This is a genomic window from Mastigocoleus testarum BC008 (assembly GCF_001456025.1).
Taxonomy (GTDB): Bacteria; Cyanobacteriota; Cyanobacteriia; order Cyanobacteriales; family Nostocaceae; genus Mastigocoleus; species Mastigocoleus testarum.
The window spans coordinates 115,344-160,973 of the sequence record NZ_LMTZ01000084.1 but is presented as its reverse complement, the minus strand read 5'-3'; the positions used below and the strand labels follow the sequence as shown (position 1 = coordinate 160,973).

At 37.2% G+C, this 45,630-nt stretch carries 37 protein-coding genes (1 of these 37 cut by a window edge); 25 read left to right on the top strand and 12 right to left on the bottom strand.

What is annotated here, in order from left to right; translation table 11 throughout:
* Positions 1-228: DUF4277 domain-containing protein (locus BC008_RS13940; protein ID WP_153009509.1), on the bottom strand; the 228-nt coding region annotated here is incomplete at its 3' end.
* A gap of 370 nt (positions 229-598) precedes the next feature.
* Here BC008_RS13940 and BC008_RS13935 point away from each other — a divergent pair.
* On the top strand, positions 599-1,426 hold the full coding sequence (locus tag BC008_RS13935; RefSeq protein ID WP_027845685.1) for a class I SAM-dependent methyltransferase: 828 nt from the start codon (positions 599-601) through the stop codon (positions 1,424-1,426).
* A gap of 92 nt (positions 1,427-1,518) precedes the next feature.
* Here the strand turns inward: BC008_RS13935 and BC008_RS13930 are convergent, their stop codons facing one another.
* Together BC008_RS13930 and BC008_RS13925 are read right to left on the bottom strand one after the other, a co-directional pair.
* A complete protein-coding gene (locus BC008_RS13930) occupies positions 1,519-1,806 on the bottom strand; it encodes a Ycf66 family protein (RefSeq protein WP_235595863.1) in 288 nt (95 codons plus the stop codon).
* A 446-nt stretch (positions 1,807-2,252) separates the two neighbouring features.
* A complete protein-coding gene (locus BC008_RS13925; RefSeq protein ID WP_027845684.1) occupies positions 2,253-3,542 on the bottom strand; it encodes a protein kinase domain-containing protein in 1,290 nt (429 codons plus the stop codon).
* Positions 3,543-3,702: 160 nt separating this feature from the next.
* On the opposite strand from BC008_RS13925, the gene BC008_RS13920 reads away from it, so the two are divergent.
* Positions 3,703-4,587: an alpha/beta fold hydrolase gene (locus tag BC008_RS13920; RefSeq protein WP_027845683.1), complete on the top strand. Its 885-nt coding sequence runs from the start codon at positions 3,703-3,705 to the stop codon at positions 4,585-4,587.
* 33 nt (positions 4,588-4,620) lie between these two features.
* Here the strand turns inward: BC008_RS13920 and tsaE are convergent, their stop codons facing one another.
* Complete coding sequence (tsaE, locus tag BC008_RS13915) at positions 4,621-5,112, bottom strand: tRNA (adenosine(37)-N6)-threonylcarbamoyltransferase complex ATPase subunit type 1 TsaE (RefSeq protein ID WP_036267456.1); 492 nt, start codon at positions 5,110-5,112, stop codon at positions 4,621-4,623.
* A 621-nt stretch (positions 5,113-5,733) separates the two neighbouring features.
* On the opposite strand from tsaE, the gene BC008_RS13910 reads away from it, so the two are divergent.
* Positions 5,734-6,198, top strand: a complete 465-nt coding sequence (locus tag BC008_RS13910) for a hypothetical protein (RefSeq protein WP_027845682.1) — start codon at positions 5,734-5,736, stop codon at positions 6,196-6,198.
* Between the two features lie 140 nt (positions 6,199-6,338).
* On the opposite strand, the gene BC008_RS13905 is transcribed toward BC008_RS13910, so the two are convergent.
* Entirely contained in the window at positions 6,339-6,674 is a 336-nt protein-coding gene (locus BC008_RS13905; RefSeq protein ID WP_027845681.1) for a hypothetical protein, read from the bottom strand.
* Between the two features lie 656 nt (positions 6,675-7,330).
* On the opposite strand from BC008_RS13905, the gene BC008_RS13900 reads away from it, so the two are divergent.
* The gene (locus BC008_RS13900; protein ID WP_036267455.1) at positions 7,331-7,702 is read left to right on the top strand and encodes a LapA family protein; all 372 of its coding nucleotides are present in this window, start codon (positions 7,331-7,333) and stop codon (positions 7,700-7,702) included.
* A 229-nt stretch (positions 7,703-7,931) separates the two neighbouring features.
* Here BC008_RS13900 and BC008_RS13895 read toward each other — a convergent pair whose 3' ends face one another.
* Positions 7,932-9,425, bottom strand: a complete 1,494-nt coding sequence (locus BC008_RS13895) for a CIA30 family protein (protein WP_027845680.1) — start codon at positions 9,423-9,425, stop codon at positions 7,932-7,934.
* A gap of 1,913 nt (positions 9,426-11,338) precedes the next feature.
* On the opposite strand from BC008_RS13895, the gene BC008_RS13890 reads away from it, so the two are divergent.
* From BC008_RS13890 to BC008_RS52080, 11 genes are all read left to right on the top strand, one after another.
* Complete coding sequence (locus tag BC008_RS13890; protein WP_027845240.1) at positions 11,339-12,595, top strand: glycosyltransferase family protein; 1,257 nt, start codon at positions 11,339-11,341, stop codon at positions 12,593-12,595.
* 205 nt (positions 12,596-12,800) lie between these two features.
* Positions 12,801-13,985: a glycosyltransferase family protein gene (locus BC008_RS13885; RefSeq protein ID WP_321170076.1), complete on the top strand. Its 1,185-nt coding sequence runs from the start codon at positions 12,801-12,803 to the stop codon at positions 13,983-13,985.
* A 135-nt stretch (positions 13,986-14,120) separates the two neighbouring features.
* Positions 14,121-15,362 (top strand): glycosyltransferase family protein, encoded by a 1,242-nt coding sequence (locus BC008_RS13880; protein WP_058183603.1) that lies wholly within the window; start codon positions 14,121-14,123, stop codon positions 15,360-15,362.
* 124 nt (positions 15,363-15,486) lie between these two features.
* Positions 15,487-16,680: a glycosyltransferase family protein gene (locus BC008_RS13875; protein WP_027845242.1), complete on the top strand. Its 1,194-nt coding sequence runs from the start codon at positions 15,487-15,489 to the stop codon at positions 16,678-16,680.
* Positions 16,681-16,782: 102 nt separating this feature from the next.
* Positions 16,783-17,877 (top strand): glycosyltransferase family 2 protein, encoded by a 1,095-nt coding sequence (locus tag BC008_RS13870; protein ID WP_036267110.1) that lies wholly within the window; start codon positions 16,783-16,785, stop codon positions 17,875-17,877.
* A gap of 220 nt (positions 17,878-18,097) precedes the next feature.
* The gene (locus tag BC008_RS13865; protein WP_058183602.1) at positions 18,098-19,462 is read left to right on the top strand and encodes a histidine phosphatase family protein; all 1,365 of its coding nucleotides are present in this window, start codon (positions 18,098-18,100) and stop codon (positions 19,460-19,462) included.
* A 221-nt stretch (positions 19,463-19,683) separates the two neighbouring features.
* Positions 19,684-20,790: a glycosyltransferase family 2 protein gene (locus BC008_RS13860; protein ID WP_027845243.1), complete on the top strand. Its 1,107-nt coding sequence runs from the start codon at positions 19,684-19,686 to the stop codon at positions 20,788-20,790.
* A gap of 173 nt (positions 20,791-20,963) precedes the next feature.
* Complete coding sequence (locus BC008_RS13855) at positions 20,964-21,941, top strand: aldo/keto reductase (RefSeq protein ID WP_058183601.1); 978 nt, start codon at positions 20,964-20,966, stop codon at positions 21,939-21,941.
* Positions 21,942-22,234: 293 nt separating this feature from the next.
* The gene (locus BC008_RS13850) at positions 22,235-23,398 is read left to right on the top strand and encodes a mandelate racemase/muconate lactonizing enzyme family protein (protein WP_027846843.1); all 1,164 of its coding nucleotides are present in this window, start codon (positions 22,235-22,237) and stop codon (positions 23,396-23,398) included.
* 975 nt (positions 23,399-24,373) lie between these two features.
* Positions 24,374-26,116, top strand: coding sequence for an iron uptake porin (locus BC008_RS13845; protein ID WP_153009583.1), 1,743 nt, complete (start codon positions 24,374-24,376; stop codon positions 26,114-26,116).
* Between the two features lie 283 nt (positions 26,117-26,399).
* Positions 26,400-26,525 carry a hypothetical protein gene (locus BC008_RS52080; protein WP_268768217.1) on the top strand — a complete coding sequence of 42 codons (126 nt, stop codon included), beginning with the start codon at positions 26,400-26,402 and terminating at the stop codon, positions 26,523-26,525.
* Here BC008_RS52080 and ltrA read toward each other — a convergent pair.
* A complete protein-coding gene (ltrA, locus tag BC008_RS13840) occupies positions 26,512-28,245 on the bottom strand; it encodes a group II intron reverse transcriptase/maturase (RefSeq protein ID WP_058183600.1) in 1,734 nt (577 codons plus the stop codon). The genes BC008_RS52080 and ltrA overlap by 14 nt on opposite strands.
* Here ltrA and BC008_RS50480 point away from each other — a divergent pair.
* Complete coding sequence (locus BC008_RS50480) at positions 28,150-28,398, top strand: hypothetical protein (protein WP_201026123.1); 249 nt, start codon at positions 28,150-28,152, stop codon at positions 28,396-28,398. The two genes, ltrA and BC008_RS50480, sit on opposite strands and share 96 nt — an antisense overlap.
* Before the next feature lie 1,000 nt (positions 28,399-29,398).
* Here BC008_RS50480 and BC008_RS13835 read toward each other — a convergent pair.
* Positions 29,399-30,658, bottom strand: coding sequence for a GTP cyclohydrolase II (locus BC008_RS13835; RefSeq protein WP_027846437.1), 1,260 nt, complete (start codon positions 30,656-30,658; stop codon positions 29,399-29,401).
* A gap of 279 nt (positions 30,659-30,937) precedes the next feature.
* Between BC008_RS13835 and BC008_RS13830 the strand changes: the two genes are divergently transcribed.
* Complete coding sequence (locus BC008_RS13830) at positions 30,938-31,411, top strand: tetratricopeptide repeat protein (protein WP_027846438.1); 474 nt, start codon at positions 30,938-30,940, stop codon at positions 31,409-31,411.
* Positions 31,412-31,672: 261 nt separating this feature from the next.
* Positions 31,673-33,025, top strand: a complete 1,353-nt coding sequence (locus tag BC008_RS13825; protein ID WP_027846439.1) for an FAD-binding oxidoreductase — start codon at positions 31,673-31,675, stop codon at positions 33,023-33,025.
* Positions 33,026-33,049: 24 nt separating this feature from the next.
* Here the strand turns inward: BC008_RS13825 and BC008_RS13820 are convergent, their stop codons facing one another.
* From BC008_RS13820 to BC008_RS13810, 3 genes are all read right to left on the bottom strand, one after another.
* Positions 33,050-33,823: a hypothetical protein gene (locus tag BC008_RS13820; protein ID WP_027846440.1), complete on the bottom strand. Its 774-nt coding sequence runs from the start codon at positions 33,821-33,823 to the stop codon at positions 33,050-33,052.
* Positions 33,824-33,991: 168 nt separating this feature from the next.
* Positions 33,992-34,900, bottom strand: coding sequence for an ABC transporter ATP-binding protein (locus BC008_RS13815; RefSeq protein ID WP_027844179.1), 909 nt, complete (start codon positions 34,898-34,900; stop codon positions 33,992-33,994).
* 209 nt (positions 34,901-35,109) lie between these two features.
* Positions 35,110-35,733, bottom strand: coding sequence for a TetR/AcrR family transcriptional regulator (locus tag BC008_RS13810; RefSeq protein ID WP_058183599.1), 624 nt, complete (start codon positions 35,731-35,733; stop codon positions 35,110-35,112).
* A 306-nt stretch (positions 35,734-36,039) separates the two neighbouring features.
* Here BC008_RS13810 and BC008_RS13805 point away from each other — a divergent pair, with 306 nt between their 5' ends.
* Entirely contained in the window at positions 36,040-37,431 is a 1,392-nt protein-coding gene (locus BC008_RS13805; protein ID WP_027844178.1) for an efflux RND transporter periplasmic adaptor subunit, read from the top strand.
* Positions 37,432-37,501: 70 nt separating this feature from the next.
* On the top strand, positions 37,502-40,681 hold the full coding sequence (locus tag BC008_RS13800; protein WP_027844177.1) for an efflux RND transporter permease subunit: 3,180 nt from the start codon (positions 37,502-37,504) through the stop codon (positions 40,679-40,681).
* A 454-nt stretch (positions 40,682-41,135) separates the two neighbouring features.
* On the opposite strand, the gene BC008_RS13795 is transcribed toward BC008_RS13800, so the two are convergent.
* Positions 41,136-41,423 carry a hypothetical protein gene (locus tag BC008_RS13795; RefSeq protein ID WP_027844176.1) on the bottom strand — a complete coding sequence of 96 codons (288 nt, stop codon included), beginning with the start codon at positions 41,421-41,423 and terminating at the stop codon, positions 41,136-41,138.
* An 84-nt stretch (positions 41,424-41,507) separates the two neighbouring features.
* Between BC008_RS13795 and BC008_RS48320 the strand changes: the two genes are divergently transcribed.
* From BC008_RS48320 to BC008_RS13780, 5 genes are all read left to right on the top strand, one after another.
* Positions 41,508-41,711 (top strand): hypothetical protein, encoded by a 204-nt coding sequence (locus tag BC008_RS48320; RefSeq protein ID WP_153009582.1) that lies wholly within the window; start codon positions 41,508-41,510, stop codon positions 41,709-41,711.
* Between the two features lie 872 nt (positions 41,712-42,583).
* Positions 42,584-44,101 carry a C-3',4' desaturase CrtD gene (crtD, locus tag BC008_RS13790; protein WP_027844175.1) on the top strand — a complete coding sequence of 506 codons (1,518 nt, stop codon included), beginning with the start codon at positions 42,584-42,586 and terminating at the stop codon, positions 44,099-44,101.
* 206 nt (positions 44,102-44,307) lie between these two features.
* The gene (locus tag BC008_RS13785) at positions 44,308-44,601 is read left to right on the top strand and encodes a hypothetical protein (RefSeq protein ID WP_027844174.1); all 294 of its coding nucleotides are present in this window, start codon (positions 44,308-44,310) and stop codon (positions 44,599-44,601) included.
* On the top strand, positions 44,582-44,722 hold the full coding sequence (locus BC008_RS49465) for a hypothetical protein (RefSeq protein WP_161938114.1): 141 nt from the start codon (positions 44,582-44,584) through the stop codon (positions 44,720-44,722). The genes BC008_RS13785 and BC008_RS49465 overlap by 20 nt, the downstream gene beginning before the upstream one ends.
* Positions 44,723-45,178: 456 nt before the next feature.
* A protein-coding gene (locus BC008_RS13780) for a S8 family serine peptidase (RefSeq protein ID WP_027844173.1) crosses the window boundary here: on the top strand, positions 45,179-45,630 show its 5' portion. It continues 61 nt past the right edge of the window; the window shows 452 of its 513 coding nt (coding positions 1-452); the start codon lies at positions 45,179-45,181; its stop codon lies off the right edge, out of view.

The following is a 45,630-nucleotide window of genomic DNA, read 5'->3' as shown; positions in this document are numbered from 1 at the left end:
ACAAGCTATTTGCTCAAAAAACTTCGGGAACATATATAACGGTTTAGACACAAATCCTAATCCGTTTAAAATCATTGCTTTGACAACATGTCCTGCACTGACTTTTTCTCCTGGTTTTGACCCTAATAAATCATTAATTATTTCTACTAATCCAATGGAATCTACGATTCCTGCTACTATCCCTAAATGGTCTATATTTTGTATTTCAACATCTTTTATATCAAACATAAAAACAGAATTTTACAACACAATTCTGTTTAAATTCTCACATTATTATTTCGAGCAAAAATATTTTCTTACTTTTTTAAGAATCTTTTTAGCCTCATCAAAGACTTCAACTCAAAATACTTTTTGATAGATCCCAAATTTAATGAGATAACTTCCCATTAGTCTCATGAATATCTAAGTCTTGTTTAATAAATATGTACTAAAAAATCTCATCCCCTTGGTGTGTGACAGTTAGGGTGCGGAAGATGGGATTTAACAGAATTTAGCAAATAAATATAAAAAATATTTCCCGTACTATCTTAATACATTGATTTTTGATAAATGTATTCTTAATACATTAATACTAATATATTGTACGGGGATATAAATTATGTCTCGAGAGGCAAGAATTAATTTACCTTACTTTGATGAACTATTCAAAAACTTTCAAGAAGGAAAAACAGAAGTAATTAAATGCTTTGGAAATCACGTTCATTGGGGTTATTGGGAAGACCCAGCAACAGCAGATGGTTCTGTAGAAGATTTTGAGCAAGCAGCAGAAAAATTAGCTCAAAAAGTATACTTAGCCGGTCAAATCTCTTCAAATATGCGTGTCTTAGATTGCGGTTGTGGCTTTGGTGGAACAATTGCTAGTTTGAACAACCACTTCACTGACATGCGTTTAACCGGGTTAAATATAGACTCTCGTCAATTAGCAAGAGCCAGGGAAATAGTTCAACCCCGCGACCAAAATCATATAGAGTTTACAGAAGGGGATGCTTGTGAACTACCCTTTGCAGATAACTCCTTTGATGCAGTACTTGCTGTTGAGTGCATATTTCATTTTCCCAGTCGGCAGCGCTTCTTTCAAGAAGCATGGCGAGTATTGAAACCCGGTGGGATCCTTGCGATCAGTGATTTTGTACCTCGAAAAATAGTTATTCCTATTACCAAAACAGCACCCAAGCTAGTCAAAAAACTTGGTGGAAGTTATTACGGACGCGTAGATCTTAACTTTAGCCTTGCTGACTATCATAAGTTATCAAGGTATATAGGTTTCAAATCTTTAGTAGAAGAAGATATTACCGCTAATACTTTACCAACTTATCCTGTGGTCGGGCGAGTGCAAAATAAAGGAGAAAAGGAGCTTACTTTAGCTGAATGGACGAGTCGCTGGGGAATATTGCGTTATTTTATTTTTTCTTATCAAAAACCATAGTCAGAATTAAAATTTTCTCGAGATAAAATATGAAAATCTAAGATAATATGTAGATTTTAATTTCTAATTTCCCGGTTCTAATTTATCTAATTTCAACGAGTGATATTGTTTCGGCTTCGTAGTCTAATATTTTGGATGGTATAGAAAACTCCAGGGATTGATAAAAGAATTAAATTCAATTGTGTTAACTCTTTTCGATACCAGCGGTGTTGAGAGAATAAAACCAAACCACAGAAAAAAAATGCTACTATCAGTACAATGTCTTGACGACGAAAAAGTTTTGGACGGGTAAAAGGTAAGGCACATAAGGTCATCCCAGCGATTATCAGAATAGTTCCAATTAGATTGATCGGGTTTTCAAACATATTTTTAGTTGACATTTTTTATGATTACGAACATATAAGTTCGGAAATGATATTTTATCTATCATATGTAACAGGGAACAGGGAACAGGGAACAGGGAATGAGAAATAAGTTTATTCATCAAGAAGAGTATTAATATTAACCCTCAAAATTAATAGATTTAATTGATTATTAGGTTGATTTAGTTGGAATTTTTAAATCAATTATTAAAAACAAATTGCTTTATATCTGAAATATTAAAAGCATAATCAATTTTGACATTTTTTCTAATCAAATTAATGTAATGTCCAATCATCAATTATCGATGACCAATTACCATATGGCTAACGCCACGCTAGAGCCTACGGCGTCGGTAAAGCCTCTGACTAACGTCACGCTTCGCTTTCGCTAATGCTAACGCCGTTAGGCGCGGGCTTATACCCATTACCAATTACCCATTACCAATTACCAAGCCCCACAAAATCTATCTAATTCTCATTGCTCGCAATCTAACAGATTCGGTAAAAGCAAAAATTCCTGCCCCTGCTAACATAAATTCAGCAAGGGGAATTTCTTGAGAACCATAACGGCGATATTCTTGGAAAATAAGCAAAACCCCACTAAGAGCAAATATTACAGCAAATACAGAATCATAATCTCGTGCAATTCTCGGATACCAAGAACGCAAGAAAAATAAACCTCCACCAAAAGCCGCGAGAAAAACTCCTAATAAAATAATCCAAGTAGCAGATTTGAAAAAAAATAACCCTGCTGCGCCAAAAAAAGGTATGAACCTAATTACATATAAGGCTTTCTTCAACCAAACCGGTGATATTATTTTCACGGTTGCTCCTGTATCGTCAGCATGAGCATTAACTCCATGAACCGCAAATTTTTGCTGGACAGTAGGAACAAAAGCTGGCGAACTAGATGGTTCCATAGTCGGAATAAAATTTTGTAAATCCTGAAGATCGAATAAAATTTCTGATACGGACTCGTAGCGATCGCGCCAATGGTAAGACACCATTTTTTTTAAAATTGCGGTAAATTCAGGGGAAATTCGCGATTTATTTTCCCAAACAACTTCACCAGTATCGGGATCCTCAGATAATTGATGGGGTGGAATACCTGTTAATGCTTGAATTGCAACCATTCCAACTGCATAAATATCACTGTTAAAACGGGGTTTACCCTGTGCTTGCTCTGCAGCTATAAATCCAGGAGTTCCAATTGCAACTGTCGCACTTACCTCTGCTGAAGATTCAATTGCTTGAGTACGTATTTTTTTGACTGCACCAAAGTCAATCAAGACTAGTTTCCCATCAATATCTCTTTTAATTAAATTATCTGGTTTGATGTCTCGATGGATAACATTGCAGCGATGTACAAATTCCAAAACCCTCAAAATGTCTTCTAGCATGAAAACAACTTGATTTTCTACCCAAGGTTGACCAGTTTGGAAATCTTGACTGAGGGGATGTCCAGTAATTAACTCTTGTACTAAGAAAAATTGTTCTTTTTCTTCAAAATAGGCTAACAAACGGGGAATTTGGTCGTGGTGTCCTAGTTTTTCTAGGATTTCCGCCTCAGTTCGAAATAGACGTCTGGCGATTTTTAATTCTTCAGGTTTAGAAACTGGGGTTTTGAGCAACTTGAGAACGCAAGTTGGATTTCCCGGACGACGGATATCTTCAGCAATATAAGTTTCACCAAATCCTCCAGAACTCAGGACTTGGGTCACTTTATAGCGTCCATCTAATAGCTTTCCTAACATTGTTTATTTTTTGCTTATTTATAATCCAAGAGCGGTACAAAATAAGTTGTACAAAATATAAATATAGTTATTAATTAAATCTGTTGGAGATTTCATAGTTATTATTTAAAGTCTTTGGTATAGGATTGCTATTAAGACGAAACTTTAAATTACATCGATCGTGCTTGAGTTTCAACCTTCTGGCTTTGGGAAAAAATTAGTTGAGACATCTCTAGGAAGTATGGTTTATTACAGCCAAACATCTGCTCCTTGGGATATATCTCAAGTGGAAAGTTTACCAAAAATTGTATTTTTGCATAATTTTGGTGGTGGAGCATCTGCTTATGAATGGTCAAAAGTTTATCCTGCTTTTGCCTCGAATTATCATATACTTGCACCAGATTTAATTGGTTGGGGTAATTCGGCTCATCCAATGAAGAGTTATCAGATTAATGACTACATAACAACCATCAGAGAATTTATCCAAAAAACTTGTATATCCCCAGTAATTTTAGTTGCTTCTTCTCTGACTGCAGCTTTAGCAATTAGAATTGCAATTCAGCATCCAGAACTATTTCAGCGATTATTTTTAGTATGTCCTTCTGGATTTAATGACTTTGGAGAAAATGCAGGACGTAGACTTCCCCTAGAGATAATTAACACTCCTGTTTTAGAGGATTTAATTTATTTTATTGGAGCTGAAAATGAAATTTCAGTGCGTAATTTTTTAGAAAGTTTTTTATTTGTTAACCGGCAAAAAGTTTCCCAAGAAATAGTACAGGCTTATTTAAATTCGGCGCAAAAACCAAATGCAAAATATGCCGCTTTAGCTTTTCTGCGAGGCGACCTTTATTTTGATTTGAGTTTGTATATATCTCAACTCAGTATTCCAACTATTTTTTTCTGGGGTGAGAAAGCTCAATTTACAAAGTCTCAATTAGGAGAACGCTTAGCAAAGTTAAATCAAAGTGCAATTGAAAAATTTTACTCCATCGAAGATGCGGGAATTTTTCCCCATCTGGAGACACCAGAAGTGGTAATTGGTTTGATACAAAAACATATTTAGTGGTTCATAACATCACATTTTAGTATTGGGATTTTATCTCACCTCTGTCCCATTTTCTGCTGACAAAGTTGAAATAGTCGCGATCGCATCACTTAGCTCGCAGTTATGTGGTGTAATTTCTGCATAACGTCCACCTTCGGGTTCATAAATCAAATGGATTTTAAGGTAGCGTTCAGGTTTATAGGGCATTTTTTCTGCCCACTCAATTGCTACAATTCCCAAAGGTAATTCCATACCCTCCCAATAGGTTTCCAGATTTAAAGCTTCTATTTCGTTCCCAGTGAGACGATATAAATCTAAGTGATAGAGTTCGAGACGTCCTTGAGTATATTCGTTAATGAGAGTAAATGTAGGACTAACAATCGACTCTGTAATACCTAAGCCTTTTCCTAATCCTTGGACAAAAGTAGTTTTACCTGCTCCTAAATCGCCTTGCAATAAAATTACGCTACCAGCAGGTAGCATTTTACCAAGAATCACACCTAAATTATTTGTCGCTGCAGCATCTGCAAGTAAAATCTTCATAATTTACAATCGCCACTCATCTTGACCATTTACTTGTTATTATTTGTTGACCTCGTAATATTATGAGGTAATTTTTCAACTATTTTTTTGGTTAGTTGTAATTAATCTGGTAATTATGTTGACTATTTGAGAAATTTTAAAGTGTGTGTATAGTTTTATCTTTCTTATTTGGTTGTAATTGCTATTTTATATCTGAATATATACCTGATAAAATTTAAAATAAAAATATTCAATTTCATTTGTAAGAAAAATTTAATATAGTTGGAAGGTTATTAGCTCCAGCGTGAGTGATAAATTTTCTGCTTCTGGTTTCCTACTTTTTATCTATTTTTATTCGAATTAAAAGTATTATGTTTTCCAAATACTGTTCGATAAGTCAATAATGATTTTCTGGATTAGATTAGAAAGATATGGGTTATAATTCTAGATTTTTTTGATTGAAATAGTCTTGGCGACAAATATAAAATTATCGCACTGATGTAAGTTGAGCGGTTATACTCAAATAATTTAACCCGGAACATAAACCCGGAACATATATTATTAGGGTGAATAATATAATACCAAATAAAATAATAATGTCCTAACAAATATTATTTATCGATATTGTTTCTAATAAAAAATATGAACGATTCAGATTTTGGACAACAAACATTTCTGGAAATTATCGAGTACATTAAACAAGCAAATAGTGATGAAGAAATAATAGATATATATAATTTTTCTACCTTCTATATTCGTAATTTTTTTACATTTCAACAGCTGCATCAAATCAAGGCAGGAATTGCTAGTAATCATTACTGCGATGAAGACATATTGAAATACTTGTTTAAAACTGGATATATTATGGAAGTATATAATAACACTAGATTTCAGTTAACACTAGTTGAAAATCCTGCTTTACTTGAAGAACTAATTTTAAAATCTGATTTATCTAACTGCGAATCAATTCCAAGTGCAATTTATGAACTAATTTTAAATGATGAGATCAAATTCAGAGATAAGATTTTTGAGTTAAATTCTAGTCATGCTCCAGATGATATTAGATTAAGACTGACACTACTTAGAGTTAATTTGATATACCACTAATTAAGAATCAAATAATTAACAATTAAATAATTAACAATCAAATATTCTAATCAATAATTTATTATTCCCAATATTTATTGGGATATTTTTGTGTATTATCATTTTTTTGAGTTAATTAATTTTTGGCTATCTTATTTTGATTATTCCAGCTTGGAAACTCGCTCTTCCAGTTGTTTCACATCTTCCTTAAGTTCAATTACCAAGTTTGCCAAATTCTCAAACATATCCCCACGTTGTATCTGTGAAGATGTTGATTTTTGAACAGTTGGGTCAGAAGGATTACTTGGTATTTTTATACCTCTTGAGCCAAGTTGTGATTCTATTCGGTTGACCCGCGACTCCAAACGGGAAAGGTCGAACTTTAAATTATTTATGCGAGATTGAAATTGTTGAGATGAGACTGCTTGAGAAATCCATCCACCCCAAACAAGCGATACTATTATCGCAGCTAATATTAGTAACCCTACTTTTCTCATCTGTTAAGCTCCACAGAAATTTAAAAGTTATCAATAATTTTTCAGGGCTAATTTTTGAGTGTTAATTCTTGAGTGTTAATTCTTGAGTGTTGATTCTTGAGTGTTAATTCTTAAGTGTGAATTTCTGAGGGGGAATTTTTCAAGTATTAATTTTTGAATATTTTTCTATTTAAATCTTAGTTAAATATTTAACAACAACATGATTCACTAAAATTAAAGTAAAAAATCATAATTCCCTATATTTGGCTAGTCTCTAACTCGACTCAAAACTATGACGAAAAGTTATAACCACACCTCACTTGTAATATTATATCTAATAATTTCCAAAACTCTCACCCTTGACAATAATCAATAATTAAGTTTGATTTGGAAATCAGGTTCGGGTTATGAATGCTCAAAATAAAAATTGCGCCCCTAGAAATTACAAGTTATGGTATTACTTGTGTTTTAGCGATTTCTAAATTATCTGTGCGCCTTTATCCAAAATTTAATGAGCGTTATGCAGCTTTTAATGAAAGCTAAAATGGGGAATGGTTTCTAATCAATTAGAATCCTTCTATGCTTAGACGAGTCTGAAAAAAGTTTTGGGTCAAAACTAAGAAAGACTCTTTTCAATTCAAGTTTTGCAACCGCTATCGACTATTTAGAGGTATTCAGTGCTACTCATCAACTTGGCGATTATTTTTATTATTTGTTTAGCCTTATCTTTCTTCTCCATCGAAAATCCAGAATATGCACAGGTTACAATTTTTCCCGGTTTACAAGTGCATGCTCCAATCGCAATTGAATTGATTGTTGCTAGTGGATTGGGTGCTGTTTTGGCTTGGATGCTCAGTTCCTGGATCCAATTACAACGATTTATAGCTTTTAACAGTACTATTAGCAAAAAAGATAATCGTATTAAAGAGTTAGAAAAAAAAATTGAAGAATTAGAAAGTAAACTGGAAGAATCACAAGCAGAAATTCAATCTTTACAACCCGTTCTTCCTCCATCAGACAACGCAAAACCAACTCTTGCTAATTCCTAGTTTTATCAAAACAAAAACTCAATACTAGAAAACAGGGAAAGAGGAAGAAATCATTACCTTTTTCCCTTGTTTATTTTGCTCGAAAAATTTTGGAGGAAACAGGGGGACAGGGAACAGGAAATGAAAAACAAAAAGTGTTTTCAGAAATATGGATTGAACGTAGTACAGATTTTCCTTCCCATAACTTCCACATTTGTTCCCAAAACAGTTAATTCACCTGGAGTAGAGCTTACTCCCGCGAATCGGGTTGAAGTCCTGAAAATAAATCCTTCCAATCGACATTACTGGTAGTATTTCCTGATTGTTTAACCTCAAAGGTAACATTACGGGCTTCAGGTTGTTCTAAAGCTTGAACGCAGATTTCGGCGATATCCTCCCGGGGTACTTTACCAGTAATGTTATCCCCTTGGTCAAAAATTAATTCTTGTCCTCCTGCTTCCTCTGTTAAAGCACAAGGTCTAATTATTGTATAAGGTATTCCGCTTTCTCTTAAACTATCTTCCCCTTTTAATTTCCAAGTGAGAATTCCCCCGAGTTGGTCATTTAATTTGACTGCTGGTGGTTGTTCGTCTAAATTAATCCCAGGTCTTCCAGGACGGGTTACACCAGCGGAACTAACAAGCACAAATTGCGGTAAATTACTACCATAGGCTTTAATAGATTCAATTTGTAAATTGAAACTGCCAGGTGAGAACTGAGGATTTAATTGACCATCATATTCAAATTTACTCAGCATTAATTGAAATGATGAAATCTGAGTTTTGTCAATTGGTGGATAGTCATTTAAGGTTTTTGCTCGAAATACTGGAATCATTTCTGAAAATGGAATGCGAATTGTAGTCCAAATATTTGGTACGGTGTTAAAAGAGAATGAATAAGCAGTTCCATCCCATTTTGTATCTGCTCTGAGAAGAAACTTGTAACGTTTACCATCTCCCTTGAGACGTAAATCTATCCCTTGATAGCCCGATAGATCGAAAGCTGGGGAGAAGTTTTTAGTTCTAACAGAAGCAAATCCTCCAGAATTCGCTGTCGAGACGTTTCCCGTGAATGACGCAGTATTTTCTATCAAGCGAATATTACTTTCACTGACTCCACCCATCACCACATCATCTAAAACACCCCAAATATTTTGAACTTGAATTTCTGTCGATGGATTGGTAAAGTCAAACAAAATTCTATCGTTTGATGGAGATAGATATTGACCTGCAGCAGTTACTAAATTCTTTACTCCCCGGTATTCCACATTTTCTGGAGTGTCACCTACTATTTCTGGTTGATAGAATTTTACACCCTGGTAATATTTATCGCGTTTGGATGTATCTCCCTCTACCGGTTGTACTCTAACAGCAGTACAGCAGATAACTGCTTGTATATTCCCTGCCACTCCATAAGTCAAGGTTTCTGGCTTAGTAATATCTGCGATCGCTAGATCGACATCATCACCAAGAATTGAGCGGGCTTTATTCAGGTTTCGCACCAGACACCGCACCTGGTAACCTCGATTTACGAGCTTTTGTACGACTCGTTTCCCTACACCTCCTGTTGCACCTGCAACCAAGATTACACCCATTTGTTTACTCCCATTGGTTTCTTTCTTATTATCCTGGGATTTACCTTTAAAAAAATTCTGTATGCAACTCCAGAATGGAATAATCTCAAAATAGTCAAGGGTTTTTATAAATCTACCAAAATCCCATGTTTCGCGTTTTTTTTCGGTCATATCACAGCCCGCAAAGCCAATAACAATTTCCTTTATTTTGACACTTTCAGACCTGTATGATGCTCGGACCTTACAAGGGACCGCTCGTGTAATACTAAGCTAAATCCGGGTTAATTAACCATTTTTAGAATGAGAGAGGGAAGTGTGGGAGGTATGGGAAGTGTGGGGGATATCCCAAAAAATATAAAGCRATTTTAAAAATCGGATTTGGTATAAATTTATGTTGATGCTTATCAAGTCAACGAACATAAATTCGAATTCCCCTCCAAAAGGATAATTGCAAAAGGGTGATTATTGCTTAGCTTTCTCCAGAAGTAAGTGTTTATTTTTAAACGTAAACTTACTTTGTTAATCTCGAAGGTAAGAATATCTATTATATAGGCAAACATCAAGATAGCAGATACTATAGATTAGTATCTATGGTTAGTTAAAATATTGGATGAATTAATAGATAGAAAGAAAAACTTCACCTTAAGATATAGATTTTCGACTTTCAATATATTTTATGCAAATAAGAATATACTTATACTTCTTGTTGAAGATAGATTATTTCCCAAAGAAATATATAATACCTTTAACAAACTTGAATTAAATCAGAATATTTTATCAAATGACCAGCAAATATCAATCTAAATAAGTTTTATTAGTTATGTTGTGACAAATTAAACTGCTTTGGTAAGTATTCAGAAAAGCCAAGCAAAAAGTGCAAGCATTTGAGAAGTAGCACATATCATACCTATGGTAGATATCGGGTAAAAGAACTTAGAAAAAATTAGAGGCAATGAAAAAATAAGGCGAATAAATCATTGGCATAGGATAATTCAATGAATTAATATGATATATTGACGATGTCAAGGCATGTGCAGATTTACTTCTATTCCCGGATATACGCACATTTCATATCTGTTTAATTTGCGCTCAATGCTGTGACACAACTATGTGACTAGTTATGAAATTTGTGTAAGCGATAGAAGTACTTCTTATCAATATATTTCACACCAATATATTTCATCTCAATAGCTACAATCGCTTACAGTTCAACCATTGATAATTTATGAATGCGAAATTTTAGAAATTCGACTTGATGATAAGTAATGGAGGATTATAATCAGTTATATTTCCAGGCTTCAAAGAGAGGGCAGATCCAGACAACGCAAGATTAACAAATTAGTTGTATCATTAAGAAAAAACAGAAAGATTCAGGTATAACAGAGTTAATGATACAAGAGGTTGCTTTTTTTTCTTCCTCAAATATCCGAACATTTAAATAACTAGTATTTTGGTAGGCTTGAGAGTTAATCGGCTATTTTCATAGCTCTTAAAATTACCTATATTTTGCATGCAATTAAGTTTATTCTGTGCAAAATAGAAACAACGCGATACAAGTAAACTAACGCCGTTATAAAGATTTCAGGTTCTGCTAATTATCTTTCAAATTTAATTTTTTCGCGTTGCTTATTTTGAAGGAAGTTAATTTATCAAGCTCTCAACATAAAGACTATTTTGATTAAGTTGAAAAATAATATCGCATTTAATATTAAGTACTCTAATAGTAACTATTTGTTTGCCAACTCGTCAGTATGTATTTTCAAATTAATCTAAACGATGTTGCACATAGATTTTATCGGTGAATCAAATATAGTTTGAGTGACGGTAAAAAAAGTTGATAGATAATCATATATTTTCTAATATTTTTTATGATTACTACTTTAAAAACCTCATTCAAACTATTAACAATCAGATGACTTTCTCAAGGATAAGTATGAAAAAATGAATGGGGAATGTATAGCCTTATCAAAATTAGGATTTACCATAAAAATGACTAATGTAAATCATATATTTTTTCAAGAAAATAAATGTGAAACTATAAAATTACTCGATTATCAGTTCATAAAATTAAATGAGGAAAAACTATGAGACTGATGGTTTACTCTCACGATACATTCGGTCTCGGAAATATTCGCCGGATGTTAGCTATTTGTAAGTATTTACTTGATTCAATTCCAGATATTTCCATTGTTTTAGTATCCGGTTCTCCAGTAATCCATAGCTTTCGATTGCATCCACGTCTCGATTACATCAAACTTCCTTGCATTGGGCGCGATCAAGAAGGAAAACTATCAGCAAAATATCTACGAACAAGTACGGAAAAAACCATAAGGCTACGTTCTGAATTAATTAAAACAACAGCCGTTCACTTCAAACCAGATTTATTGCTTGTGGATAAAAAACCCTATGGTTTGCAAAATGAATTGAAGGAAACACTAACCTATTTGAATGCTTGTAAACCCGAAACCAAGTTAGTATTACTTTTACGCGATATCTTGGACCGCTCAGAAGTTACGATATCCGAGTGGGAAAAGAATCAATACTACCAAGCTATTGAGTGGTTTTATGACCGAATATTAGTTGTTGGAATGGCTGAGGTATTTGATGTAGTTAAAGAATATAATTTCTCCCAAACAATTGTCAAAAAAGTAAAGTTTTGTGGTTATATCCGTAGAGAACTAGGACTTAAATCTGGTTCTACTATCCGTAAAGAACTACAAATCGAGCCATCAGAAAAATTGGTTCTTGTGACTCCTGGTGGAGGTGAGGACGGTTATCGTTTAATAGATACTTATCTCCAGGGTTTCAGTTCTCAGACTTCTCATACTCGTATCAAGAGTCTGATTGTCTCGGGTCCAGAAATGCCATTTTCTCAAAAAGAAGCATTATCTCGAGTAGCTAAAAACAATCCAAATTTTAGGATTTGTGAGTTTACAGATGACATTATCAGTTATATGGAAGCCGCTGATACCATTGTCTCAATGGCTGGTTATAACACTATTTGTGAGATTTTATCTCTAAGCAAGAGAGCCGTGGTTGTTCCTCGCACTCAACCAGTGCAAGAACAGTTAATTCGCGCTCAAAGAATGAGTAGTTTTGGTTTGTTTAGATTTATTCATCCAGAGAGTTTAACTCCAGAGAATTTACTAGAAACTGTTGTAGAACAACTTAATCGCACAAGTAAGCATCTTCTTCCTTTATCCTGCTTAGATTTAGACGCATTACCTAGAATAGAACAAGAGCTTTCTCAACTATATTTTGGCAACATGGCGTGGAAACCGAGCCCAATGGAGCGCAAAGAAGAAGATTTACAACATCTCATCTTAGGAAGTATCAACTGAATCTCACACTTTTTTGCGAACTACCCTCACTTGCTAATCGTACGTGTCAAATTAGATGAAAAATTTCTCATAAAAGTTTCATTAAAGGTTCATTGATAAACAAGAAGCTGTAAAAAGAGACACTTGTGTAGTGGAACTTGTGTAGTCTAGCGGCGAGTAACATAAACACTTTAGGAAGGGAGTTCAGAGTCGAATGAAAAAGATTATGTTCTACTGCCAAAATCTTTTAGGTATGGGTCACCTGGTCCGGACTACAGAAATTATTCGTAATTTGGTTAAAGACTTCAAGGTTTGTTTAATCGATGGAGGACAAATTGTAGAAGGATTTCAAATGCCGGAGGGTGTAGAAGTTTTGCACCTTCCGGCGATTAGAGCAGAGGATAAGGAAATAAAGGTAGTCAATAGTTCTCATACCCTTGAAGAGGTACGAGAAATCCGTAAGCGTAAGCTGATAAAAGTATTTGATGACTTTCAACCTGACTGTTTAGTCACCGAAGGATATCCTTTTAGTAAGAAAAAGAGCCTAGGATTTGAGTTAGTTCCACTGCTTCAAAGAATAAAAGCATCAGGGGGAGGCACCAAGATTGTTTGTAGCCTCCGAGATATTATCATGGTGAAGCAGTATGGAGACAGGGCAAAAGCTGAGAAGGAACGATGTGAACTAATGAATCAGTATTACGATACGTTACTAATTCATTCAGATCCAAAACTTCATCGTTTGGAAGAAAACTTTTCTCTCACCGGAGAGCTTGAATGTCAAATTAAATACACTGGTTATGTAGCGCAATCATCGCCCGAAAGTATAGAATTTACCCTAGAAGACATCGTCAATCTCAACCGTCAAGAACCGACGATATTAGTAAGTGTAGGTGGAGGTCGGTTGGGACATGACTTACTCGAGTGTGTAATTGATTCCGCTGCAATTATTGATTCACACTTACCCCATCATATCCAAATTTTTACCGGGCCTTTTATGCCTGAAGAAAAGTTTACCCATTTCCAGAATTTAGCCGCTGATAAGTCTAATATTACTCTTCAACGTTATACTCCTAATTTACTTTCCTACATGGAAAAAGCTAGGCTTTCAATCAGTTTAGGGGGTTATAACACTACAATGAACGTCCTCAAAACAGGCGTAAATTCAATGATTTATCCCTCTAATAAAGATAGCGAACAGAGAATTAGAGCCGAAAAATTAGAGCAGTTAGGTATTCTCAGTGTAGTTCGTCCAGAAGACTTACAAGCTGATATTTTTGCTCAGAAAGTAATAGAACGTTTGCAAATATTACCTACAACCAGTGCTTTTGGAAGACTAGAACTTCAAGGGGCGCAGAAAACGGCTCAAATATTGAAAGATTTAGTTCAGTCCAAAGTTGCGATCGCAGCTTAGTTTTTCCCGGAAAAAAAAGGGAAATTATGGGAAGTCATTATTAGAAAGCATTACAAGTTAATATCGCACAGAACCGGACTGAAAGATGAAAGAAGGCTGAATTCTAAAAACCGCCAAACTAACAATGAAATAGCAATGAAAAAAATAATGTTTTACTGTCAGAACCTGATGGGTATGGGTCATCTGGTTCGCAGTGCAGAAATTATTCGTAGTCTAGTCACACAATTTGAAGTTTGTCTGATTGATGGGGGACCCATCGTCCAAAATTTTGAAATTCCCAGTTCGGTGAAAACTATTCGCATTCCAGCTTTAAGAGTTAGAAATCGCAATCTTGAGGTGGTAGATAATAACCTAAACTTGGAAGAAGTTAAAGAGATTCGCAAACATAGACTTCTGCAAATACTTGATAAATTTCAACCTGATTGTTTAATTACAGAAGGTTATCCCTTTAGTAAGGGTAAACTTGCTTTTGAGCTAATTCCTCTTTTAGAAAAAGTCAAATCAAGTAAAGGACGTACTAAAGCTGTATGCTGTGTTAGAGATATTGTTCTATCAAAAAATTATTATCAGGATAAAGCCAAATTAGAAATAAAAAAACGTGACTTAATGAATCGGTATTACGATCTGTTACTGGTTCATTCAGATCCAAAAATTCATAAATTAGAAGAAAATTTCTCCTTAACAGGAGAGATAAAATGTAATATTAACTACACGGGTTATGTTGCCCAATCACCTCCAATAAATTTACCTCCTACTGCTGAAGATATTGCTGGTCTTAGTAACAAGGAGCCCATGATTTTAGTAAGTATTGGTGGTGGTAGATTTGGACACGAACTGATTGAAAAAATCTTAGATGCAAGTACTATTTTAGAGAAATTCTTACCCCATAAAATTCAAATATTTACCGGACCTTTTATGCCGGAGGACAAGTTTTTAGAACTGCAACAATTAGCAGCTAATAAGAATAATATTAACTTCAGAAGATATACAGCGCATTTACTTTCTTATATGAGGAAATCAGCGCTGTCAATTAGTTTAGGTGGCTACAACACCACAATGAATGTTCTGAGAACTGGTGTTAATGCCATTATTTATCCGTCAAACGACGGTAGCGAACAAAGAACTAGATCGGAAAAATTAGAAAAATTGGGTATTCTTGATGTTCTTCGTCCTGAAGATTTACCAAGTGAACGCCTAGCACAAAAGATTATTACTTCTCTTCATAACAAAAGAAATATAGAAATTTTAAATTATGTGGAATTACAAGGTGCTCAAAATACCACAAAGTTTATTCAAGAACTACTAAAAATTGAGTCAGTTAATCCTAGTGAAGAAAGCAGCTTTAAGTGGGAAACAGAGCACAGTCTATCTATTTAATTAATTAATGACTTCAAAAGACTTTAATATTTGACATTTATTGGTTTATTTTCTTCTCAATTAATTTTTTATCGGCTCATAGAATAAAAAGTAAATAAGGCTAGGGAAGTGGGGATTGGATTGCATGAAAAAAAAGATTTTATTTTATTGTCAATATCATTTGGGGATGGGACACCTGGTTCGGAGCTTGGAGATTTTACGCTCCCTGGCTAAAGATTTCCAAGTTTGTTTTGTAAAAGCTGGGTGGGAAGTAGAAGGTTTTGAAGCCCCAACAGGGGTACAGGTAGTTACCCTTCCCTTACTATTATCGGAAAATCGCCAGGTTAAAGTAGCAGATAGCTCTCAAGACCTTGAAGAAGTAAAACAAATACGCATAAATAAGTTATTGCAGGTCTTTGAGGAGTTTCAACCCGATTGCTTAATCACTGAAGGTTATCCCTTCAACAAACATCAGTTTGAATTTGAGGCTATTCCACTTTTGGAAAGAATCAAAGCAACGGGAAGAAAAACTAAAGTAGTTTCCAGTTTACGCGATATTGTGATGGCGAAACACTACGATAATCGAGAAGCTGTCACCGATAAAATTTGTAATTTGATGAACCAATATTTTGATTTACTTCTGGTTCATTCAGACCCAAAATTTCATAACCTAGCAGAAAGCTTTTCTCGAATTAAAGAAATTCAAAGTTTAATAAAATATACTGGTTATGTTGCTCAGTCACCTTCAGAAAATCCGCTACTTACTGACGAAGATTTAGCAACTCTTAATTTGAATAAACCAACTATTTTAGTTACTATTGGTGGGGGACAATTAGGACATGAACTGTTAGAATCTATCCTGGAAGCTAGTCCATTTATTAGTAAATCTTTACCACATCAAATAATTGCTTTTGCTGGTCCTTTCTTCCCCGCAGAAAAGTTTCTGAAACTACAAGAAACCGCAGCAAATCAAACTAATCTAACTTTGAGAAAGTATACTGCTAATTTAATTCCTTATATGGAGAAAGCAGAACTTTCCATCAGTTTGTGCGGCTATAACACCACAATGAATATTCTCAGAACAGGTGTTAATTCCATGATTTTCCCTTCTAATAAAGATTGGGAACAAAAAATCAGAGCAGAGAAGTTAGAAAAACTCGGACTTACTGAAATTATTCATCCTGGAGATTTGAATCCCGAGTCTTTGAGTCAAAAGATTATCGCCAATCTAAATAAACGAGGTTTTGTGAATACCTGCGAACCAATCGAACTTCAGGGAGCACAGAAAACATCCAGTTTATTGCAAGAGTTTTTGGAGAACGCTGTTGTTGCTGTGTAATTTACCAGGTAACAACTTTAAGAACATCAAATTAAGTCAAATCGATTGCTTTTGGTCACCAAAAGACCTAGAAGAGCAAAAGTTATCAAAAGGAGATTGGAAATGGAAGTATCTACAAATGCAAAGCCAAATGTAACTATTGTTGTAGTACCACGGGAGCGTTTTAGCTATACGCGCGAATCTCTCGAAAGTATTTACCAAGATACAACTTGTCCCTTTGAGTTGGTTTATGTTGATGGGGGTTCTCCAAAATATATTCGACGTTATTTACAAGCACAAGCGCAAGAAAAACAATTTAAATTAATTAGGACCAATCACTATATCTCTCCCAATCGCGCCAGAAATATTGGACTGAGTGAAGTGAAAACTAAATATGTTGTTTTTATTGATAATGACGTCCTTGTTAAACGAGGTTGGTTAACTTCCTTGGTAAAATCTGCGGAAGAGACAGATGCGATGGTAGTTGGTACCCTTACCTGTCTAGATAAACCCTTGCACGAAATAATTCACAATGGTGGTGGGGAAACTTATATAGATGTAAGAGAAAATAATGGTAAGGTAACTCGCCATGGGGTACAAAATAGTTATCTCGAAGGAAGAAGGGTAAATAAAATACCTGAACAACTCACTCTCACTGAATGCGATTTTGTTGAATTACACTGCGCCTTAGTTCGGACTGAATTGTTTGAAAAAACCGGACCCTTTGATGAAGAACTGCTCAGCACCCGCGAACATATCGACTTATGCTTAACAGCAACTCATAAAGCTGGTGGTAAAGTTTACTGCGATCGCCAAAGTATAGTAACCTATATTACAGGACCCCATTTTGATTGGTCAGATGTAACTTATTTTATGTTGCGTTGGAGTGATGCCTGGGATATGGCAAGCTTCGAACGTTTTCGTCAAAAATGGGGTTTGGAAGAAGATTGGTATTTTGAAAAGCGGTATTATCGCTTGGGACGTCGTCGTTATCGGTCTTTGCTCCGGGCTGCAATTACTCGCTTTCCTTGGAAAGAGCACAAGCCTTGGTTTGCAAATTGGCTTAAATCAACAGAAAGAATGGTCAACGGTTGGATGAGTGACATTTATGCCCTTAAGCACAGCTACGCTCGTCACAGCATTGGTTTAAGGAAGAAGCAAAAGGTTAAAGATACTGAGAATTTCAAACCTTTGGTTACATCATCTTCAGTCTCTTAGATTGGGTTGAGAATATCTCCTATATCTACCTTCTGTAATTGTTTATGGGTAATTGGTCATGGGTAATTGGTAATTGGTCATGGGTGATTAGTGATTCGTAAAATGTGCTCTGTGTGCGCTTCAAAGTAAGTAATTACGTAAACACAAGGCTTTGAGATATTTCAAATTCAGATAGGTGGCTGATTTAAATCCACCTTGATTAGTTAAGGAGAACATACTTATGCTTTGGGAATTAAATAAATTAAGAAGCGATTTACCAACACAGAGCTTTTACGGAGATACTCCCGGAACCCGTATCATTCTGGTGCGTCACGGTCAAAGTACTTATAATGCTCAGGGTCGTCATCAGGGTAGCAGTGATGAATCTGTTTTAACACAAGCAGGTATTGACAGCGCCCAAAAAATAGGTGTTTCCTTAAGAGGGATGACAATTGATGCTTTATACGCAAGTCCCCTGAAACGAGCCCAAGAAACGGCTAGGGAAATATTAACTACCATGGGTCTTTGTGCTGATGACCTCAAGGTAAATGCTTGTCCTTGGGATTTACGAGAAATTGACTTGCATGGATGGCAAGGTTTACCGTTGCAGTATGTGCAAGAACAGTTTGCTGATGATTATCGTTGCTGGAGACAGCGACCCCATGAGTTTCGTATGGAAGTTGTCCCCAATCAGTCTTCATCAGTTAACCTCAAGCAATATTGTTTCCCCGTTCTCGACCTATACGAAAGAGCACAAAAGTTTTGGGAAGAGATACTACCCCACCATGTGGGTCAAACCTTATTATTGGTTGGACATTCTGGGATTAACCGGGCTTTGATTGCAACAGCGCTTGGTTTAACACCCGATCGCTATCATGCTATGCAACAGTCTAACTGTGGAATCAGTATCTTAAATTTTCCCGGTGGCGATTGCTTCGCAGATACCCAAAGGGCTTATCCTCAACAAGTACAAATAGAAGCTTTAAATCTGACGACGCAACTGGGAGAAACTCTACCCAAACCCAAGGGAAATTCTCAAGGTCTCCGCTTGTTACTAGTTCCTTCAGGAGATACCGACCCACAAAATGTCAATCCACAAAATATCAATCCACAAAATATCAATCCACAACCAATTCAAAAGTTAGCTAAATTCCTAGAGAAAGTTTCCATTGAATTTAGCATTAGTGGAGATATTGGTAATTCCCAAATACTCGCAGAGCAGATTCTACAATATCATCGAGCAACAGTCCAACTGCAAGTATTACGAGAAGATTTTCCCCAGATTTGGCAAAAAACTATTGAGGCTAAGAATTCGGTATCAAGCTCAAAGTTCACAAGTTCGGACAGATTGGTAACTGGGTTAGTAGTTGCTCGCACTTCCATTATTAAATCTCTCATCGGTCAGGTACTTGGCTTGAATTCAGACGAACTGTGTAATTTACAGGTTTACCGGGAAACAATTAGTGTAATTCATTACCCTTCTTCGCAACAGCGTCCACCAATGCTCCAAGCAATGAATATTTCCCCTGGAGAGCAAGCAATAACTTCAATACCTGATTCTTCAGTTTCCAGTTCTTCTTTTATGGCTTCTAGCACGCTCAATTGATTGGGGATTAGGGATTAGTAATTTTTGAATTACGCTTGATCGGGTTAGAAATTTTTTATCTTCGTCAATGAGCAATTTAAAACTACAAAACTTAACTTATAGCGGATTGCAAGTAAGTGAGGTACAGCCAAAAAGCTAGAAGTTATATGTAAAACAGGTTTCACTCCTGACTCCTGCTATAAAACTTAAAACAACAAAACTAAACAGTGGAGATATCGAAAATGACTCAACCAGAAGTAACTCTTGTTGTTGTACCACGGGAACGTTTCAGCTATACTCAGCAGTCTCTGGAAAGTATTTATGAAAATACCGACTATCCCTTTGAGTTAGTTTATGTTGATGTCTGCACTCCCAAGCATATTCAGCAGTACCTCCAAGAAAAATCCCAAGAAAAAAACTTTAAATTAGTGAGAACGCCACACTATGTTTCTCCCAACCAAGCAAGAAATGTAGGTTTGCGTCACGTTACAACTCAATATGTTGTTTTTATAGATAATGATGTAGTAGTTAAACGTGGTTGGTTGACAAAGTTAGTTGAATGCGCTGAAGAGACTGGCGCAGCAGTTGTTGGACCCCTAACCTGTCTGGGACAACCGGAACACCAAGTAATTCATAACGCCGGTGGAGAAAACCGCATTAAAATTAAAGAAGTAGACGGCAAACCCCAAAGGTGTATACGTCAAAAGACTTATCTCACAGGGGAACATGTGGTTAATGTACCCGACGAACTCAAACGAGTGCAATGTGAATACGTTGAATTTCACTGCATGTTAGTTCGTACAGAAATATTTGATGGTACCGTCCAAATTGATGAAGGAATGTTGGCGACCCGCGAACACATTGATTTCTGTTTGATGGTATTAGAAGCTGGCGGTACCATTTACTGCGAACGAGATTCCGTGATTACCACTGATACCCTGGGAATTAGTAAGAATCAAAAAGGTTTGATGGCATTGACAGGAAGCATACAAATACCAGATTTTGAATGGTCAGATCTTCCCTATTTCATGTTACGGTGGAATGATGCTTGGGATTTAGCAAGCTTAACTCACTTACGTGGTAAGTGGAACCTTTATGAAGACAAGTATTTTCATAAGCGCTATAAGGGACTTGGAGGTCGAAGACGCGAGATTTTAATCAAACCATTAGTTCGTCGTCTAACTTTTGGCAAAGGTAGTCCTTGGTTAGAAAAAATCTTGAGTTCTTTAGAAACACGATTTAACCATTATTACTATAAACGTTATATCCAAAAACTACCCCAAGCAAAACAAGCTCAAGCAGCAGAGATGCTTCAGTCTGTGGAAGTACTTCAGTCAGCTATGGTTTAGAGGGGATTGGGGATTGGGTGATGGGTAATGGGTAATGGGTAATTGGTCATCGGTATTAGTGATTTGTGACCCCTGTCTCCTGACTTCCGTCTCCTGAATTCTGACTCCTGACTTCTGACTCCCGTATTGTGACTTTTGATTTTTATGTATTTATTCCCTAGGAGCGATTGAATATGCTTTACAGAAATTTTGGTAGAACTGGGTTTAAAGTGTCTGCTATTGGTATGGGTACCTGGAATATCGGTAATCAATGGGGTAACATTGATGACGGTACTGCTTTAGCTACTATACGCAGTGCATTTGAAAATGGAGTTAATCTATTCGATACAGCGGAAGGATATGGCATCCCACCGGGATTATCTGAAATCCGCTTAGGACAAGCTTTAACTGGTATTCGTCAACAAGTATACATAGTTTCTAAAATTGGTAGTTGGGGAAGACGTGAAGGTAATCCAATACCTAAGGATTCGCCAGAGAATATTCGTCTTTGTGCCCATGCTTGCTTATATCGACTCCGTACAGATTGGATCGATGTAATGCTTTGTCATGAAGGCAGTATTGAAGATCCTAGCATTTACCTAGAAGGGTTTGAGATGCTCAAAGAGCAAGGTCATATCCGAGCTTATGGTATTTCAACCAATGATTTAGAAGTACTGAAGAAATTTAACGTCAATAATACTTGTCAAGTACTGGAAATTGACTATTCACTATTGAATCGCAAGCCAGAATCAGAAATACTACCATACTGTCAAGAACATGGAATTGCGGTCATGATTCGGGGACCTCTGGCTAAAGGTTTACTTTCTGGAAAGTATTCTACTGATACAGTTTTTACCGATACTATCCGTTCTAAATGGCATAAAAAAGAAAAAGCTCAACAAAAGTTAGAAAAAAATATCGCTAAAGTAGAGAACCTAAAAACTGTTTTCCCGTCTCAACAAGAAATGGTTACAGGAGCTCTCCGCTACGTAATTTCTCACCCCGTACAACCAGTTGCAATTCCTGGAGCAAAGTCTCCCGAACAAGCTGCAATTAATGCGATCGCAGGAGAAAAACTTTTGTCTGTAGAAGAAAGAGAAAATCTGCACAAATGCATGGAAAATACTTCAGCATCATCTGATAGTGTGCCAGTTACAGCAGCCGCAGGATAAATCTATTTTAGGGTAACTTTATCAAAGTCATCTCGGGTTCCTACAGATAAAATATACACCATTGGTTATAGTCATAAGGGCGCACATAGGTGTGCCCATACAATTTCTATTTGGGTTATACTCAACTTATATCGCTTCACTTTGCTGCTTAAAGTTTGAAAAAATTGAAAAAATATCCCAAATTAAATCTAGTCGAGCAATTGAGTACATATTGAAACTTAATGGCATATTAAAGTGTGTTTGTGCTGAGAGATTATATCGCCATTCATTAATCACCATAATCTATTTTCCATATGAACCAGGTATTAGAGATAGCTCCAATCCTTACAGAGAAAATTTTTACATCACCTGTAAAGATTGCAAAGATCGAATTACTGAAACTAGATTACAGAATCGGCGATCGAGAAATATACTTTGTTCGTAGCGTTTCAAGTGATGGTGCAGTTGGGATTACGATCGCTCATAAATACAAATATGTCCAGAATTTCTATCCTATATTGCAAAATTTAGTTATTCCTTATTTTATCGGTAAAGATGCACGTAAACTGGAATCATTGATTGATGGTGTTTATCTATTTCGTCGCAACTATAAGTTGGGGGGATTACCGTTTTGGTGCTGCGTTGCTTGGGTTGAGATGAGTTTGTTAGATCTATTAGGAAAAGTTGCAGGTAAATCTGTAGGACAAATTTTGGGTGGAGTACTTCGACCAGAAATTCCTATATATCTCTCCAGTTTACGGCGCGATACCACCCCAGAAAAAGAGGTTGCATTTGCACAAAAACGTATTGAGAAAACTGGAGCAAAAGCAATAAAATTCAAAATTGGCGGACGAATGAGTAATAATGTGGATGCTGCTCCCGGACGTACGAAAAATTTAATTTCCCTCGCTCGTAAAACCCTTGGTGATTCCATCGCAATTCATGCAGATGCTAATGGCTCTTATGATGCAAAAACAGCGATCGAGGTGGGTAGAATGCTAGAAGCTCATAATGTTTCTTTTTTTGAGGAACCTTGTCCGTTTGAAGAACTAGAAGAAATCAAACATGTTGCTGATGTTTTATCGATGTCAGTTGCAGCAGGGGAATTGGAAACGAGTTGGTCGCGGTTCAAATCCATGATTCGACAACGTACTATTGACATCGCTCAACCGGATTTAATTTTTTATGGTGGGTTTATACGTACAATTAGAGTGGCACGTCAAGCTGAAAAAGCAGGTATCTTCACTACGATTCATAACCCAGAACGGGGACCAGGAATAAATTATCCGCTTCACTGTGCTTCATGCATTCCGAATCCCTACAAATATCATGAATACAATGCTAAATCCCTTAAAGAGACGGACTGGTTTGCACCCGTACTCAAACCTGAAAATGGTGTCATTAAGGTTCCCCAAGAACCTGGTTTGGGAATGAGTTTTGACCCGAAAATACTACGAGAAGCAAAAGCATTTTTATGAGTAATGAGTAATGAGTAATACCAATTTCAAAAGACACCGCTACACATCAATTTCTTGAATCTGTTTCTTGTTCCTTTTTATAAACGTTCGGCTTGCCACATTCTAAGTGTAGCAATACTAAAAAAGCATAAAAAACAACCGAGTAGTAAAAAAACTTTAGATTAAGATTTGAGGGTTCAACAATCGAATTGATTACTATTTTTGTTTTGTGGTTTTAGAGTATAACTAAATAGGGTCTGCTGAATAACTTTAAAACTCTTATCTTGTAGGCTTTTCAAGCTATTTTTGTGGGAAAAAGTGCAAGAGAATAAGCGTATAAAGGTTAAAAACCTTGCATTTGCAATTTTTTGGACTGCAAAAAATTTGAAAAAATAGGGGTAAAACTATTCCCTGTTCCCCATTCCCTGTTCCCTAACCCCAGCACAGGACTTTTTTAACAGCAAGCCCTAAATATTTTTTTACACTTATAAGATTTGACTTTGAGATTATATCTCAATAGTTTTGAACTTATTTTTTCTCTGATTTTGTAATCTTTTTATCTTCACTATTTTTTGATAATTTATTTTGATGGTTTATTTTAATGATTTGCGAATTACAAAATGGAGAATATACTGTCTCCAGTATTTATTGGAACTGATAACATAAATCGAATCATTTTATTTATTGTCACATACTTGAAAAATCGGTAACTAAAATAATTATTAGTACTAAATTATTGTCAACAGAAAAATAATATTATTTCATAAATATAGAAATTTCGTACTATATGATTTTTAGATAATTTTTGAGATATTAAAAAAAATTGATATTCCCAAGTACAATTTCTGTATCGTAGTTACACTATTTTTAATTTATTTTTGACAAGACACATCTCAAACACTTATTTTTCATAATATTTGATTTGCGTTATTAATTCTAAAATTGTAGGCTAAAAGTCATTTGAACAGGTGGTTTTGGTGTTCCCGGAGATGTTTAATGTACCAATATTATTTAGTGGAATGGATGTCAGCGATTTCTCCAAAGTTCGTATCTCAAAAATCTACATTTTTAAAATTAGTATCTAAAAAATTCCTAACTCAAAAGTCCATATCCAACAAAATTACCAGACTAATTCAAGTTTTTATTGTTACTTCCTTGATTTCAACTGCTGGTCATAGTAATGTTGCTGCATTAGAAATTGAGAAAATTTCACAAGTAGACTACGATCGCAAAAAAATAAGTCAAAGCGATCAAAATAATCGTGAAAATAATCCTGGAAATAATAAACAAAAACTAATACCCGTTTCTCAATTATCAGATATTCAACCTGGTGATTGGGCGTTTTCTGCGCTGGAATCTTTAAATCGCCGTTATAATTGTTTGGTTGGTTATCCCGATGGTACATATCGAGGGAATAGATCTCTTACCCGTTACGAATTTGCTGCTGGTTTAAGATCTTGTTTGGACAAGATTAATCAGTTTATTGCTGTAAATACTGCTGAAGCTATTAGAAAAGAAGATTTAGCTACTCTACAAAGATTACAGAAAGATTTTGCACCGGAACTTATTGCTGTAACAGGACGAGTAGATAACCTTGAAGCAAAGACAGCAGAATTAGAAGCTAATCAGTTCAGTACCACTGTCAAACTTTCTGGAGAGGTAATTTTTGCCTTAAGTGGTGCTTTTGGTGAAGAAAGAGCTGATGATAGTGGTGAAGATATAGATGATAATATCACCTTAGGAAGTCGGACGCGTTTAAGGCTTACGACCAGTTTTACGGGTAGGGATCGCTTACGTTTGCGCTTACAAGCAAGGGATACTGCTCGTTTGGAACGGGCTACTGGTACTAATATGGCTCGTCTGGGATTTCAGGGAGATAACGATAATGAAGTGGATTTAACTGAGTTAGAATATCGTTTCCGTTTAGGTCGTAAAACAAGAGTCACAATTCAAGCACGTGGTGGGGGTATTGATGACTTTACTAGGGAACTTAATCCCTTGATTGGAGATTTACAAGATAGTGGTACTGGTGCGACTTCTCGTTTTGGACGGAAAAATCCGATTTTGCGACAGGGGGGTGACGTAGGTATAGGTGCAAGCTACAGATTTAGTGATTCTCTTCGTTTGGGATTAGGCTTCACAATTGATGATGCTGACGATCCCGATTCTGGAATTACCCGCTCCCCCTATGGTGCAATTGTCAATTTGGCTTTTGTTCCTAGTAGAAGATTTGGCATGGGTTTCACTTATGTGCGATCCTTTGATAGCCTTGATACTAATACTGGTAGTAGAATAGCTGACGATCCATTTGATGATTTTAGCGAAAGTATAATTGCTAATTCCTATGGGGGAGAGGTAACATTTAGTCCCAGTCGTAATTTTACTATTGGTGGCTGGGTTGGTTTTACTCAGGCTACAGCTAAGGATCTTCCCGGAAATCCCGATGCAGATATTTTTAACTACGCTATATCCTTTGCTTGGGCTGATGTTGGTAGAGAAGGTAATGTTGCTGGCTTGATTTTTGGTCAATCACCAAAGGTGATGAATAATGATTTTCAGATTGGGGGAAACGAGTTTAAGGATCCGGATACATCCTTACATTTAGAAGGTTTTTATACTCATAGAGTTAACGATAATCTATCAATTACTCCTGGTTTGTTTGTAATTCTTAATCCGGAACATAATGATGATAATGATACGATATATGTCGGTACAATACGTACGACTATTGAGTTTTAATGTTTAGGTAGGTATCTAGAATTACGAAGAGTTTTAGCTTGTAGCTTGTAGGGTGCGTTAGGACGATAGTCTGTAACGCACCGCAATCGATATAAATGATACGAAATATTTTTTGTTCTAGGTCGGATTAAAGCTCGTAAGAATTTCTCTTTACCCGAAATTTGAAGCTTGCTTGGAAGGGATTTTGGACGGTGCGTTACGGCTTGTTTTTATTCAAATATCTAAACGCAGCCTAACGCACCCTACTTAATATCCCCGTGAGGGGAAAAGAATTTAAAACTACATGAATTTGAAGCTAATTTGCTCTGCTGGGACGGGTTTAATGGGTGGGGCGGGGATATCGCTACCCCTTTCCCCCCGACAAACCGGACAAGCAAGTTACCCTGCATCCGGCTTTAGCCAATCCTAATGCTTCCAAAAACTGTACTCGATTCATGGTTATTCTGCACAAGCACCTCCTCTTCACGCTTAAGCCCTACTGAGTGTACTTGTCGATGACAGAAGTAATGCATCAATTCTAAATTAGCGTAAGAATCTTTACCACCCTCACAGCGAGGTATTTTGTGATGTTTTTCTATGGGTTCATCATTAAATAATGATTCCCCACAGACTGGACACTTATATCCTTGCTTTTGGGCAAGTTTTTGGTAAGAAGGAATTAGGTTGTGAGATTTTCGTTTTCTTCTCAACTCCCAGTATTCCCTCAATTCTGGGTTATCATAAGAACCATCACCTTTGACTAAGGTGTGCCTCTTGATATTGAACCAACTGAACTTGAAAAGAAACTGACCTGTCCGCTTATCCCCGAACACCCAGTTATCATTTCTGTCTAGGTTTAGTCGTCCCCAGTATTTAGATTTACGCCATCCGGAGCTTTTCTTTGGATGCATTCTTTTGGCGTACCTCTTTTCTCTCACATACATCCATCGATCTAATTTGCGGAATATATGTGAGGAAACCACAGTACGGTAATAATTAGCGACTCCGCGGATAATCGGGTTGAGTTTGCCTATCAAATAATTCACATTATTGCTTTTATTCTCCAGCCAAACTTGTCTGATATTGTTACGTACATTCTGTAAAGATTCTTTACTAGGCTTAATAAGTACTTTCCGACCTAATTTGGTATTTTTATCTTGGTACCATCTGATGTTAAAGCCTAGGAAGTTAAAACCTTGAGTTAGATGAACAATTTTGGTTTTAGACTTAGATAAAGCCAAACCTTTCGTTTTCATCCAGCAGGACAAATCATCAACCGCCCTCAAAGCGTCTTCCTGACTCTTGCAGAAAACTACCAAATCATCAGCGTATCTACAGATACCACGACTACTGATACTTTGACCGTGTTTGTTGTATCTAATATTGAGGGCTGATTCCATACCATGCAAAGCAATATTTGCAAGAAGCGGGCTAATTATCCCGCCTTGAGGTACTCCTTTCGCTGTATCGTGAAAAACGCCCTTATCTACGTATCCCGCCTTTAACCATTTTTGAATTAACTTCCTTGCGGGAAAGTTACCAATGGCTTTAAGTAAGGGGTAGTGTGCAATATTATCAAAACAACCTTCAATATCTGCATCYACCACCCAAGTTTTTGTTGAGTTAGCTTTGGACATTGAATGTATTCTTTCTATCGCATCATGTACCCCTCTCCCAGGGCGGAAGCCGTAGGATGTACGCTCGAACCTAGCTTCCCAATAGGGTTCCAGAGCATTTTTAACAATAGCTTGTAAACACCTATCGATGATGCATGGAATTCCGAGGGGGCGTTGTTTTCCGTTGGATTTACGGATATAAACCCGTTTTACTGGTAATACTTTCCAAGCTAGGCCCATTGCTAGAATATCTGCCAATGTTCCCCTTGCTTTTGGTGTTAAAACTAGTAATTTATCCACACCAGCAGTTTTCTTGCCTGAATTGATTTGTGTGACTCGTCTAATAGAAAGTACAATATTAGAGTAGCTACGCATTAGTAGTTTCTGAAGGTTGCGAACCCTCTTCAAGTCACCGTTTCTGGTCGCCTTGAAAATTCTTTGTCTAAGTCGCCTGACTACGCGGTTGGCATTTTTCCACTCAATGCTGTTCCAGTCCGTAGTCCTTTTGGTTACGTTCACAATTCCAGATTGCATCCAACTTTTCCCAAAAAGTTTGGTTTCTTTACCATAGAATCCAAGGGATTCACTCGCTACACGTCAGCATCCTTTCGGATTGGTCATTTGACCTATCTACCCAGTTATGATTTCCTGTTTACCGTTGGGCGTGGTAGCTTTCGCTTCTTGTAGCGTCTTACACCCACCGGGGAATTCAAGCTGGGTTATTCCATATCTCTACTTACAACGTGGATTCTAGTTGTAAGACCCCGTTGGGGTTACTTCATTTCACACACAAGAGATACAACCTTTCTGAGTTCCTTCTATACACCGGAGGTTGTTCGATGTCCTATATTCCGAGGATAGGGCGGAATATCTAACCTCATTTACCGTTTCAGCCGATTTCGGTAATTCCTCATCACGGTGCCTCGTCAAAGATTCACTTTCGTTAACCCATAAATGGTTTTACCCTAGCATTACATCCACAATTACGGCTCGTAGATTTTACGCATTTCCCTCTAGCTCTGAGACACCATAGTTACCCGTGGTGCCCCTTCGGGCGGGTACTGGTTCAGACATTAACCAGGAGTAGTTCTGAGCTACTCACTCTCATGTGCGACTGACAGTCGCACCCATCCCCGTAAGGGGAGAAGAATTTAAAACAACAGCAAGCAACAATCGAAAAGACGAATGATTACAGTTTCCATCCCCGTAAGGGGAGAAGAATTTAAAACCCTACCCTTCCAGAACCCTTACCACAACTGGATTTGAAACTACCATTTTCGCGGGGGGTCTAACCTAACCACCAATAAATCAAAATTATTGACAACAATTAACCTACACAGCAGTCTCAAAAGACCACATGGTAGACGATTCGCGGGGGGTAACGTAAAAATCAGCATTTGAGCGATCGCTCTACCCCCGCGAAAAATTTACGTGTTAAAAGTTAAAACAAATACTTTTGCTTTCACTGGGAAACGTGGAATTAAATTTTCAAGGTTCTGTATTTTCACCAATCAAGTATAGCAGAAGACCCCAAAATTTTTGCAGTATCGATCGCAAATTCAACATTAACTTGTTTATCATTTTTCCCAAGTTATCGGTCGTTGATTGTTGTATAATAATTCGAAATAATTTTTTACGAATTAATATATATCTTTACAAAGAATATTTGCCAGCCAGTAAAAAGTTTTCAGTCGCTCAAAGAACGTCCCTTTACCCGAGCCAAACCATTCTCATCCAGAACATCTGTAGTTGCATAGTAACCAGCAGCTTTTTTCGCTTCAATCTCTACCTTCGCATCCGGGGGAACCAACTCATCTGGAATTGGCACGCGCTCTACAATTTTAATACCTGCTTGAGTGATGGCTTCATATTTCATATTACTCATGGATACCATCCGGTCAATTCGGGTGACTCCCAGCCAATGTAAGACATCCGGCATTAATTCTTGAAACCGCATATCCTGTACCCCTGCAACACACTCAGTTCTAGTAAAATAAGCATCGGCGCGATCGCCACCTTCTTGACGCTTGCGAGCGTTGTAAACCAAGAACTTTGTTACTTCTCCTAAAGCACGTCCTTCTTTACGGAAATAAACAATTATTCCTGCACCCCCTTCCTGTGCCGTTTTTACGCAGACTTCAATCCCATGCACTAGATACGGACGACAAGTACAAATGTCAGAACCAAAGACATCGGAGCCATTGCACTCATCATGAACTCTTACTGCTAATGGTTTATTGGGATCGGTTATTGCTGAAACATCACCCACAATATATACAGTGACACCAGCGATTGGGGGCAAAAAGACTTTGAGGTCATGTCGAGTTACAAGCTCGGGAAACATCCCACCAGTTTCCTCGAATAAAGCGCGGCGTAAGTCTTCTTCAGCAATATTAAATCTTTTGGCGATGCCAGGTAAATACCACACTGGCTCAATCGCAGCTTTAGTAACAACTAAATCTCCACCGGGTTTCACGATCGTGCCATCAATGTGCAAGCGATCCTTTGCAATCGCATCTTGCAATTCTGGCATGTTGATATGTGCTTTAGTAATGGCAATGGTGGGGCGGATATCGTATCCTTGCTCGTAGTAAGATTTAAACACTTCTCCAACCACGGCTCCGAAGGGGTCTAAGGATACTATTTTATCAGGGTCGGCCCAACTGGGATGGGGGCCTATTTTTGCTACTGGTAATGTATTGGTTAGATCGGCACGATGGTCGGATTGAAGCACGCCACTTGCTACAGCTAGGGCTCGGTAAACTGAGTAATTACCCGAATGAGACCCAATTACGTTACGATGTGTTTGTTTCGTTAAGGTGGCAATAACTGGTCCCCTCTTAATTGGTTCAGAAACTCCCCAATTGATAGATATTGGCTTGGGACCAAAGCGACTTGGATGTGAAGTTAAAACAATATGCCTAGAAACGGGACTTTGCTTTGGCATGATAATTTACTATTATTCTTTTAGGAACTATTAATCTTTTCAGCTTTGTCAAGTATCCTCGGTTTATTTTTGTTCATCAAGTTTAGCTGAAGAAATTATCTATAACTTATGTCCAGGAATAATGACATTAGTGAAAATAGCATTCTTGACTACAGAAATAGCATATTATGTCTATAAAGCGCAATTTAAAGCGAAAAATTAAAAGTCAGTGAACATCTTACCCAACGATGAGTTTTGTGCGAAATTTAATTCAAATAAGCAATTGTTAAACTCAAATTTATGGACTCTTTAATTATTGATTCCTTACTTAAAGATTTAAAGAATGCTGACGAAAAAGTCAGGGAACGAGCAACTAAAAAACTGTGGCGGATTTGGTTTCAACAAAAAGGAACCTATGGCTTAGAAATGATTGAGCGTTCTCAGCAGTTACTTGACTCAGGCAAAATTGGTGAAGCCAAAGCCCTACTCGCTAAGCTAATCCGTCAACAGCCAGACTTTGCTGAGGCTTGGAACCGACGAGCTTTTCTTTATTATAGTCTGGGTGATTATCAAAACTCTTTGGCTGATTGTCAAATGGTTCTTCGTCTGATACCAGTACATTTTGGCGCACTTCATGGCATGGGTCTATGCTATGCTGCCATGGGTCAGTATGCTGAGGCTATTAAGGCTTTTCATCGCGCTCTAGAGATTCAGCCATATTCCCTGGCTAATCAAAAATTAATTTTAGAATGTAACTTGCGATTGAGTAATTAAAATCAGAAAAATTAGATTTCTTTACTTTACTAGCCACTCAATTTTGTTTAATTTCATTCTACTTCGTTCTAATTTACTGAGTAGTAAAAAGTGATATACTTTCACTTTATAAACTACGTAATATTTTTGGTGTGAGAGAGTATAATACATATTAAGTATGTGCGAAATTTAATTGTTTTTTGTTGCTAATAAAGTTACACAGGTATTTAGTCACCCAAGTATTTAGTTACTCTAAAATAAAGATATTTACGACTGAATATTATGAACGAATCAGCTATTAAGTCATCTAATTTAAATGCATTAGTTAATAGCATTGAAGGTATAGAAGTTATTACAGATTTAGAGCTAGTACGGAAATTATCGCAAGATTATCATACATTTAGCCCGATTCTGGTTACTCAGTTAGCTGATAAAGTCGCAGATATTGTCATCCGCCCGGCAAATGAACAAGAAGTAATCAAAGTTGCAGCAGCTTGTAGTAAATACAGAATACCTGTAACCGTTAGAGGTGCGGGTACGGGCAACTATGGTCAATGCGTACCCTTGCATGGTGGAGTTGTTTTAGATACTAGTAAAATGCAGGACATTATCTGGGTCAAGCCCGGTGTTGCAAGGGTACAAGCAGGCGTGAAATTAGCAGCTTTAGATAAACAAGCCCAGAAACTTGGTTGGGAGATGCGGATGGCACCTTCAACCTATCGTACCGCTAGCATCGCAGGTTTTGTGGCTGGTGGTAGTGGTGGGATTGGTTCGATCCGATATGGGTTATTGGGAGATAGGGGTAATCTCCTAGCTTTGAAGGTCATAACCATGGAAGAAGAACCCCGGATCTTAGAACTGCGTGGAGATGAAGTTCAAAAAGTTACCCATGCTTGGGGAATTAATGGAATTATTACAGAGGTGGAGCTTCCCTTAGGAGCAGCTTACCCTTGGGCGGAAGTAATCGTTACTTTTCCAGACTTTATGTCAGCAGTCAGGTTTGGTAAAGATTTAGCTTCTGCTGATGGTTTAATTAAAAAAGAAGTGGGTATCTTTGCATCTCCAATTCCCCAATACTTTACAGCCCTACGGAAATATATCCCCGAGGGTAAGCATGCAGCTTTACTAATGATTGCCGAACCGAGTTTAGAATTATTATCCGGTTTAGTGAAGCAATATAAAGGAGATATTACTTTTAAAAAATCAGCACAGGAAGCAACCAAAGGTTTACACTTAGCCGAATATACATGGAATCACACCACACTACACGCCCGAACGGCGGATCCTTCCGTTACCTATTTGCAAAGTATCTTTCCTAATGATAACCTACAAACCATCGAACATATGTATCGTCATTTCGGAGATGAAGTGATGATGCATCTAGAATTTATTCGTGCTAATGGTGCGTTAGCTTCTCCTGGTCTGCAACTGGTGCGTTACACTACTGAAAAACGCCTTAAGGAAATCATTCGCTACCATGAGGATCATGGAGTGTTTATTGCTAATCCCCACTCATATTTGATAGAGGAAGGTTGGAAAAGAGCGATCGACCCCGAACACTTAAAATTTAAACAAATGGTTGATCCTTATGGCTTAATGAATCCTGGTAAAAGCAAGACTTTGAATCAGAGCTAATTAAAGATTGATTAAAATCTACAATTAATATCCGCTTAACATCCCTCGACGCTTTGTTTGATATTCTGCAACTCGAAACAGTGATAAACCGACAGCGAAATATATCGAACCATTAAGCAAAGCGATCGCTAAACTCGTCAAATTTAAACTTTCCCCCCGAGCCATTAAATCTCTTAATAAACCAGCACCGGGAGCCATTGGTAAAATTTGTGCAAGTAATCTCCCCGTTCCCGTCCAAGTTTCAGTGGGAGTTGTCAGTAAAAACAACAGCGGGAATTGAAGTAGAGGTGTTACTTGTTGAATGCGTTTAAATAATAGTGACAAGGAACCCAGAATAAAAGCAATACCGTACGCTCCAAGTAGTACTGTGACAAATGCTAAAACTAATGTTGGGGGAAAGTTGAGGTGGCTTTGAGTTAAAACTATGATGATAAAAAGAATGCCAAACATTTGAATAATTTGGAAGCTTAAATTAGCCAAGCTTCGCATGAGAAAAACTTGAATAGCACCGTAGCGTGCTAAAAAAACTTGTTCTAAGGTTCCGGTTAGCGCCTCCTGTTGTAACTGTCCACCAATATCAAAAAAAATGGATGTCATTAAAGTCCAAAGTACGTAACCAACAATAATTGAATCGAGTCTTTCGCCTAATTGAAAGCTTGGACCAGCAATATAACTAGCACTTAAAAATAGACCATAAAATACAGAAGCATAGACAAAAATTCCAGCTATTGCTTCAATTGGATAACGGCGAAAAATAATCCACCGACGGCGAAATTCTGCGAAAAATAATTCGAGCATTTTTGATTAATGAAATTTTAATGAAATAATTGGTAATTGGTAATGGGTAATTGGTAATTGGTAATTGGTATACGCCCTCACTGCTAACGCAGTGTTAGCAAGGTGTGACGCGTAAGCGTCATATGGTAATTGGTAAAAATCTAAGTTTTCATATCAAGTTAAGTTAATTTATCTGATTAATTTTAAAAATATTTGTGTTAAATCAGATTGCTCTTTTTGGACAAATTGTAATGGTAATGGTTTGAGAACTTCTAAAACTTTATAGACTAAATTTATTTCATCAATATAAATGATTTTATTATTTTCAATCTTGACGTTGATTCGTTCTAATTTTTCCAGTCGCACTTCATCCAATTTACTTTCTATTTCAATTGTGTATGTTGTTCCAGAAAACTTTTGAACGAGTTCGACGGTAGGTAGTTCTGTAATAATTGTCCCCTTTTGAATGATTGCAACTCGATCTGCAAGTTCTTCTGCTATACCAAGTTGATGAGTTGTCAGCAAGATTGCACAACCAGAAGCTGCAACTTCTTTAACTAAAACTTTTACATCTTCAGTTGCTTCTACATCTAATCCTAATGTTGGTTCGTCTAATAACAATAGTTGCGGTTGATGGACTAATGCTACAGCAAAAGCTAGCTTTTGCTGCATTCCCCGTGAGAGGTTTTGCACTCGAGTCTTACGCTTATCCTGTAAGCCAAATCTTTCTAAAAGCGCCATTCCCGATTTTCGAGCTTTTTGATGGGAAAGTCCTTTCAGCACGCCAAAATATTCTAAATTCTCTTGGGGAGTTAGTCGCCAATAGACATTACGATTACCTTCGAGGACTGCACCTAAATTTTGTAATGCAGCAGAATTACGATGTGGGTTTTTCCCAGCAATTCTCACCCCACCCACATCTGGTTGAATCAATCCCGCCATCATTTTAATACTCGTGGTTTTACCCGCACCATTGGGACCTAGAAAAGCCAATACCTCTCCAGCAGCAATACTTAAAGAAACATCTTTAACTGCTTCTACAACTTGCTTATTTTTACGGTAAGTCTTTTTGAGATTGTAAGTTTCCAATACTTTCATTGCGAAAATCCAAAACGACCTATATTAAGAAAGTTTAACAGTATTAATATCTACAGTTAGTCGTTCGATTTTTTTTTCGCGAATTCTGGAAGAATATCAACTTCAATCACAGCGTAATAGTAGATAAGAGTGCTTGCGATACTCGATTACAGATGAGCTACTTCTTACTTACTTTTTACTTTTACTTCTTACTCCTTACTTTTTACTTATTAATCCTCATTTCTCACCCCATGACCTCTCATAAATGTATCTACAGCATCATTAACTAAATCCACCGCATCTTCATCACTAATAGGTGGAGTTATATCTAACATTATTCGTAGATGATTTAGGCAATAGAGCATACTGTAAAATTGCTCTGCTGCACGGTAAGTATTACATTTTCTCAATTTACCCAATTCTTGCTGTCTTTTGATATATTTTTCTAGAGCCTCACAAGCCCGGGCTGGTCCTGCTTCAAAGAACATTTTACCCATTTCCGGAAATTGTGGAGATTGGGCAACAATTAACTGATGTAGCGCGACCGCTTTTGGTGATAAGATAACGGAAATAAATTGGTGACCGAGAACTGTCAAAGCTGCACGCGGAGTTAAATTCATTACTTCTGCACTTTGAAGTGACTCCAATAACTTCTGACAGTTATTTTCAATAATAGCTTTAAATAATCCTTCCTTATTACCAAAATAATTATAGATGCTGGCTTTTGAACCACCAACCTGTCGCACAACAGCATCAACACTTACGCCATCATAACCTCTTTCAATAAATAAATCTGTTGCTGCAGCAATAATAGCTTCGCGTTTTGCTGCAGAACGAGCGACGGACGAAGCCATAGAACACCTCCTGTGTAATAATTTCTAGATATTTCTTACTTTTGGCTTTTCTCAAAACTGTACCAAGCAGTACTATTTTTGCATTGAATGTTTTCAGTTTAACTGTATTTCAAATATCTATCAATAAAATCTAAAAATCTACTAACCCTTAGGAATATATATAATTCTGGGGTTATCAGCAAATCATCACTTTACGAATATCTTAATGCAAAAAGAGATTGTTTTTAGTATATTGTTTTGTACTGTACGGTATGTTACGATAAGCTCGTAAAAAAGGTAGTAAAAAATAAGGCAAAGGAATGACCTATGGATGCTTTGGACACAGACCAAACAAGGGAAGTTTTTGAGCAGCCACCTGCTTTACAGAAGAAAAATACTACTGCTGGGAACAAAAGAAAATTAATGCTGCGAGGATTAATTGGATCTTTTATCTTTTTAGGGGGGTTAGGATTAATATTTACTTTCAGGAATATTCATTCCAGTGCCGAGAAACAAGTCGAAGTAGTAACAAGAACTCAAACTCTTCGTGTTAAAACTTTAATTGTCAAACCAGTTCAGTCCTATGAAGTTTCCCGTACCTACACAGGGGAAGTTGCAGCACTCAGGGCTAGCGAACTTGGATTTGAACGTTCTGGGAAATTGGTTGAATTATTTGTTGATGAAGGAGACAGAGTTACTAAAGGAAACCCTTTAGCAAAACTTGATACTAGTAACTTAAAAACTCAACGTCTTCGACTCCTCGCAGAAAAAGCTCAAGCTAAAGCCAGATTAGAAGAATTAGAAGCCGGTCCAAGACAAGAAAGCATTGCAGCAGCACGAGCAGCAGTGCTAAACCTGGAGAAACAAACTCAGTTAGAGCGAATTAAACGTTCCCGACGAGAATCTTTATACAAAGAAGGAGCAATTTCCCGAGAACAACTAGATGAAGTTGCTTTTAACGCTGAAGCGATCGCAGCAAGGCTTTTGGAAGCTAGAAGTAACTTAGAAGAGTTGCTTAACGGTACGCGAAGAGAGCAGATATTAGCCCAAAGAGCGGTGGTAAAACAGTTAGAAGCAAATATTTCTGACCTAGAAATCAACATTGCTAAAAGTACCCTCAAAGCACCATTCTCCGGCACAATTGCTACCGGTAAACTTGATGAAGGAGTTGTAATTAATGCCGGTCAATCTGTAATACGTTTGGTAGAAAATGCTAGACCAGAAGTTAGAATTGGTGTACCGGTTAGTATTGTTCCTCAACTCAAAAACAAGAATGGGTTTTCTCGGGTGGAAATAGGAGGAAGAACTTATCAAGGAAAAATCAGTTCATTTTTGCCAGAAATTGATTCTAGAACTCGCACGCAAACAGTAGTTTTGAGATTAGAGCCGTCCTCTTTGGGGACAGTAACCCCAGGACAAACAGCACGTTGGCAAATTACTGATAAAGTTGCTCAAGAAGGGTATTGGATACCAAAAAAAGCTTTGGTTAAAGGATTGCGTGGTTTATGGTCTTGTTATGCCTTAGTTGAAGCAGATCGAGAAGCTTCTGTTAGTGAAGAGAAAACCTTTCGCCTTAAAGAACAAACCGTAGAAATTTTACATCAAGATGGAGAGCGAGTACTTGTACGAGGAACCCTAAGTCCTGGGGATATGGTAGTCGCAGATGGGGTACATCGTCTCGTTCCCAATCAGTTGGTACGTCGAGTTGAGGAGTTATGAGTAAGAAGTAATGAGTGACCAATTACCAATTACCAATTACTAGTTACCAATTACTAAAGACAAGTAATAAATGACTAAAATATTTTATCGTAATGGGCGACTACTCATTTTAACTATTCTTCTAATTCTTGTTTGGGGACTTTCTTCTTTTCAAGTACTACCAAGACAGGAAGATCCAGAATTGGTTAAACGCACTGCAGTAGTCACTACTCAGTTCCCCGGAGCTAGCGCCGAACGGGTAGAAGCATTAATTACAGAGGTTATAGAATCAGAACTATCGGAAATTGAGGAAATCAAGACAATCGAATCCGATTCTCGGGTTGGTTTATCTGCTGTCAGTATTGAATTACAAGATACGGTGATCAACAGCGACCCTATCTGGTCAAAAGTTCGTGATGAACTTGATGACGCAAGGCGATTATTTCCTCAAGGTGTTTTAGAACCAGAATTAGATGAAGCAGAAGTCAACGCATATGCGGTAATTGCTGCTTTAGTTTGGGAACGGGATGAGCCCCCTAATTATGCAATTATTCGCCGTTATGCCGAAGAACTAAAAGTTGTAATGAACGGGATACCTGGAACAGAGCAGGTAGATCTATTTGGCGACCCCCAAGAAGAAATTGTTGTAGAAGTTAACCAGTCTGAATTAGCTGCAGTAGGATTAAACGTACAACAGTTATCACAACAAATCAGTAATAGTGATGCCAAAGTAACAGCAGGACAATTACGTAGTCGGACAACTAATCTGCCCATAGAGGTAGAAAGCGAACTTGATTCTACCGAACGCATACGTCAAATTCCCATTCAATCAAATAGTGATGGTAGCGCCCAGTTTACCCGTTTGGGAGATTTGGCAAAAGTTAATCGGGGAATCATTCAGCCACCAACCGATCTAGCACTTATCGAAGGGAAACCCGCCATTAGTGTGGGTGTACTGATGGAATCTGGCAACAGAATTGACCAGTGGGCGCAAGTGATTCGTGAAAACTTATCACAGTTTGGTAAAAGTCTTCCTAGTGGTTTACATTTAAAAGTCATTTTCGACCAAAGCAGCTATGTTGAAAATCGTTTAAATGGTCTTATTTCTAACTTACTTGTGTCTGCTGCGTTGGTTGTTGGCGTCACAATGATTTGTATGGGTTGGCGGTCCTCTCTGATTGTCGGTTCTGCTTTACCACTAACCGTATTTGCTGTTTTCGGTTGGATGCGTGTGGTTGGAATACCTCTACATCAGATGTCTGTTACTGGCTTAATTCTTGCTTTGGGTTTACTGATTGACAACGCAATTGTCATGGTGGATGAAGTGGCAATAAAGTTGCGTAAAGGACTAAAGCCAGAAGCTGCAGTGATTAAAAGTGTAGGTTATCTAGCCGCACCACTTTTAGCATCAACCGCTACTACAATATTTAGCTTTATGCCTATTGCTTTGCTACCTGGAGGAGCAGGGGAATTTGTCGGCTCGATTGCGGTGAGTGTGATTTTAGCATTGATTTCTTCTTTAGCGATTTCTCTAACAATTATTCCCGTACTAGTTGGTAAAGTACATGAATACAGGCTCCATAGAGAGAAACGTAAACCAAAAAAATCCTCCTTTTCACTTCCTCTTCCTCATTATGTGAGAAATTGCTTGGATTCTGGTATTTCTTTCCCTCCGGTGGAAAGGGTCTATGCTTGGACTGTAAAAAAAGTAGTCGCGCGACCAATTATTGGTTTAGTTTTGAGCCTGACAATTCCTGTAATCGGCTTTATCCAAGCAGGAACTTTAGAAGAACAATTTTTCCCTTCCGTTCTGCGCGATCAATTTCAGATAGAACTAGAAATGCCAGCGATGACGGCGATTGAGGAAACTCGTGATCGAGTTTTAACTGCTCGCCAACAAATTCTCCGTCACCCGGAAGTTGTTGATGTGCATTGGTTTATTGGGGAAAATGCACCCAGATTCTATTACAACTTACTTGGAGGGTTAGAAAATGCTCCCTACTATGCTCAGGCTCTAGTACAACTGAAATCACCAGAAAAATCACGTCAGTTGATATGGAAGCTACAGGACGAATTAAGTGAAGAATTTCCCCAAGCCCGAGTTTTAGTTAAACAATTGGAGCAGGGACCACCCTTTGAAGCACCAGTTGAAATGCGAATTTATGGACCAGATATTGAACGTTTGCGTCAGCTAGGAATGCAAGCAAGAGCTATTTTGACCCAAGTTGCTGACGTAACTCAAGTTCGTGACGATTTGACAGAACCCCTACCCAAACTAGGGTTACGAGTAGATGAAGAACAAGCACGTTTAGCGGGATTAAACAATACTGCGATCGCTCAGCAATTAGATGCTCAACTTGAAGGGATTACAGGTGGTTCAATTCTCGAAGCAACCGAAGAAATTCCCGTGCGCGTTCGCATCTCGTCAGACAAAAGAGGAGATTTAAGTCATATAGCTTCTCTCAACTTACTGCAAGCCAATCAATCTTCCCAAAATGGAAGTCAATCTTTTCGCCCCTTATCTGCTTTAGGAAATTTTAACTTGGTTCCAGAACTGGCAAACATATCCCGTCGTAACGAACAGCGAGTGAATACAATCCAAGGTTTTATTACTGCTGGAGTTCTACCTGCTAAGGTACTCAATGAATTTCAACAAAAACTAACAGATAGTGATTTTAAGTTACCATCCGGTTACCGTTATGAATTTGGTGGGGAAACAGAAGAGCGTAACCGAGCGGTAGGCAATCTTTTTGCAACGGTGGGCATATTAGTAGTATCAATGATTGCTGCTTTAGTATTATCTTTGCATTCTTTCCGCCTAGCAGCAATTGTGGGAATAATTGCTATTTGCTCGATTGGTTTAGCAATGTTTGCACTTTGGGCATTTAATTCTGTTTTTGGGTTTATGGCCATTGTTGGTAGCATGGGCTTAGTGGGTATAGCCATCAATGATTCAATTGTGGTACTTGCAGCCCTAAATGATAATCCTGATGCTCGTCAGGGCGATCGTAAAGCAGTAAGCAAAGTTGTTGTGGAAGCAACACGTCATGTTATGACAACTACCGTTACGACAATTATTGGCTTTACACCTTTGCTAATTGATGGCGATCCATTTTGGTTACCTTTGGCAATTGCGATCGCAGGGGGTCTTAGTGGAGCTTCTTTGCTGGCTCTTTACTTTGTACCATCAGCTTATTTACTTTTAAAAACTAAACCTCGTCGAAACGGACCCGGAAAGACAAATTCCAACACTCCCAAGATTCTTGCTTAGGTCGATCAATAAAAACGAATCACTTAATTTTTATTGATTCAGACTCTTATCTTCTGAATTTTGATCGCTGATTGCAAGGAAGTTAGCCGGAACTAGAAAGCTAAATTCCAAGTGCAAAGAGTATAGCACTCCTGATATCTGTTTTCTGAATTTTGAATTCGCAAATAAGTAATGCTTCTTTAGATAGTCTTTAGTCATTAGTCATTAGTCTTTCCTGAATCTAAACGACCAATGACTAACGACAAAGAACAATCTTTAGAAACAAATATGTCGGATTGTCTGGATAACAAACAATCTATTTTTAAGGGATATTTATAACCTCAATGCTTTGTATATCAAGGCTTACATGCTTTATCTAGAACATAGTTTATAACAAGAAAAAAGTTTGATGCTCTACTTGTAAATTAGAGTTTCAGCAAGAAGACTTGCAAATACACAAATACGAGCGAAGAAATCAGTTTTTCAAAGCACTCCATTTTAAATACTGGATTTCAGCCCAGGTTTCACTTTGTTGGAAGACTTGAGCAATCTTTGACCATGTTGTACGTGAAACCGCAGAAAGATTATATTTTTGGGGATCGGACTCAGAGCAAAACATTTTATATGCCCAAATAGGTTCGTTTCCGATAGTTCTGGCTATAGCTATCCAGTCAGCTAAAGAGAGCGAACTCAGATCCCATCTAGCTGAAACATCAGAGATATTTAGGAGGCCATTTGGTTTGATAGTTTGAGCCAATAACATATTAGACCTACATTTAATTGCAAGAGGAATAGCTCCATCTTTACTGCCATTAACCGCAGCTGAAGTGAAGTGGTAGAATACACCATGTTTTTTACACTAATTTTTAGAAATGTCAAGGCATTCTCGGAACGATTATCTCCACTACATCCCATGAGGCAAGATGTACCACCAGTAAAAATTCAACTTATAAGCGCTTATTGGAGAATATTCAGCCAATTTAGGTTTTTTGAAAAACTATCGCTAAAAGAAATTACTTCTGCTTATGCTCAAGCTTTTATTCCCTTATAATGTTAAATAGAATACATATTATGTAGAGAATAATATCCCATTCGTATAACTACAGGTGAAAGCGAAACAGAAATTTTGACCTACAAAATGACTGACAACTACAGAAAGAAAATAGGCTCAAAGTATACAAGCAGAAGATAAAGCAATAATATTTTTGTGCAATATTAATAAGTAAAGCATTTTATACTAAGTAATTTAGGTTGGCATCAAGAGTTGCACTCATCAGTCTATAACTGCTGAGTTCATTACAAATTGAGTTTAAGGGAGTTAAGTGGAATATAAATTATTTAAGATCGTAAATAACTCACTAAACTCCTAAAACCTCCTTAAAAAACAAAATGGGTTATTATTAAGACATAATATTTCACCGTCATAAGGGCAGAGCCAATCGCAGCCGTCATAATTTTTAGGATATTTCTTTGTTTCCGATTCAGGACTCTCGTTACAGTAAAATAGATATCTGAATTAATATATATGTTGCCACAGCCGAAATAAAGGAGTGTTTCGGAGTTTATGTAATAAAAAAGATTAGGATTCCTGAATATAAAAGTGGAGCGATAAACATAGATAAATCAGCAAGAAAGAGAGAAACATTTAGAATACGAATATCTTATTTTTCTCACTTATCACCAATCGGCCTTTCAAATTTAACTAAAAAATTTAACTGAGACTTAAATGTGCATATAGTCTATTTATTTACTTTTTATTACTGATTTTATAGTAAAAACAAGGAGAAGGAAAATCAGGAAACATCTAAAGATAATTTTTATCTCAAAAAATAAAAAACAATAAAAATTACGACTTAATAGTAAACCAATCGCAACAAAGATATACAATAGAATAAGAAATATGAAGAAAAGTAAAATAAATCAATGCCGCATCAAAGTGTTGGCAAGCAGAAAAAACGTGTAATAGTTATTGGCGCTGGGATTGGCGGATTAACAGCTGGAGCTTTACTGGCTCATAGAGGTTATGAAGTCCTGATTTTAGATCAAGCAATTGTACCTGGTGGCTGTGCTTCAACTTTTAAGCGCAAAGGCTTTACTTTTGATGTTGGAGCAACCCAAGTAGCAGGTTTAGAATCGGGAGGAATTCATCACCTAATTTTTTCTGAGTTAGGAATTGAGTTACCACAAGCAACTCCATGCGACCCTGCTTGTGCTGTATTTCTACCAGGTGAGGAAAGCCCTATTAATGTTTGGCGCAATCCAGAAAAATGGCGAGAGGAACGACAAAAACAGTTTCCTGGTAGCGAAGGTTTCTGGCGATTGCTCAAAAATTTATTTGATGCTAGTTGGAAATTTCAAGGGCGCAATCCGGTTTTACCCCCTCGTAACCTTTGGGATTTATGGCAATTGACTAAGGCTGTACGTCCCAGTACTTTAATTACTGTGCCCTATACTTTATTTACTGTAGGGGATGCTTTGCGTTTTTGCGGACAGGGAAATAATCATCGCCTCCGACAGTTTCTGGATTTGCAGTTAAAGCTTTATTCCCAAGTAAATGCAGAAGAAACAGCATTACTTTATGCAGCGACAGCTTTGAGTGTCTCTCAAGAACCACAGGGTCTATATCACCTTGAAGGTAGCATGCAGGTACTAAGCGATAGACTTGTAGAAGCCTTAGAAAAATATGGTGGCAAATTATTGATGCGTCATACAGTGGAAGGTGTCGAGCTTAAAAACGGTAAGGCTAACGCTGTAGTCATTCGCAACCAAAAAACAGGAGATGTGTGGACTGAAGATGCAGAACATATAGTTGCAAATGTTACAGTTCAAAATTTTGTCCAGTTATTGGGCGAACAAGTACCCCAAGGTTATAAAAAACGGGTTGAGAAGTTACCTCCAGCTTCTGGTGCATTTGTAATTTACTTGGGTGTAGATGAAAGCGCTGTTCCTCCTGGATGTCCTCCTCACCTGCAATTTATGTATGATGCTAATGGCCCCATTGGTGAGAATAATTCTTTATTTGTTTCAGTTAGTCGCTCTGGTGATGGTCGCGCACCTGCGGGTCAAGCTACCATTATTGCTTCTTCATTTGTCGACCCAACGCCGTGGTGGAAAACTCAAGATTATCAGAAATTGAAACAACAATATACTCAAGAAGCAATTTCTCGTCTCAACACATACTTTTACTTAAAACCAGAAACTATTATTCATGTAGAAGCTGCTACACCGACAACTTTTGCTAAATACACCGCACGCGATCAAGGAATTGTGGGTGGTATTGGTCAACGCATACCAACTTTTGGTCCCTTTGGTTTTGCTAATCGTACCCCAGTGAAAAATTTATGGTTGGTTGGTGATTCAACCCATCCGGGAGAAGGTACAGCAGGGGTGAGCTATTCTGCGTTAACTGTTGTCCGACAAATTATGAAAGCAACAAGGTAATAACTGAGCTTTTAATTTTACCAGCAGAAAACAGGAGTGAGGAGTCAGGAGACAGGAGATAAGAGTGAAATATTCTTTAAAAATGACTTTTAAGTTTTGACCTATATCTCACTTATTTGCAATCCGCGATAAATTTTTAATATATTGCAGAAGTTCTGACCGTCAGGGAATCGACGGTCCAATCTCCAATTTCCTATCAACTCCCCATGAAAGCAAGAATCGAAAACGATATTCTTTTGTTAGATCGCGAAGATGTCCCAGAGTATAAGAAAGGTGGCTCTACAGTTAGGAATAGTTATTTTTGGGCTTTGCGTTCTATTGCTGGTAAAGCTGGGCGTTATGGTGACTGGGAATATGAACCTGAAGTATGGTTAGCGTTGAGACGAATGTTACTATCTTTTGCTGAATCTGGTTATTTAGGAATCAGAGAAACTTTATTAGAATTTCCCTCATCACAAGTAATTCCTGAAGTATTGCGAGATGCTGCGACTTGGGAATAGTGGTGTGGGTCTAAGTGTTGATGGTACAAATTGGTACCGCTTAATTAGTTTAACTGGCGACAACTCACCGCAACCTTCTCAGACGGCGTTACTCGATAGGCGTATCTTGCGCTGTGCATAGCATCGTAGGATGATTTTACCCGCCTCTCAGATTTGTTGTCGCTTGTTTAGTTAGATAGAAATATTAAGTAATTCTGTGTATACTTAGTTTTTATTGCTACTTATATGATAACCTTTGGAAAAGAGTTCAATAACAAATATATATTTTATTGAGAAGTAATTCAGAAAACATGTTACTGCTCAATCATTTTCTAAGCTCTATAGCCTACTGCCTATACTTTACAGCCTATACTTTACAGCCTGTTAAACCTGCCTATGAATCATTACCTAATACTTTAGACTCAGTTGAATTAGTAAGATACATTTGTCATATTTCAGCAGCGGTAATTACGGGGTAATTGTATGTCAATTAACTTTCGGCTTGCATGATACTATGTATACTTGATTCATGATTTATATCTAACTTTGAAATTTCAGAACAACTCTCCTTAAAATATATCGGCGAGGCATCTGTCATATGAAGCTTTTATTCTCTGGTGTTATTATATTTAGTGGTTTAACGTTGGCAGACATTGAACCTTTGAAAGCTCAAATACCTAATAGTTTGCACAATCAGGCCAATAGTCAGCTATTTTATAGATATTACGGTCGAAAAATTCCTCTTGCTCTGCAAGGAGATATATTTGCTCCTCGAAGGCTTGCTACTTCTTCTGAGGAAGAATATTTGGGACAAAAAAACTATATCAATGAAAATTTGCCTGCGTTGCCAAACCGTTATAGAAATAAAGATAAAGTAACATTATCGAACGAGATTATTGTCAGTTTTGATGAGGGACTTTCCCAAAGTAGTCAAAAATCTATTCTCCAGAAATATAAACTGAAGATAGTCCGTAAACTACGTTTTACCAAAAACCGTTACATAGTAACGTCAAGATCTACATTGGGTACTGGGATTCTTAATATCGCGAA

Bases quoted from the DNA above. Each gene is read 5' to 3' on its own strand.
- BC008_RS13935 (WP_027845685.1), top strand. From the start codon at position 599: ATGTCTCGAGAGGCAAGAATTAATTTACCTTACTTTGATGAACTATTC.
- BC008_RS13930 (WP_235595863.1), bottom strand. From the start codon at position 1,806: ATGTCAACTAAAAATATGTTTGAAAACCCGATCAATCTAATTGGAACT.
- BC008_RS13925 (WP_027845684.1), bottom strand. From the start codon at position 3,542: ATGTTAGGAAAGCTATTAGATGGACGCTATAAAGTGACCCAAGTCCTG.
- tsaE (WP_036267456.1), bottom strand. From the start codon at position 5,112: ATGAAGATTTTACTTGCAGATGCTGCAGCGACAAATAATTTAGGTGTG.
- BC008_RS13910 (WP_027845682.1), top strand. From the start codon at position 5,734: ATGAACGATTCAGATTTTGGACAACAAACATTTCTGGAAATTATCGAG.
- BC008_RS13905 (WP_027845681.1), bottom strand. From the start codon at position 6,674: ATGAGAAAAGTAGGGTTACTAATATTAGCTGCGATAATAGTATCGCTT.
- BC008_RS13895 (WP_027845680.1), bottom strand. From the start codon at position 9,425: ATGACCGAAAAAAAACGCGAAACATGGGATTTTGGTAGATTTATAAAA.
- BC008_RS13890 (WP_027845240.1), top strand. From the start codon at position 11,339: ATGAGACTGATGGTTTACTCTCACGATACATTCGGTCTCGGAAATATT.
- BC008_RS13885 (WP_321170076.1), top strand. From the start codon at position 12,801: ATGTTCTACTGCCAAAATCTTTTAGGTATGGGTCACCTGGTCCGGACT.
- BC008_RS13880 (WP_058183603.1), top strand. From the start codon at position 14,121: ATGAAAAAAATAATGTTTTACTGTCAGAACCTGATGGGTATGGGTCAT.
- BC008_RS13875 (WP_027845242.1), top strand. From the start codon at position 15,487: ATGAAAAAAAAGATTTTATTTTATTGTCAATATCATTTGGGGATGGGA.
- BC008_RS13870 (WP_036267110.1), top strand. From the start codon at position 16,783: ATGGAAGTATCTACAAATGCAAAGCCAAATGTAACTATTGTTGTAGTA.
- BC008_RS13865 (WP_058183602.1), top strand. From the start codon at position 18,098: ATGCTTTGGGAATTAAATAAATTAAGAAGCGATTTACCAACACAGAGC.
- BC008_RS13860 (WP_027845243.1), top strand. From the start codon at position 19,684: ATGACTCAACCAGAAGTAACTCTTGTTGTTGTACCACGGGAACGTTTC.
- BC008_RS13855 (WP_058183601.1), top strand. From the start codon at position 20,964: ATGCTTTACAGAAATTTTGGTAGAACTGGGTTTAAAGTGTCTGCTATT.
- BC008_RS13850 (WP_027846843.1), top strand. From the start codon at position 22,235: ATGAACCAGGTATTAGAGATAGCTCCAATCCTTACAGAGAAAATTTTT.
- BC008_RS13845 (WP_153009583.1), top strand. From the start codon at position 24,374: ATGTACCAATATTATTTAGTGGAATGGATGTCAGCGATTTCTCCAAAG.
- BC008_RS52080 (WP_268768217.1), top strand. From the start codon at position 26,400: ATGAATTTGAAGCTAATTTGCTCTGCTGGGACGGGTTTAATGGGTGGG.
- BC008_RS13835 (WP_027846437.1), bottom strand. From the start codon at position 30,658: ATGCCAAAGCAAAGTCCCGTTTCTAGGCATATTGTTTTAACTTCACAT.
- BC008_RS13830 (WP_027846438.1), top strand. From the start codon at position 30,938: ATGGACTCTTTAATTATTGATTCCTTACTTAAAGATTTAAAGAATGCT.
- BC008_RS13825 (WP_027846439.1), top strand. From the start codon at position 31,673: ATGAACGAATCAGCTATTAAGTCATCTAATTTAAATGCATTAGTTAAT.
- BC008_RS13820 (WP_027846440.1), bottom strand. From the start codon at position 33,823: ATGCTCGAATTATTTTTCGCAGAATTTCGCCGTCGGTGGATTATTTTT.
- BC008_RS13815 (WP_027844179.1), bottom strand. From the start codon at position 34,900: ATGAAAGTATTGGAAACTTACAATCTCAAAAAGACTTACCGTAAAAAT.
- BC008_RS13810 (WP_058183599.1), bottom strand. From the start codon at position 35,733: ATGGCTTCGTCCGTCGCTCGTTCTGCAGCAAAACGCGAAGCTATTATT.
- BC008_RS13805 (WP_027844178.1), top strand. From the start codon at position 36,040: ATGGATGCTTTGGACACAGACCAAACAAGGGAAGTTTTTGAGCAGCCA.
- BC008_RS13800 (WP_027844177.1), top strand. From the start codon at position 37,502: ATGACTAAAATATTTTATCGTAATGGGCGACTACTCATTTTAACTATT.
- BC008_RS13795 (WP_027844176.1), bottom strand. From the start codon at position 41,423: ATGTTATTGGCTCAAACTATCAAACCAAATGGCCTCCTAAATATCTCT.
- BC008_RS48320 (WP_153009582.1), top strand. From the start codon at position 41,508: ATGTTTTTTACACTAATTTTTAGAAATGTCAAGGCATTCTCGGAACGA.
- crtD (WP_027844175.1), top strand. From the start codon at position 42,584: ATGCCGCATCAAAGTGTTGGCAAGCAGAAAAAACGTGTAATAGTTATT.
- BC008_RS13785 (WP_027844174.1), top strand. From the start codon at position 44,308: ATGAAAGCAAGAATCGAAAACGATATTCTTTTGTTAGATCGCGAAGAT.
- BC008_RS49465 (WP_161938114.1), top strand. From the start codon at position 44,582: ATGCTGCGACTTGGGAATAGTGGTGTGGGTCTAAGTGTTGATGGTACA.